Annotated in this window: 45 protein-coding genes and 3 pseudogenes (1 of these 48 running past the window's edge); 11 read left to right on the top strand and 37 right to left on the bottom strand. The window is 46.0% G+C overall.

Annotated features, from left to right (window positions below; translation table 11 throughout):
- From spoIIIAA to DXA93_RS11275, 9 genes and pseudogenes are all read right to left on the bottom strand, one after another.
- Positions 1 to 531: the 5' portion of a stage III sporulation protein AA gene (spoIIIAA, locus tag DXA93_RS11315; protein ID WP_117762191.1), read on the bottom strand. Its footprint begins 477 nt before the window's first position; only the first 531 of its 1,008 coding nucleotides appear in the window; the start codon lies at positions 529 to 531; the stop codon falls past the left edge of the window.
- A 57-nt stretch (positions 532 to 588) separates the two neighbouring features.
- Complete coding sequence (locus DXA93_RS11310; RefSeq protein ID WP_147399549.1) at positions 589 to 1,161, bottom strand: 4'-phosphopantetheinyl transferase family protein; 573 nt, start codon at positions 1,159 to 1,161, stop codon at positions 589 to 591.
- A 63-nt stretch (positions 1,162 to 1,224) separates the two neighbouring features.
- Positions 1,225 to 1,731 (bottom strand): SEC-C metal-binding domain-containing protein, encoded by a 507-nt coding sequence (locus DXA93_RS11305; protein ID WP_055221393.1) that lies wholly within the window; start codon positions 1,729 to 1,731, stop codon positions 1,225 to 1,227.
- 110 nt (positions 1,732 to 1,841) lie between these two features.
- Positions 1,842 to 2,318 carry an Lrp/AsnC family transcriptional regulator gene (locus DXA93_RS11300; protein ID WP_055221452.1) on the bottom strand — a complete coding sequence of 159 codons (477 nt, stop codon included), beginning with the start codon at positions 2,316 to 2,318 and terminating at the stop codon, positions 1,842 to 1,844.
- 8 nt (positions 2,319 to 2,326) lie between these two features.
- A complete protein-coding gene (locus DXA93_RS11295) occupies positions 2,327 to 3,676 on the bottom strand; it encodes a hemolysin family protein (protein WP_243004601.1) in 1,350 nt (449 codons plus the stop codon).
- 25 nt (positions 3,677 to 3,701) lie between these two features.
- Positions 3,702 to 5,080, bottom strand: a pseudogene (locus DXA93_RS11290) (aminopeptidase).
- A gap of 287 nt (positions 5,081 to 5,367) precedes the next feature.
- Positions 5,368 to 6,075, bottom strand: coding sequence for a DnaJ domain-containing protein (locus DXA93_RS11285; protein ID WP_055221390.1), 708 nt, complete (start codon positions 6,073 to 6,075; stop codon positions 5,368 to 5,370).
- A 6-nt stretch (positions 6,076 to 6,081) separates the two neighbouring features.
- A complete protein-coding gene (locus DXA93_RS11280) occupies positions 6,082 to 6,921 on the bottom strand; it encodes a DUF5685 family protein (RefSeq protein ID WP_055228501.1) in 840 nt (279 codons plus the stop codon).
- Between the two features lie 21 nt (positions 6,922 to 6,942).
- A complete protein-coding gene (locus DXA93_RS11275; protein WP_118595526.1) occupies positions 6,943 to 7,344 on the bottom strand; it encodes a hypothetical protein in 402 nt (133 codons plus the stop codon).
- Between the two features lie 259 nt (positions 7,345 to 7,603).
- Between DXA93_RS11275 and DXA93_RS17865 the strand changes: the two genes are divergently transcribed.
- Genes DXA93_RS17865 through DXA93_RS18600 form a run of 3 tightly spaced genes read left to right on the top strand, consistent with a single transcriptional unit; the run spans position 7,604 to position 8,369 of the window.
- Positions 7,604 to 7,771 (top strand): hypothetical protein, encoded by a 168-nt coding sequence (locus DXA93_RS17865; protein WP_158583295.1) that lies wholly within the window; start codon positions 7,604 to 7,606, stop codon positions 7,769 to 7,771.
- Positions 7,768 to 7,944: a hypothetical protein gene (locus tag DXA93_RS18605; RefSeq protein ID WP_243109217.1), complete on the top strand. Its 177-nt coding sequence runs from the start codon at positions 7,768 to 7,770 to the stop codon at positions 7,942 to 7,944. Before DXA93_RS17865 ends, DXA93_RS18605 begins: the two co-directional genes overlap by 4 nt.
- On the top strand, positions 7,920 to 8,369 hold the full coding sequence (locus tag DXA93_RS18600; RefSeq protein ID WP_330427060.1) for an HAD family hydrolase: 450 nt from the start codon (positions 7,920 to 7,922) through the stop codon (positions 8,367 to 8,369). The genes DXA93_RS18605 and DXA93_RS18600 overlap by 25 nt, the downstream gene beginning before the upstream one ends.
- Positions 8,370 to 8,417: 48 nt before the next feature.
- Here DXA93_RS18600 and DXA93_RS11265 read toward each other — a convergent pair whose 3' ends face one another.
- The 9 genes and pseudogenes from DXA93_RS11265 to DXA93_RS18585 form a co-directional block, all read right to left on the bottom strand.
- Entirely contained in the window at positions 8,418 to 10,955 is a 2,538-nt protein-coding gene (locus DXA93_RS11265; RefSeq protein WP_119208354.1) for a transglutaminase domain-containing protein, read from the bottom strand.
- Positions 10,956 to 11,108: 153 nt separating this feature from the next.
- Positions 11,109 to 11,690: a glycoside hydrolase family 18 protein gene (locus DXA93_RS20945; protein WP_117814263.1), complete on the bottom strand. Its 582-nt coding sequence runs from the start codon at positions 11,688 to 11,690 to the stop codon at positions 11,109 to 11,111.
- On the bottom strand, positions 11,681 to 12,121 hold the full coding sequence (locus tag DXA93_RS20940; protein ID WP_117814261.1) for a glycosyl hydrolase family 18 protein: 441 nt from the start codon (positions 12,119 to 12,121) through the stop codon (positions 11,681 to 11,683). Before DXA93_RS20940 ends, DXA93_RS20945 begins: the two co-directional genes overlap by 10 nt.
- Positions 12,122 to 12,148: 27 nt before the next feature.
- A complete protein-coding gene (locus DXA93_RS11250) occupies positions 12,149 to 13,447 on the bottom strand; it encodes an alpha-L-fucosidase (protein ID WP_256372647.1) in 1,299 nt (432 codons plus the stop codon).
- Between the two features lie 211 nt (positions 13,448 to 13,658).
- Complete coding sequence (locus DXA93_RS11245; RefSeq protein ID WP_119208342.1) at positions 13,659 to 15,299, bottom strand: extracellular solute-binding protein; 1,641 nt, start codon at positions 15,297 to 15,299, stop codon at positions 13,659 to 13,661.
- 138 nt (positions 15,300 to 15,437) lie between these two features.
- Positions 15,438 to 16,367: a carbohydrate ABC transporter permease gene (locus tag DXA93_RS11240; protein ID WP_022463175.1), complete on the bottom strand. Its 930-nt coding sequence runs from the start codon at positions 16,365 to 16,367 to the stop codon at positions 15,438 to 15,440.
- A gap of 14 nt (positions 16,368 to 16,381) precedes the next feature.
- Complete coding sequence (locus DXA93_RS11235; protein WP_022463174.1) at positions 16,382 to 17,317, bottom strand: ABC transporter permease; 936 nt, start codon at positions 17,315 to 17,317, stop codon at positions 16,382 to 16,384.
- Positions 17,318 to 17,771: 454 nt separating this feature from the next.
- Positions 17,772 to 18,029, bottom strand: a complete 258-nt coding sequence (locus tag DXA93_RS18590; RefSeq protein ID WP_243109219.1) for a fibronectin type III-like domain-contianing protein — start codon at positions 18,027 to 18,029, stop codon at positions 17,772 to 17,774.
- A gap of 144 nt (positions 18,030 to 18,173) precedes the next feature.
- Positions 18,174 to 19,708 (bottom strand): annotated as a pseudogene (locus DXA93_RS18585) (glycoside hydrolase family 3 protein); the annotation flags it as partial.
- A gap of 545 nt (positions 19,709 to 20,253) precedes the next feature.
- Between DXA93_RS18585 and DXA93_RS11220 the strand changes: the two are divergent.
- Positions 20,254 to 21,321, top strand: a complete 1,068-nt coding sequence (locus DXA93_RS11220; RefSeq protein ID WP_055221380.1) for a carbohydrate-binding family 9-like protein — start codon at positions 20,254 to 20,256, stop codon at positions 21,319 to 21,321.
- Positions 21,322 to 21,372: 51 nt separating this feature from the next.
- Complete coding sequence (locus DXA93_RS11215) at positions 21,373 to 22,395, top strand: LacI family DNA-binding transcriptional regulator (RefSeq protein WP_117814257.1); 1,023 nt, start codon at positions 21,373 to 21,375, stop codon at positions 22,393 to 22,395.
- Between the two features lie 138 nt (positions 22,396 to 22,533).
- Here the strand turns inward: DXA93_RS11215 and DXA93_RS19930 are convergent, their stop codons facing one another.
- From DXA93_RS19930 to DXA93_RS17650, 5 genes are all read right to left on the bottom strand, one after another.
- A complete protein-coding gene (locus DXA93_RS19930; protein ID WP_330427344.1) occupies positions 22,534 to 23,352 on the bottom strand; it encodes a glycoside hydrolase family 38 C-terminal domain-containing protein in 819 nt (272 codons plus the stop codon).
- On the bottom strand, positions 23,295 to 25,643 hold the full coding sequence (locus DXA93_RS11210) for an alpha-mannosidase (RefSeq protein ID WP_330427343.1): 2,349 nt from the start codon (positions 25,641 to 25,643) through the stop codon (positions 23,295 to 23,297). Before DXA93_RS11210 ends, DXA93_RS19930 begins: the two co-directional genes overlap by 58 nt.
- A gap of 94 nt (positions 25,644 to 25,737) precedes the next feature.
- Positions 25,738 to 26,727 (bottom strand): glycoside hydrolase family 130 protein, encoded by a 990-nt coding sequence (locus tag DXA93_RS11205; protein ID WP_055221374.1) that lies wholly within the window; start codon positions 26,725 to 26,727, stop codon positions 25,738 to 25,740.
- A gap of 217 nt (positions 26,728 to 26,944) precedes the next feature.
- The gene (locus DXA93_RS11200) at positions 26,945 to 28,816 is read right to left on the bottom strand and encodes a beta-N-acetylhexosaminidase (protein WP_117814253.1); all 1,872 of its coding nucleotides are present in this window, start codon (positions 28,814 to 28,816) and stop codon (positions 26,945 to 26,947) included.
- Positions 28,817 to 28,872: 56 nt separating this feature from the next.
- Positions 28,873 to 29,067 carry a hypothetical protein gene (locus DXA93_RS17650; RefSeq protein ID WP_147342017.1) on the bottom strand — a complete coding sequence of 65 codons (195 nt, stop codon included), beginning with the start codon at positions 29,065 to 29,067 and terminating at the stop codon, positions 28,873 to 28,875.
- Between the two features lie 98 nt (positions 29,068 to 29,165).
- Here DXA93_RS17650 and DXA93_RS20935 point away from each other — a divergent pair.
- The 3 genes and pseudogenes from DXA93_RS20935 to DXA93_RS11190 form a co-directional block, all read left to right on the top strand.
- Positions 29,166 to 29,351: pseudogene (locus DXA93_RS20935) on the top strand (sensor histidine kinase); the annotation flags it as partial.
- Positions 29,352 to 29,402: 51 nt separating this feature from the next.
- Complete coding sequence (locus DXA93_RS18575; protein WP_242998512.1) at positions 29,403 to 29,639, top strand: response regulator; 237 nt, start codon at positions 29,403 to 29,405, stop codon at positions 29,637 to 29,639.
- A gap of 147 nt (positions 29,640 to 29,786) precedes the next feature.
- Entirely contained in the window at positions 29,787 to 30,677 is an 891-nt protein-coding gene (locus DXA93_RS11190; protein ID WP_022463164.1) for a LysR family transcriptional regulator, read from the top strand.
- Positions 30,678 to 30,770: 93 nt separating this feature from the next.
- Here DXA93_RS11190 and DXA93_RS11185 read toward each other — a convergent pair whose 3' ends face one another.
- The 3 genes from DXA93_RS11185 to pflA all read right to left on the bottom strand — a co-directional run bounded on the left by DXA93_RS11185 (position 30,771) and on the right by pflA (position 33,958).
- The gene (locus tag DXA93_RS11185; protein WP_226906392.1) at positions 30,771 to 32,348 is read right to left on the bottom strand and encodes a flotillin family protein; all 1,578 of its coding nucleotides are present in this window, start codon (positions 32,346 to 32,348) and stop codon (positions 30,771 to 30,773) included.
- A gap of 247 nt (positions 32,349 to 32,595) precedes the next feature.
- Complete coding sequence (locus DXA93_RS11180) at positions 32,596 to 32,943, bottom strand: HEAT repeat domain-containing protein (protein WP_055221368.1); 348 nt, start codon at positions 32,941 to 32,943, stop codon at positions 32,596 to 32,598.
- A 235-nt stretch (positions 32,944 to 33,178) separates the two neighbouring features.
- Positions 33,179 to 33,958 carry a pyruvate formate-lyase-activating protein gene (gene pflA / locus DXA93_RS11175; protein ID WP_022463161.1) on the bottom strand — a complete coding sequence of 260 codons (780 nt, stop codon included), beginning with the start codon at positions 33,956 to 33,958 and terminating at the stop codon, positions 33,179 to 33,181.
- Positions 33,959 to 34,171: 213 nt separating this feature from the next.
- Here pflA and DXA93_RS11170 point away from each other — a divergent pair, with 213 nt between their 5' ends.
- Both DXA93_RS11170 and DXA93_RS11165 read left to right on the top strand, forming a co-directional pair.
- Positions 34,172 to 34,489, top strand: coding sequence for a PadR family transcriptional regulator (locus DXA93_RS11170; protein ID WP_022463160.1), 318 nt, complete (start codon positions 34,172 to 34,174; stop codon positions 34,487 to 34,489).
- A 17-nt stretch (positions 34,490 to 34,506) separates the two neighbouring features.
- Positions 34,507 to 35,562 carry a DUF4097 family beta strand repeat-containing protein gene (locus DXA93_RS11165; RefSeq protein WP_117814251.1) on the top strand — a complete coding sequence of 352 codons (1,056 nt, stop codon included), beginning with the start codon at positions 34,507 to 34,509 and terminating at the stop codon, positions 35,560 to 35,562.
- 93 nt (positions 35,563 to 35,655) lie between these two features.
- Here DXA93_RS11165 and DXA93_RS11160 read toward each other — a convergent pair whose 3' ends face one another.
- The 4 genes from DXA93_RS11160 to DXA93_RS18570 all read right to left on the bottom strand — a co-directional run bounded on the left by DXA93_RS11160 (position 35,656) and on the right by DXA93_RS18570 (position 42,113).
- Entirely contained in the window at positions 35,656 to 37,578 is a 1,923-nt protein-coding gene (locus tag DXA93_RS11160; protein ID WP_055221365.1) for a hybrid sensor histidine kinase/response regulator, read from the bottom strand.
- A gap of 347 nt (positions 37,579 to 37,925) precedes the next feature.
- Positions 37,926 to 40,799, bottom strand: a complete 2,874-nt coding sequence (locus tag DXA93_RS11150) for a response regulator (protein WP_119208337.1) — start codon at positions 40,797 to 40,799, stop codon at positions 37,926 to 37,928.
- Between the two features lie 431 nt (positions 40,800 to 41,230).
- Complete coding sequence (locus tag DXA93_RS11145) at positions 41,231 to 41,410, bottom strand: hypothetical protein (RefSeq protein WP_028086473.1); 180 nt, start codon at positions 41,408 to 41,410, stop codon at positions 41,231 to 41,233.
- Between the two features lie 124 nt (positions 41,411 to 41,534).
- Positions 41,535 to 42,113 (bottom strand): ATP-binding protein, encoded by a 579-nt coding sequence (locus DXA93_RS18570; RefSeq protein WP_243109218.1) that lies wholly within the window; start codon positions 42,111 to 42,113, stop codon positions 41,535 to 41,537.
- Between DXA93_RS18570 and DXA93_RS11130 the strand changes: the two genes are divergently transcribed.
- Positions 42,106 to 43,107 (top strand): relaxase/mobilization nuclease domain-containing protein, encoded by a 1,002-nt coding sequence (locus DXA93_RS11130; protein WP_243109216.1) that lies wholly within the window; start codon positions 42,106 to 42,108, stop codon positions 43,105 to 43,107. The two genes, DXA93_RS18570 and DXA93_RS11130, sit on opposite strands and share 8 nt — an antisense overlap.
- 163 nt (positions 43,108 to 43,270) lie before the next feature.
- On the opposite strand, the gene DXA93_RS11125 is transcribed toward DXA93_RS11130, so the two are convergent.
- From DXA93_RS11125 to DXA93_RS11100, 7 genes are all read right to left on the bottom strand, one after another.
- Positions 43,271 to 43,972, bottom strand: coding sequence for a pilin N-terminal domain-containing protein (locus tag DXA93_RS11125; RefSeq protein ID WP_119208335.1), 702 nt, complete (start codon positions 43,970 to 43,972; stop codon positions 43,271 to 43,273).
- Complete coding sequence (locus DXA93_RS11120) at positions 43,956 to 44,810, bottom strand: class C sortase (RefSeq protein ID WP_119208332.1); 855 nt, start codon at positions 44,808 to 44,810, stop codon at positions 43,956 to 43,958. Before DXA93_RS11120 ends, DXA93_RS11125 begins: the two co-directional genes overlap by 17 nt.
- A 137-nt stretch (positions 44,811 to 44,947) precedes the next feature.
- Complete coding sequence (locus DXA93_RS11115) at positions 44,948 to 46,555, bottom strand: SpaH/EbpB family LPXTG-anchored major pilin (protein WP_119208330.1); 1,608 nt, start codon at positions 46,553 to 46,555, stop codon at positions 44,948 to 44,950.
- A gap of 115 nt (positions 46,556 to 46,670) precedes the next feature.
- Complete coding sequence (locus tag DXA93_RS18565; RefSeq protein WP_243109215.1) at positions 46,671 to 48,386, bottom strand: Cna B-type domain-containing protein; 1,716 nt, start codon at positions 48,384 to 48,386, stop codon at positions 46,671 to 46,673.
- Between the two features lie 146 nt (positions 48,387 to 48,532).
- Entirely contained in the window at positions 48,533 to 55,663 is a 7,131-nt protein-coding gene (locus tag DXA93_RS11110) for a hypothetical protein (protein ID WP_243109214.1), read from the bottom strand.
- A gap of 21 nt (positions 55,664 to 55,684) precedes the next feature.
- Positions 55,685 to 57,118: an Rrf2 family transcriptional regulator gene (locus tag DXA93_RS11105; protein ID WP_119208328.1), complete on the bottom strand. Its 1,434-nt coding sequence runs from the start codon at positions 57,116 to 57,118 to the stop codon at positions 55,685 to 55,687.
- A gap of 278 nt (positions 57,119 to 57,396) precedes the next feature.
- A partial coding sequence (locus tag DXA93_RS11100; protein WP_147399548.1) for an IS66 family transposase occupies positions 57,397 to 57,671 on the bottom strand: 275 nt, incomplete at its 5' end.

Raw genomic sequence — 57,671 nt, 5'->3', positions numbered from 1 at the left:
GCAGCCGGGTGCGGAGACAATCAGGGTGTGCAGGAAACGGCCGTCTTCCCAAAGGTACGGCATCACTCGGTCCGCGCAGCCCTTTTTCTCATGAGCAACCCGCACGTTGATGCAGGATATATGGCTGATGCCTTTCACCTTTTCCCCTTCGATTACCGTCTTTCCGGCAATGCCGATCCGGTGGCCGCCCTCCACGGTCAGAAAACCCTGCCGCAGTTCATCCTCGTAGGCATAGAGGGAAAAACTTCCTATGTAATCCATCGTATCGCGGATATCCGTCGGTGAGACGGGATAACCTTTCTCCCACTCCCCGGTCAGTGCTCCGTCCGGGGTCAGAAAGTACTCCTGATCCTTTGCGACCACCAGAAGCGGCGCGCCGGTCCGCAGACGGATTTCCTGCAGGTCATCGGCCAGCAGATCTGTGTTTTTCAGAATTTTCCGTATATTCGCAGAAAACAGGCGCAAAAGTTCCCTTTGCTCCTGTTTTTTCTCTGGCGTAACAATATCCTTTTGTCTTCCTGTCCTTTTCATCTTCACCACCTCTTATCGTTATATATATGAGATGGCGGGACAGGTTATGCACGGTTTTTATGATTCTATTCTTTTCATGCAGATTTTCACGGGCTCCGCTGCCCAGACGGCGCCTTCATATCCTTTCTCCGGACTGAAATGCGTGCAGAAGCCCTCTTTCTTTTCCATTCCAAGAGAACCCGAAAGACCGGTTCCCCTCCACTTGCCGTAGCTCTCCTCCTCGGTCCAGATCCGGAAAAACAGCGTTTCAGCATTCTCCGCTGCGGCAAGGCGTTTCTGGTCTTCGGCGGAAAAATACCGTTCTGCCATGCGCTCCCAGGCAGCGCGGCGGTGCTGCTGCAGATCCATGCCGATCGGAATGGAAGCAAAAGCGCAGGCAGCGTATTCCCCCGAATGAGAAATATTAAAACAGATCTGCGGATGCCCTGGCAGGTACGGTTTTCCGTGCGCATTCCGTTCGATCGTTATCTTTTCTCCATCCAGCCCATACTGTTCCTGCATTCCCATCCGGAACAGCTCCCATCCGCACTGCGAGAGTTCCCGTTCCAGCTCTTTTTTTTTCGCCCTCCGGCTGTGTAATTTTTTTTCAGATAAACTACCGTCTCCTGCATCCTGCTTCTCCCTCTTCATAGAAAAAGAGACCGCGAAGCCTTTCAACTTTCGGCTCCCCGGTCTCTTCTCGAAAATTCTTTCTTATGCGTTTTTACCGCAGCAGTATTTGTATTTCTTTCCGCTTCCGCACGGGCATGGATCGTTTCTTCCGATTTTTTTGCCTTTGATTACAGTGCCGGATTTTTTCTGCTCCATGTAAAGCGTTTTCTTCTGCTCTTCTGTGAAGATCTCATCCCACATCGGCAGGTTGTACAGCCAGTCTGCTTTTGCGTCTACCATGTTTTTGTATAGAAGCTCTTTATCGTAAGCCAGTGTAACAACGGTATCCTCTTCCATCTCCTCGATCGGGTTCGGGATCACAAGGCTGTCGTTGATGCCGTCCAGGAAACCAACCATGGTCATAACGTCCACTTTGTATTTCTCTGCCAGCTCTTTTACGGTTCCTTTTACCACTTCATCCGGGTTGGAAAGAAGCTGCTCGTAAATGTTTTTCTCAATCAGGAAATAATTGGTCCAGAACTGCTGGAGCTGTTTTTTGTCTGCTTCCTGATTATAGGCGATATCACGCCAATTCTGTAATAAACTCATGTTATTATCCATCCTTTATCTGTTTCTCTGAGCGCGTTTTTTCGCGCCGTCCCCTAGCGGGATTCCGGTTTTTGTAACACGCTTTAGTATATCGGAAAGTCCGCAGAAAATCAACCTTTTTCTTCTTCCTGCTCCAGAATCGGGATTCTGGTATCGCCGAGCGGAATTCCTCTGTGTTCCACCGATGTAGAGAACACGATCTGCGTCTTCGTTCTTCCAAAATGCTGAAGCTGGCCGATAAACTGATCCAGCTCAGATGTCGTGTGGAACACAACCTCCATCAGCATCGAATAGTCGCCGGTCACGCAGTTGCACTCGATCACATTCGGACAGTCGGTGATGTACGGATAGAATTCCTTTTTCCGCACCGGCTCAACCTCCAGATTGATGAATGCCTTGATCCGATAGTCGAAAACCTCCGGGTTCACACTCGCGCGGTAGCCGGTGATCACCCCGTCCTTTTCCAGGCGGTCGATTCTCGCCGAAACCGTCGGCGAAGTGAGACTTACCTTGTCTGCAATACTTTTGAGCGGAAGCCTTGCATCTTCCTGCAGCAGTTCCACAATTTTCCGGTCTGCTGTATCCAGTTCACGTTTCATTCCCTCTCCTTACGTTCCTCCTGCTCTCCTTTTTCTTTCGGAGGCAGTCTCTTTACCACCGTATTTTCCACGCGGTGTTCTTTGACCCGCATGACCTTGATCCAGAGATCGTCGGTCTCGAGTTCAAACTGGCTGCCGTCATCCGGAACCGCACCGAGTTCACCGAAAATGTAGCCGCCGAACGTTTCATATTCATCGACCGGCAGTTTGATCTTCAGTTCCTCCGCCACATCATCCAACGAGGCACTTCCCATGATTTTCCAGGTGTCTGTGGAAATCAGCTCAATTTCCGATGGCTGCCCGATCTCCGCCTCATCATTCAAGTCCCCGACAAGCTGCTCGATCAGATTACGCACGGTGATAATTCCATCCATGCCGCCGTACTCATCCAGAACCACGGCAAAATAATTGCCGGTCTTTTTCATGTTCTGGAACAGCGTGGCAGCCTTGATGTTTTCAGGAACAAAATAAGGCTGTTTGATTGCTTCTTTCATGACATGATCGCGGTCCTTGGTGCGAAGCCGGAAATAATCCTTGGCATCCAGAACGCCGATGATATCGTCCACAGTTTCGCCGCAGACCGGGTAATACGAGTGGCGGCTCTCATGGATGAGCTGCTCCCACTCCTCAATCGAATCCTCCACCCACAGAAGATCCACATCGGTCCTGTGGACGCAGATTTCGTCGATCGTCAGATCATCGAACTCAAATACGTTCTGAATCATATCTTTTTCTTCGTTGTCGATGGTACCTTTTTCGCTGCCGGCATCTACCATCATACGGATTTCTTCCTCTGTTACCTGATCATCGTCCTCGTTCGGGTCAATGCCGAAAAGGCGCAGGATACCGTTTGTCGATACCGTTAAAAGTCCGACCAGCGGGGCAAAAATTTTCGAGGCGGTGGTCACAAGACCGGATACGCCAAGTGCGATTTTCTCAGAGTTGTGCATCGCAAGACGCTTTGGCACGAGTTCACCGAAAATCAGGGTAATATAGGATAAAAGCAGCGTAATCAGCACGACGGCAATGGCATCCAGCGTCTTTTCCGGGATCTGCACGCCCGCATCCACCAGGACCGAGACGAATCTGCCCGAAAAGTTTTCTGCCGCAAAAGCACTTCCTAAAAATCCGGAGAGAGTGATGACAACCTGTATGGTTGCGAGGAAACGCGACGGCTGCTCCGTCAGACGGAACAGCTTTGCCGCTTTCTTGTTTCCCTCCTGTGCCATTTTTTCCAGTTTAGCGTCGTTACAGGAGACCACAGCGATCTCCGCGCAGGCAAATACCGCATTGACCGCTATCAATACGACCTGCAAAAGAATACTGCCGACTATGTCACTGTCCAAACGTTTCAAACCTCCTCAATATTATTTATGCGTTTTTCAAAAATGCCACATAGGCCTTCTTGGCCTCGTAAACATCTGCTTTGCTGGTTACTTCCCATGGAGCATGCATGCTGAGAACCGGTACACCGGAATCAATCACTTCCATACCGTACAGAGACATGATGTAGGCGATGGTTCCGCCGCCTCCGACATCAACTTTACCAAGCTCTGCTGTCTGCCAATTTACTTTTGCATCATCAAAGATAGCGCGAAGAGCTCCGACGTACTCTGCATTGGCATCGTTTGAGCCACTCTTTCCGCCTGCTCCTGTAAATTTGTTAATTACGATACCTTTTCCGAAAAATGCAGCGTTTTTCTTCTCAAATGCTGCTGCATACAACGGATCAAACGCTGCACTTACATCGGAAGAAAGCATTCTGGAAGAAGCCAGACATCTCCGAAGTGCAAGCTCCGTTCCCTCACCTGCAAGTGCAAGCAGCTCTGCCATGGTGTTTTCGAAGAATGAGACTGCATGCCGGTTGCTCCGACGCTTCCGATCTCCTCTTTGTCTACGAGCAGGCAGCAGGATGTCTTCTCCGGTGCTTCCACCTCGAGCATTGCGACAAGAGAAGTGTATGCGCATACACGGTCATCCTGGCCGTATGCAAGAATCATGCTGGCATCCATACCAAGCTCACGCGCTTTTCCTGCCGGTACAATTTCAAGCTCTGCGGAGAGGAAATCCTCTTCTTCGATGCCATACTTGTCGTTTAAGAGCTTTAAGGTCATGGCTTTCACTGCATCTTTCTCTGTTCCTTCCAGCGGCTGGCTTCCGATCAGAAGATCGAGGTTCTCGCCCTCTACTACCGTACTTGCCGGTTTGGTCTGCTGCTCTCTGGAAAGGTGAATCAGGAGATCTGTCACACAGAATACCGGATCGTTATCATCCTCGCCGATGACTACATCCACTACTTCGCCATCCTTCTTGGCTACAACACCGTGGATTGCAAGCGGAAGCGTTACCCACTGCCATTTTTTGATGCCACCGTAATAATGGGTATCAAGATATGTAAATCCGTTGTCCTCATACAGTGGATTCTGTTTTACGTCAAGACGCGGAGAATCGATGTGCGCACCGAGAATATTCATACCCTCTGTCAGAGGCTTTGTTCCGATCTGGAACAGGGCAATGGCCTTCTTCATGCATACAGCATAAACCTTGTCACCCGGTTTTAACGCACGATTTTCTTTTACATAGGTGTCGAGGCTTACGTATCCGGCCTCTTCTGCCTGACGTACACTTTCCTTTACACACTCGCGCTCCGTTTTTCCGTGATCCAGGAATGCGCGGTAGCCGGCGTTTAATTTTTCCAGCTTTTTCATATCTTTTTTCTTGTACTCATTCCATGCTGTTTTTCGTTCCATAGCTTTTCTCTCTTTCTGTTTTCTTTCTATGATCCGTTCGTATTTTTTTGCTCCGGTCATAATTGCGATCTCTTTCATTATAATCTGTTTTGATGGGAAAAACAAGGACTTTCGGCTGTTAGAAAAAAGCCCCACAGCGAACCGTTTTTTCGGTTGCAGCGGGGCTTTAAGGGGAGGATAAGTATTTCCTTATTTTTCTTTTGTATCATCGAACAGGGGAATTTCGATGACACTGTTATTCTCCCCTGAATGTTCACTTTTATACATTTCTTGTAATTATTTTTTGATCAACAGCAGAAAAATCCTCTTCCGCCGCAGCAACAGCAATTGCAGATGGCATTGATTGCCATACATTCACAGCACCATTTTCCGAGATCACCTGCACTTCTCTCATAGCCGTAACCGCTTCCCATGTCGGAATACCACTGGCCGCTGCCCTGGAGCTGGTTTAAAAGCTGCTGGTACTGCAGATTCTGCGGTTCTAATTTGACTGCCATCTCGGCATCCTGCACGGCATTGATGTTGTTGCCGAGGCGCGAATTTGCGATCGCATGCAGGAAATACCATTTTCCGCTGCGGTCGGAAATGTCGTTCAGCACGTTCATCGCCTCGCGGAAGTGGCCGCTGTTGATGTAGTTGGCTGCCGCCTGCAGCCGCATTTCCTGCTCGGAATTTCCATAATCATTCCGTGCGGAGCCGCCGTTTCCGTACGCGCCGCCGAATGGGTCGAAGCCGCCGAACGGGCCATAGCCGCCGTAAGCATCTCCGCCATACGACGAACCTCCGCTCTGGTACGAGGTGCCGTGCTCGCGTTCATCCATGATCTGTTTGTACGCCTGCTGCACCTGTTTGAATTTTTCTTCTGCTTCTGCTTTATTCGGATTATTGATATTGGCATCCGGGTGATACGTCCGGCTGAGTTTTCGGTATGCTTTTTTGATTTCATCGTCCGAAGCCCCGCGGGACACGCCCAGCACCTCATATGGATCTGTCATCAGTCTTTATTTCTCCTCTTTTTGGCGCTCTTTTGCGCTTTTTCGCATTTCGTATTTTTCCCAGATACCAGCATACAATATATTTCGCAGAATGTCTACATTTTCCAGGATCGGAAGTTTTTCAAATGCACGCGACGCTTCCGCCGTCATCATCAGCAGGATTTTTTCTGCGGTTTCCTCGAAGTCCGGCTGATCGGCGATGGACAGAAACGGGTTGTAGTTTCCGCTCTTTTTATCTTTTTCCACGTCATCAAGCGCATCCATCAGGTAAATGAATTTTCCGATGTAAAAGCCGACCTGGCGCAGATCATCGCTCCAGATGTCCTCCTCCGGTATATAGATCTCCGCCATCACCTCTCCGGTATAGCCCGCCGCAAGATCGAGGTCTGGATTGTTTTCCTTCTCGCATGCATGCAGCTTTTCGAGGTAATCCTGCACTGCTTTCGTCTGGCGCGGATACGATGCCTCGATGCGTGTCACAGATTTTTTCAAAGCCTTTGCCGCTGTAAACGCCGCGTAGTTTTTCTCGTCCTCCCAGTCATCCAGCAGATTGTAATAGGCGAGCAGCACGTTCATGTCTGCGCAGTATTTTGTGTATTTGTTCCGCAGGCATTTATGTTTTTTGCCGGGATGAAGAAAGCAGTAATGCTCCTCTTCTTTTGTCTCACACTCATAAAGCCCGGTCAGCAGGATGGAAAGAAATGTCATATCAAACGTCAGCATCGCCTGACCCTTTTTTCCATACGCCTCTTTGATATCCTGACACAGACCGCAGTAGTATGCCTGATATTTGTTGTAATCTTTGACTTTCAGGTCATCCTTTCGGATGGTCACATAACCAAACATGAATCGCACTGCTCCTTTTTATCAGGTGTTTTTGATGAATTTTGTTCCGCATTTCGGGCAGCAGATCTCGATGTGGCCTTTTCCTTTCGGCACACGCACCTGCTGATGGCAGGACGGGCAGCGGAAGTAGCAGTGCTCTTTATCCTTGAATGCACGGGTTCCGCCTCGGAAGAATCCGACGACGCGGTTTTTCAGTTCCAGGAATTTCTGGTTTTCCGCATACCGTTTGGAATGGTTCTTGGACATGATGCGCACATCCGCCCAGACGATCAGGACGAGTGCCAGGGTGTAGATAAGGGAGCTCCGTACAACCGCTCCGAAAATCATCATGGCAACTGCCGCCCACATCATAAAATTGCCCAGCTGATCGATGCCGTAGCGGCCGTACATCAGGCGGGAAAGTTTTTCTTTCAGTTTATCCATTTTGTTCTCGTTTCTCCTTTTTCAAAGTATATGCCAATACTCTATCCCTTTTGAGGGAAAAAAGCAATCGAAAGCGCCATTAATTTTTTCTAAAAAATTCTTAAAACTTGCGGTGGATGTTTCTTTTCAACTGTGCTACACTTGGTTATGTTTCTTTATATTTTATTTTCAGTAAACGATCGGAGATTTTTATGAAACGACTCAAACAGATCGGAGCCCTTCTCGCCATCGCGTTCCTGATCGGATTCGGCTTGGCGCCATGATTTTTGCGTTTATCGACACGCCGTTTGCACACAAGGCGCTGACAGTCTGCCTCTACTGTGCAATTACCGTACCAGTGCTCATCTATGCCATGATGCTGGTTGCCAAGGTTCTGTCGCACCGCGATGAGAACGACAAATCAGACAAAGGAGAAAAACAGTCATGATTGATACCATTATTTTTGATGTAGGCCGCGTACTCGTCAACTGGGACTACGAGTCCTATCTGAAACGCTTTGCTTTCGGTCCGGAAAAGACGAAAGCAATCACCGCCGCAACCTCGAAAGCCCTTACTGGCGCCAGTTCGACCGCGGAATTCTCACACCGGAGGAGATTGTAAAAGGATTCTGCTCCCTCGCCCCGGAATACACCGAAGAAATCAAAGAGGTTTTCGCCCACTGCGAGGAAACCATCACCCCGCTGCCGTATGCAGAAAGCTGGGTACGCTCCTTAAAAGAAAAAGGCTACCGCCTCTACATCCTCTCCAACTACTCCGGAGACCTCTTCGAGCGCACCAAAGAGAAAATGCCCTTCCTCCCCTACATGGACGGAACCCTCTTCTCCTACACCTGCCATTTAACAAAACCGGAACCGGAGATCTACCAGCACCTGATCCAGAAATTCTCCCTCACCCCGGACCGCTGCGTATTCCTCGACGACACCAAAGCAAACGTCGAGGCCGCAGAGCAGGCAGGGATTCATGGAATTCATTTTACGGGATATGAAGATGGCGTGGCACAGTTGAAAAAACTGGGCGTTCTTTAAAAAAACAGGCTGCCGCATTCGTGCGTCAGCCTGTTTTTTAGTATTAACTTACGCTTTCGCCGCCTCTTCCATCAGCCGCAGCATCAGTCCGACGCTGCCGACGTTATATCCGGCATAAGCGCGTCCGCCGATGTTTCCCGGCAATGCGAGTATCAGCAGTGGGAGTTTTTCTGCGTCGATTCCCATTTTTTCGGCGATCGCCGGGGCGTCGTCGGATGGGTCGAGGTAGAGGGACATGTTGTGGATTGCTGCGCGGGCTTTCTGGAAAGTCGTGTTTTCCAGGTCGGCTTTCGTGCGGAGAACGGCTGCCATGGCAGCGTCTTTTGCGTTCCACTTCTCTGCGATTTCGATCAGCTCATTCAGAACATGCTCGGTCGGCTCCTCTCCGGTTCCGAGGAAGGCCAGAAGGATCGGGCCGTCTTTGGTGAGATCGTTCAGGGTATGCGCCTTTCCATCCAGATCCTCCAGCGTGATCTCCGGCAGTTCGATGTGCTCTAACAGCTCATCCAGCTCTTTTTTCACGGTTTCCAGATAAATCTCTTTTGCTTCTCCCGCCTTCAGTTCAAACACGCGGTATGCGGCATGCTGGTCACCGTTCGGCATACGCATACTTGTAATCAGACGATAGCAGCCCGGCTCCAGGGTCAGATCCAGTGTTTTTCCGTCGAATGCGGTTTCTTCGTAATTCAGCGTCTCAAACACTGTTCCGTTCCACTTTCCGATGGTCCACGTCTGATAATACTTCCATGCGCTTCCATCCTCCGCATTCAGTGTCAGAACCGCACTTTCCGTTTCATCCTTCAAAACAGCAGCTTCTGTTTCCACACTGTGGAATGCCCCATCACGGTAATACTCCGGCTCCAGGGTCACCGGATTCAGTCTTGCCGCTACATTGAGACTCCGGCAGATTGCCACAAACAGAATCTTCTGCGCCAGAGGACTTCCCTGTTTCATCGTAAGGACGCCGACCGGTGTTGCCATGATCGTGTCATACTCTTCTTCTGCATGGAAGGTAATATTCTTCTTAAGATAATCCAGAATCCGTTCCGGCTGCTCCACAAAGCTGCGTTTTGTCTCCTCTTCAAAAAATCCGCGGATCATGCTCCGATACGGCGTCAGCTCCTCGAGGAAAATACGCGGGCAAAGAAGATCCTTTCTGAAAATCTCCTCTGGAAGATCCCCCTGCTCACAGTCGAGATGATCCTCTAAAACGGATGCCTTCAAGTCCTTCGCATCCTTTAATGCCAGCGAAAACAGCAGCTTCTTCCGGTTCGGATTTTCATCTTTGGAAAGGAATGTATAAACCTCCTCAAAATTCTCTCCTGCCCGGTGGAAAATCTCTTCCGCTTCCGGATACGCAGCAGCCTTTTTCTCATCAAAGCATGCTGCAAACCGTGCCTTCCGAAGCCGTTCCGCCTCTGCCATCCGTGCCGCATTTCGCTCCTTCTGCTCCTTTGTGGCAACGATATTCCGTACCGGCACTTCCTTCGGTGCCCGGATTTCCAGCGTCTGCCACCTGTCATCCGCTTCCGGAACCGCCTCTTCACGAAGCACCAGTTCCAGCGAATCCTCCTCCTCAATCCGCATCATGGCTTCCGCCCGGCGTATTCCGTCAAATGCCCGTACCCGGATATCGCCAAGGCCAAGTGTCATCCGAACTTCTCCGTCCGCATCCGCAATCATCACTGCAGCCGGGAAAAACTCTGCCATATTCAGGATTTCAACCGCAATATGCGCTCCTGCAGCCGGTTTTCCATTCTCATCCTTCACAAGAATCTTCACCAGCTTCGTTCTGCCATAAAAATCTGTATGGTTAAAGTAGTACAGCGCCCCTTCTTTTCCAAGATACTCCTCGTTACTCTCCTTTACATAATCCGAGAAGTTCCGCGTATGAATCAGAATTGCCCGATTCGCCGGACCGGAGAACCAGCCGGTATCCAGCACTTCTTCCGGCTCACAGGCGCCAAGGAAATGCCACTCGCCGTCCACAAACACCTCAACCCACGCATGATTGTCATCACAGTGCGCCCATCTTGGTGTATAGACCTGCCGCGCCGCAATACCGACACTCCGATACGCCGTAACTGCAAACGTAGACTCCTCGCCGCAGCGTCCCTTTCCACTCCGATACATTGTCATCGGAGATGCCGTTCTGCCGTCCGTCGCCTCATACGTCGCATGCTCCGCACACCAGTAATTAATCTCCAGAATCGCCTCTAAAAGACTCATTCCGGCTACACGCCCCATAATCTGCTCATAAAAAAACGGTCTGCAGTCCGTAATGTCCTCGGAATTGATCCGGTCATACAGCACATAGTTTACAAACACATCCTCCGGCAGTTCCTTACACCATGCCACCTTCTCCCGCAGCATCAGCGCATGCTTCACGTACGAAAGAAAAAGGTCAAATCCATATTCTCCCGCATCCCTTACCGGCATCGTACCATACAGAAACTTCATCAGCACAGCCTCTTCCTCACTGCACTGTTTTAATTTTTCTTCGATAACAGGCATCACCGGAGCCAGAAGCTCTCTCCGTCCCTCAAATTTTTCCGTTGCATATTTTTTCAAATTTTCTGAGATCATGATTCTATCTATCCCTTTCTCTTTTTTCCTATCCGTCTCCACAACGTACATCCGCCCACCGGCGGCAGACGCCATGCGAAAAAGGATTCCTTGCGATTTTTCAGGAACACCGGAGCGAGGAGCCTTTTCACATACCGGCTGTGGGTCACTACGCTACATATTTTTCTTTATAAATGAAAGTAATTCTCCGCTGGGATCGCATTTATACTCCCAGAACATAATGCCTCCCATACCCTTTTCTTTCAGGTACGCAATTTTCACACCCAGTGACTCGCAGTCCTCATAGCTGATAAATGTCTCCCCGTCAAACAGATACGGAACCTTCGCCTGCTCATCCCAATACCGGATAAATCCCCTCTTTCCGATCCAGCTCTCTTTGAGCTCGCCGTAGTCACCGCCATATCCTCCGACCGTCTCTGCTTCCATTCCAAGCCCGTTGCGGCATCCGGCGCCTTTTACTCCATCCCATTTTCTGGAATAAAACGGTACGCCAAGGATCAGCTTTTCCATTGGAACACCCGCATTTGCAAAGCCGTTCACTGCCTTCTCCACACATGCGTCAAACAGGTTTCCCTCACTGTGATACAGTGCCGCATGATGTCCCGTCACCTTCTGGAAACCGCCCTGCAGATCATACGTCATCAGCTGCACATAATCCAGATACCGGGAGGCCTCCTTCATATCTGTCTGCAGTGCAAAGTAAACATCTCCGCCGACTGCTGTCGTTACAAGCATGCCTTCTCTGTACGCGTCCAGTGTCTTCCGAGCTCCGCCAGAAGCAGCGTATAATTCTCTTTATCCGATCTGTCCGACGCAATTCCTGCCAGCGATGTGCCCGGATACTCCCAGTCAATGTCAATACCGTCCAGACCATACTCCTTCACAATTACAAGTGCACTCGCAGCAAACCGCTCTCTTCCCTCTTTTGTTCTTGCAGCCTGGGAAAAGCCGTCTGCTCCCCAGCCTCCTACGGACAATACAATCTTCAGCTCCGGGTTGCTTTTCCGAATGGATACTATTCCATCCCGTGCATCCTTTGCATCCCATACAACTTCTCCGTCCCGGATCAGACCAAATGCAATATTGATCACGGTAAGTGCCCGCACATCCTCTTCTCGCATATGATTTAAATCCGCCGTATTTACATAGCCAATTATTCTCTTCATCTCATAAGCTCCTCTGTCCGAATCGTTTTACTCATTAAAGGTTACGACTTCCCCGTGTCCCAGATTGTAGGTGATCTCATCCTCAAGCTCTACCTTCACAACCGTTGCAAACGGATGAATACTCATCTCGCCGGCCCAGATCCAGAGTGTTCCCGGAATACCGCTCCATGGAAGGGAACCCGTATAGGAGAACCGAAGTTCTTCTCCCGTATGCAGAACCGTCACCCTTTTTACCGGCGTTTTAATGCCTTTCACGCACAGCGTCTCCTGCGGCTTATCATAGACAAAAAGATACATCGTCTTCTGATCCGCCGAAATCGTGCTTCCGCCGAGAAAATGATTGTAATCCAGTCCTTTTTCTGTTCCAAATACCGCTTCCTCGTGGTCATGAATCCATCCGCCAAGATCCAGCAGCACCTTCTCCTGACGTTCATCGAGCGTTCCGTCCTCTTTCGGTCCGATGTCCAGCAGCATTCTTCCGCCGAGGGTAATACAGTCGCAGAACATACGCACGATCTGGCCGCTGCTCTTGTAATCATTGTCCGATGGACGATATCCCCAGGAATCATTGATCGTCGTACAGAATTCCCACTCGCCTTTCGGTCCGTACAGCGGAATTCCCTGCTCCGGTGTCTCATAATCTCCGTAGCCCTGCATTCTCGAATTCAATACAACGTTCGGATTCAGCGTATGCAGATATTCCCTGAATTCCGGCATCTTCCACTGTGCCGCGCTCCGTTCCCAGTCACCATCAAACCATAAAAGATCCACCGTTCCGTAATTCGACATCAGTTCTTTTAACTGATGATTGTTGAATTCCAGAAACTCCTGCCATTTCTGCGGCTCCTCCTCTTTTCCGGCCGGGGAACCATAGATATCGTTCAAACAGTCTTCTTTTTTCATTCCTTCCGGGTAAACCGTGCGATACCGCGGATCCGACCAGTCGATCAGCGAATAATAAAGGCCGACTTTCAGACCTGCCTCACGCATGGCGGCTGTATACTCTTTTACAAGGTCGCGCGCTGCCGGCGTTTTCTTCACAACACTTAAATCACTATATCCGGTGTCAAACAGTGCCACGCCGTCATGGTGCTTTGCTGTCATAACCACGTACTGCGCACCTGCTTTTTGAAACAGCTCCGCCCATTTTTTTGCATCAAACTTCGATGCCGTAAAGCCTTCACACTGTTTCATGTAGTCTTCATAAGAGATATTTCCGTTGTGGAACGACCATGACTCCGACACATCACCCACCGCATAAATCCCATAATGGATAAAAATGCCCAGCTTTGCGTTCCGAAACCAGTCCTGCATCATATCTTCCAGATCCTCCTTTTTTTGTACTCCCGGATTCTTTTTTGTTCCCGTAAAAGTTAAGAAAAAAAGACTCCGGGCATAGCTTTTTTATCCGATCCAATTACCCCTTTATTGTTCCTTCCCATTGTATCAGTTCTTGCCCAAAAAGAAAGGCATATTACCGTTTTACACTGTAATATGCCTTTTTTCATTCCATAGGAATATCATTACCTTTTCCTATTTATTTCGCGATTTCCTCAATACCCTGAGTTGCTACCCAGTCCTCAAGTCCCAGAGAGTACATACCGTCTACATAAGCCTGCCAGTCAGCATCGTTGTCAATGTCAAGCTCGCCGCATACGAACTGCGCCTGCTGCTGCTCAAAGAAATCTTTGATTGCTGTGTTCGTATCAGAGAAGGTATCAATTTTATCCAAGTCAATCCAGTAGGACGGAATAATTTCTTTGGTCAGATTTGCCTCATAAGCTTCCTCTGTTGCTTTTTTCTCATCATACATCGGATGCTCTTCTACAAACTCGAAGTCTGCCGGCAGATATTTCGGCAGAGACTGCGGCCACAGATTGCCCCAGGAATATTTTTCCTGATCTTCCTCAGACAGTGTGGTGGTGTCAATCGCATGGTATCCGTCATCCTCTTTGTTTACAATCACACCAACCGGTCCTCTGTTGCAGCCGATGCCGTTCTCCAGTGCGAATGCATTGTCAAACCAGCGGCAGATGATTTCCGGATGCTCTGCCTTGTTTGTGATGACAGCCTGGGTTCTGTATACGCTGAAGCCTTCCGTATCGCGCAGCCAGATTCCGTCTTTGTCTGTGTTCAGAACAGGCATGGAGTCGAAATCGCCTCTTTCCTCTGCAGCCGGGATTCCGGTAAACTCTCCGCTTCCGTATGCGATGGAAACGCCGTACAGGTCCTGATTTCCTTTACCTTCCCATGTGGAGCTGTCCTGTGTGTAAAGCTCTACGTCTACGAGTCCTTCTGCATACAGTTTGTGGAACCAGGAAAGGAACTCACGGTATGTATCGCTGACACCGCCGTAAACAACCTTTTCATTCTGGATTGCAATACCAAGTTTGTTCATCGGAAGTCCGAAGTAACCGGCCATAGCCTCGATATGTTTGTTGTTCGGGTCGGTAGAGAACGGGATTTCATCGGAAGCGTCACCGTTGCCGTTTGCATCCTGCTCTTTGAAGGCTTTCAAGACTGCCTCAAACTCGTCTGTAGTGGTCGGCATGCTCATGCCAACATTCTCCAGCCATTTCGTATTGATGTATGGGCTGTATCCAACGGTTGAATCGGCACATACGTACGGAATTGTGTAGATGTGTCCGTCCGGTGCTGTCATTTTTTCTCTTACACCCGGCAGATCCAGGATCGCAGAAATGTTCGGGCAATATTTCTCAAAATAATCTTCCAGCGGAATGAATACGCCCTGGTTTACACCATAGGTCAGGATTGCATTGTCGCTTAAGGTCCATCCGCCGATCACATCTGCGTAATCTCCGGAGTTCAGGTCCAGATTCAGTCTCTCTGTTGCTGTTTCATATGGATAAATTTTCAGGTCAACGTCTACATTGGTCTGTTTTTTGAACTCATCGAGCATGATAAACTCGCCGGATTCGCTGGAATCATCGCAGAAGATAGAGAAGGTGTAATCTCCCTCGTCTACCAGCGGAAGACCTTCCTGATACATAATGCCGTTTACTTTTCCGTCCTCATCCACGGTGTCGTTTGCTGCGGATGCTGCGGATGCTGCAGAAGCACTCTTTGCCGAGCTGCTTCCCTTATCACTTCCACATCCGGTAAACATAGATGCCACCATTACTGCAGTTAAAACTGCTGCGACTGCTTTTCTTTTCATGATTTTTCCCTCCTGTGTTGTTCCGGCGGCATTTTCCCGCCGGAAGCGCTTTTGCCTGTCCGTTGTCCGGACTCTTTATTTACATACCGCCGTTTCCCGTGCGGCAGATAAATCGTTAAAAAAACTTCTTCTTGTAAATCAACCCTTCATGGATCCGATCATAACACCCTTTACAAAGTGCTTCTGCACCAGTGGGTACATAACCAGAACCGGGATACTGCTGATGATGATCAGCGAGTATTTCATAACGTCGATCAGCTGCTGTTTTTCCTGCAGTGCTGCTCTTGCTGCCGCAGTTGTTGCTGTCTGGGACAGCGCGGTCTGGTTCGTGATCAGGATGTTACGCAGAACCAGCTGCAACGGATACTTTGCTTTGTCCGAAATATAAACGAGTGCTGAGAAGTATGAGTTCCAGTGACCGACACCATAGTACAGAACCAGAATTGCGATGATCGCTTTGGAAAGCGGAAGTGCAATCTGGAAAAAGAATCTCGCCTGGGTGCAGCCGTCAATTTCAGCTGCCTCATACAGCTCTTCCGAAATGTTCGACTTGAAGAAGGTTCTTGCCACGATCATGTTGTATACGCTTAAGCATCCCGGAAGAATCAGTGCCCAGATCGTGTTCAGCATCTGCAGTCTCTGAATAACCAGATAGGTAGGGATCAGACCGCCGCCGAAGAACATGGTGATCAGGTAAAAAATGGTGATCGGTTTCTTTCCGGAGAAATTGCTTCTGGAAAGTGCATATGATGTCGGAAGCGTTACGATCAGGTTGACCATGACACCGCAGAAGGTGATGATCAGGGAGTTTAAAAAGCCTCTCATAACCTGGTCGTTTTTAAATACTTCTGCGTAGCCCTTCAGGGTAAATCCGATCGGGTGAAGCAGTACTTTACCACTCGATACGGCGCTTGGCGCACTGATGGATGAAATGATAACCCAGTACAGCGGATATGCCACAACAAACAGAACCAGCGTCAGGATAATGAAGCAGGCTGCGTCAAAAACGACGTCCTCTTTGCAGCGTTTTATTTTCTTTTTTGTCACTGCGGTATTTTCTTTACTCATGTTTTTGTTTCCTCCTACCACAGGCTGTTGCCCGAAAGTTTATCAGATATCGTATTGACAATGATCAGCATAACCATGTTTACGATGGTGTTGAACAGACCGATTGCTGAAGAATACGACATATCGTTGTTGATCAGACCGACCTTATAGACGTAGGTGGAAATGATCTCGGATACACTGGCATTCAGGTTGTTCTGCAGAAGGAAGGCTTTTTCGAAGCCGACGGAAAGAATGCTTCCGCAGTTCATAATCAGAAGAATGGTCGCGGTCGGCATGATCAGCGGAAGGTCGATGTGACGGATCAGCTGTAATTTCGTTGCGCCGTCTACCTTTGCCGCCTCATGCAGCTCCGGGCTGATGCCGGCGAGTGCTGCGAAGTAAATAACAGAGCTCCATCCTGTACTCTGCCATACGCCGGTCCACACATAAATGTGTCTCCAGTAGGCTTTTTTCGCCATGAAGTTGACCGCCGGAATTCCGATTGCTTCCAGTACGTGGTTGATAACACCGACGGACGGAGACAGGAACAGAATGATCATACCACACATAACTACGGTGGAAATGAAGTTCGGCGCGTAGGTGACGGTCTGGATCACTTTCCGGTATCTCTTATGGCGGAAGGAGTTCAGCATCAGTGCCAGGATGATCGGAATCGGGAATGATACAACCAGTCCGTACAGACTCAGGATCAATGTGTTCTTGATGGTGGAAGCAAAGTATGGAGAGTTGAAGAATCTCTCAAAGTAGTACATGCCTACCCACGGGCTCTTTGTGATTCCGGCTGTCGCATTAAAGCGGCGGAACGCGATCTGTACACCATACATCGGAATGTAGCTGAAGATGAATGTCAGGATTACGCCCGGAACACAGAAAAGCCAAAGCGAGATGTCTCTCTTAAAGGCGCGGATGGTGCGGCCTTTTTTCTTTGCTTTTGTTGGTTTCTCTTTCATTTCTCTCTTGTCCTCCCTTTTAAAGGTTTCGTGTTTTCCTTGATTGGAGCATCCCTTGCCGTGAACATTTTGAACATTTTGCTTTCGCATCATCCTCGCATGCTGCTTCTTTTTTATGCAACTGCCACAATCAAATCTGTTATTTAAGATTTATCCAACACTGTTTTGATGAATTTATTTTACATTTTGTTTCCTTATTTGTCAATTAATTTTTAAACACAAATATCATTTTGTTACTTTTACGCAATTTAAACCGATACTTTTTAAGCACTTTTCCCATAAATTCTCCTGTTTTTCCATTTGTTTTTCGTTTCACGGCATCGGAGCGTACGATCCATTTATATTTTTATCCATTTTCTGCAAACCAAAAGAAGGAAACTATGTTTCTTTATTTTGTAATATAGTTTCCTTCTTTGTTCATTCTTATTATATTTTTATGTTTTTTCGTTCGTTCTTACATTTCCGTCACGTTCCCGCTCCACCATTTCTCTGCTCCATCTTCAAGCATCAGCTCGTACTCATGGCAGATGACCTCTGGTTTTCCCGGAATCTGGACAAAATTCAGCTCCTCTTTTGTAAGATGGAACACAGCTTCTTTTTTCTCTCCCGGTGCAAGTGCAATTCTCGTAAAGGCTTTCAGCTCTTTGATTCTTGCCACAACGCCGCCGGAACGTTTCCGCACATACAGGCACGGAACGGAAGTTCCGGCCATATTTCCGGTATTTTCCACGGTAAAGGAAACAGAAATACCATTTTCTTCTTTTGTTACGGAAACATCACTGCCGGTAAACGTTGTGTAGGATCTTCCTTCTCCGAAGGTATGCAGCGGCTGGCTTGTCATATCACAGTACGCCGGGGCAACGGAAGTCCGATAATTGTAGCATACCGGGATCTGTCCCACGTGGCGTGGCATAGAAACCGGAAGACGGCCGGACGGATTGCTGCTTCCATAGAGAAGCTCAGCAACTGCCCTGCCTCCCATCGGTCCCGGGTAGAATGCATATAAAACGGCATCGGAAGCATTTTCGATCTTCTCGATACAGTATGCTCTTCCGGCAATTACAACCGTTACCAGTGGTTTGCCAAGGCGGGCAAGTGCTGCAATCAGTTCTTCCTGCGCGGCCGGAATGTGAACCTTCGCGGTGTCCATTCCCTCGCCGCAGTCCATCGAACGGCTGCCCGTTCCCTTCGAGGCTGCTCCGTTTGCATCGAACACAGCTCCTCCAAACCGTGAGGAGGAACCGCCGACAACGGCCACGATCACATCGCTTTCTTCTGCAAGTGCCATCGCTTTTGCTTTTTCATGCTCATCCGCCTCGGAAAAACCGGACCCCATCGCATAAGAGACTTTCACGCCATCCGGTGCTTCCTGCTTCATGCCCTGCAGAACCGTGACGCACTCGCTTTCCGGCACCGGCGGAGTATAATCGCCGAGCATACAGTAACGGTCTGCCGCATGGTAGCCGATCACTGCTACTTTTTTATATTTCTTTGCAAGCGGAAGCACCGTCTTTTCATTTTTCAGAAGCACAGCAGACTCCCGCGCCAGTGCAAGAGATACCTCCGGAATGCCGGCTTCTTCCGGTGAAAGCATGTTTTCCTCCATATAAGGATGCTCGAACAGGCCTTTTTCAAATTTCAGTTTCAGAACGCGGAGCACCGCCTCATCGATCTGGCTCTCTTCCAGAAGTCCCTGATCAACCGCCTCGCCGAGACGGCCAAAGGCTTCATCCCACAGGCTCACATCAACACCGGCCTTTCTTGCCGCAACGGCTGCATGCAGCGTATCCCCCTCTGTGTTTTTCAGGAAATCGACAGCCAGTCCGTCTGCCATCACAATGCCGTCAAAGCCCATCTCACCGCGCAGTACATCGCGAAGCACCATGCATTTCTGTGGCAGTACACGCCGTCGATCTCGTTATACGCCGCCATGATTCCTTCCACACCGGCTTCGCAGCACGCTTTTGCAGACGGAAAATGGATTTCACGCAGCTCACGCTCCCCGATTCTCGCCGCACTCGCATTTACACCTCCGGTCGTCTCGCCCTGGGCGCAGAAATGTTTTGCCACGCTGCCGACGCCGGTCGACTGCATTCCGGTCACGGCTGCTTTTGCCATCGCTGCTGCAAGGCATGGATCCTCAGAGTAGCACTCTTCACTTCTTCCCCATCTCGGATCGCGCGCCATATCAAGTGCCGACATCAGCGCCAGCTCCACATGACCGCTCTTTAACTGCTTTCCGCATGCCTTGTAGCCTTCCGAAAGAAGCGCCGGATCAAACGTTGCTCCGGCAGCCAGGTTGACCGGAAGCAGACCTCCTCCGAGTGCCTGATGGCCATGCGGGCACTCGCTGCTCATCATCATCGGAATGCCGAGGCGGGAATGTTCCATGACGTAGTGCTGTACCATATTGTAGGCTTTCGCGGAGAGTTCCGGCACGATTCCGGTCTTCTCGTCCTTATCTGCCCACGGGTCGGCACGGTACAGGCCGTACAGAACCCCCAGTCCGCCCATGCGCTCTACTTCTTCTTTGAATTCGTCGGTCAGGGTAAATTCCTCTCCCTGCCGCTCATAGATCCGGAATCCGTACAGACGCTGATTGAGCTGTCCCACTTTTTCCTTTAATGTCATCCTTCCCAGAAGATCCTTTGCTCTCTCTTCCGGTGAAAGGGCTGTATTCTGATATGCTTCCATCTGATTTTCCTCCTTATATGCTTTCTGCCCGGCCGTTTTCTTCCTGCCGGTGTATTTTTGATCTGTTTCCCCCAAAATTCTCCTATGAAACGGCTTTATTGTATCTCATTTTTTTACTTTTGTCCACAATAAGTTATATTTCGTTCATTTTTGTTCATTTTTCATGTTGAAATTTATTACTTTTAGTGTTATGATACCTTTCGCTACTAAATTTTGCAAATTACAAAGGGAGGTTTTTACTTATGAGCAAAAACATCACGATTCCGGTTCCGGCTGTCCCGTTTGCACCGCCGGTTTATACCTGCCACCGCGCAAAAAAAGAGTTCCATCTGGACGGAAATATCAACAAACCATTCTGGGAGGACGCACCGTATACCGATGAATTTCTGGATATTCAGGGCAGCCACATGCCGCTTCCGCGTTTTGTCACCCGCGCAAAAATGCTCTGGGATGATGAAAATCTTTACGTTGCTGCCGACCTTGCCGGCGATGAAATCTGGGGTCATTTAACAGAACGCGATTCTGTCATCTACTTTGACAACGATTTCGAGATCTTCGTTGACCCGGATTCCGATACGTACCATTACTATGAATTTGAAATGAACGTTCTGAACACGGTATGGGATCTGTTTCTCGCAGAGCCGTACCGCGACGGCGGCAGCGGCCTCAATGGCTACGATATGCACGGCCTTCGCACCGCTGTCCATGTGGACGGTTCCATCAACGATCCTTCCGCTGAAAACAAAGGCTGGAGTGTTGAGGTTGTGATTCCGTTCTCTGCTCTCTACGAATACCAAAAAGAGCGCCGCGCACCGAAAAACGGAGAATTTTACCGTATGAACTTCTCCCGTGTGCAGTGGAATGTGGATGTCAAGGACAACACTTACGTAAAACGCACCGATGAAAACGGAAATGTTCTCCCGGAAGACAACTGGGTATGGGCTCCGACCGGCGTCATCAATATTCATTATCCGGAGCTGTGGGCTTTCGTCTTCTTCTCCGAGGACCGCGAGGATGCTCCATGCGACAGCACCATTCCGGAGGACGAGTATCGCAAATGGGAGCTCCGCAAGCTGTATTACGCAGAAAATATTCTGTTTGAGACAACCGGCTCCTACAGCAGCAGCCTCGATGAACTGCAGAAAACGCTGGATGCGTATGCACCGAACGACTGGAATAAATCTGTAAAAGATCTTGGATATACCATTGAAACCACCAGCCGTACGTACCTGATTTCCTGTCCGAGTGCCGATCGTGCACATCTCCTCCTTCTGTATTCCAACGGAAAGGTTGAAAAAATTACACTTTAAGCGTATAATATCGGTTAGTAGTTAAAATTTGTAACAGGATCGGTTGAAACTATGAAAAAAGTCACTTTACAGGAAATTGCAAATTCCCTGGGCATCTCCCGGACCACCGTCTGGAAGGTGTTCAGCGGACACGAAGGTGTCTCCGATTCCCTGCGCACCAAGGTCATCGCCAAAGCCCAGGAGCTTGGCTATGCCATCCCGGAAGATTTTCAATATCCTTCCAGCGCGGAGGAGACCACGCCGGTCAACATTGCAGTTGCCGTCTGCAGACCGGAAACCTCACTTTTCTGGATGACCATCATCCACCAGATTGCAAAAGTATTTTCAACACACAATGTCAATCTCGTTTACACGTATCTTCCGACTTCGGCGGATAAAACGTATTTTCTCCCGCCCACACTTACAAACGGAAGCGTCCACGGCATCATTGTTCTGAACGTGTACAACGAACGTCTTCTGCGTCTGCTCGCAGAGACACAGATTCCCAAAGTGTTCCTGGACACTTCCTCCCTCGTATCCCCGTATGAACTGAACGGCGACCTTCTCCTGATGGAGAGCCGGAACAGCGTCCGCAATATCACCGCCCATCTTCTCGAGAAAGGACGCACCCTTCCGGGCTTCATGGGTGATATCGGCTACGCACAGTCCAACCGCGAACGCTATGAGGGCTTCTGCCAGGCACTGATGGATGCCGGAAAAACACCGAATCCTTCTCTTTGCCTGACCACACCGCTTGGGATTGACTCCTACCGCGAGGAAATCGATTCTTTCCTTTCCTCCCTTTCCCGCATGCCGGACGCTTTTGTCTGCGCCAGCGACTACGTTGCCTGTATTCTGATGCAGCTTCTTGAAAAGCGGGGACTGCGCGTGCCGGAGGACGTTGCCGTATCCGGCTTTGACAACAATATCGAGGATCTTCTGGCAGAAAATCTGACTACCGTTCAGGTCTTCAATGAGGAGCTCGGCTCCCGCCTGGCGCTTCAGATTCTTTACCGGATCAAATATCCGCACACGCCGCATGAAGTGACGTATCTGGAATCCAAAGTTCTGTACCGCGCTTCCACCGGCGACTGATGCAACCGTTTTTCTAATTTTGCTTTTTGAAAAGACACCGTCTTCCGTTTATTTCGGATCCGGTGTCTTTTTTGTGTTTTCTTTTTTCCGGGAACGCATTGGTTCTGCGCTCCCGGAAGCATTTTCTGTTCTGATTTCTTATTTTGTCGTGCGAATGCGGATGGTACGGATCTCGTACGGTTTGATCGTAAGTGAAATCTCGTTTTCTTTCACATCAATGGCACTCTCTGCCGGCTGCTCCAGCAGATTGGTTTCCTCTGCTGAAAGAATCGCATCTGCGCAGTACAGTGTCACTTTCGTTCTCGCATTCTCCACCTCATACAGACGCACAATGATGCCATCGCCGTCCTCTGCCTTTTTCACGGTCTCAAGCACAACGTTGCGCTTGTCCACGGACAGGAATTCCATACGGTCTTTTTCTGCCGCACTGGAAACAGCTTTTGCCGGCACGTTCAGGTTCAGTGCTTCCTGTACCGTACCTGCCTCGCGCCATGTTCCTGCGTGCGGATACAGAGAGTAGGTAAAGAAATGTTCTTCCTGGTCTGCGGTCAGATTCGGCTCGGTTCCGGATTTGATCAGGGTCTGTGTTATCACACGGTCCTTCATGGAATAGCCGTACTTGCAGTCGTTCATCAGGCTGACGCCGTAGCCTCCCTCGGAGAGATCGGCCCATTTGTGGCCGCATACCTCGAATCTTGCCTGATCCCAGCTTGTGTTGGTGTGCAGTTTTCTTGTCACATTACCGAACTGGATATCGTACGTTGCCTCGTCGCTGTGAACGTCTGCCGGGAAGTGAACTTTGAGCACATGCTCGGCAAATTTCCAGTCAACGTAGGTTTCGAAGTCGATTCTGCGGTCTTTTGCGTAGAAGTGGATCTGCTGGCGGATGACGGTATCCATCACTTCGCGCTCGATCTCCAGGGTTGCACGGACCGGACCGTTTTCTGTCCACTCCATGCGGCGCACGCCTCTACCTTCCAGGATTTCTCGGTATGGAAGATGTCCAGATTCCATGCGCTGTACTGCAGCGGTTTATCCTCATAGATCCGCAGTTCATTTCCTGTTTTTCCGATCTGAAGTACTTCACGGTCATTTTCTTTGTCAAACAGGGAAGTAAATTCGCCGTTTGCATCGATTGCAATGGTGTAAAACGGTGTCTCAAGGGTATATCCCTCTCCTGCTTCTGCTATGGCAAACGGTGTTTTCACAACGGATCCGCTTACCGGGCGCAGTACCTGATATCCCTTGGACGGCAGATTTTCTGCGTAAATAACCGCTCCGTCTTTCGTCTGCTGTACCGGATACACGTTCGTTCCATCGGTCAGTGCCTCAGCGCTGTTTGTGCCCAGCTCTACGATATCGTTTCTTCTATGGCCCAGCGTATTCCATACGGTCACACTCTCGTCCTTCTTCGCACAGAGTGCATCCAGACGCTCACCGATCAGTTTTGCAGATGTTTCTGCAATTTCCGCATACTCTTTCTTCGTCTGCTCATATACCTCATGGATGGAGGAACCCGGCAGAATATCGTGGAACTGATTTGTCAGGATCATCTCCCACATGCGGTTCAGTTCTTCGGTCGGATATGCTTTTCCGGCCTTTTCTGCCAGAACGGACAGAAGCTCTAATTCCATCATCGCATACTCGCTCTTACGGTTTCCGCGTTTGTTGCGTGCCATCGAAGTATACGTTCCCCGGTGGAACTCGAAATACAGCTCTCCGATCCAGGTTGGGAGGCGTTTGCTGTCTTTTACTTTCTCATGCAGTTCGTCGAAATACGTTCTCGCAAATGCCTGGCGTACTTTCGGCACGCCCTTGATGCCTTTTTCCATTCGTTTGGATGTCTCAAGCATCGTTCTGGTCGGGCCGCCGCCGCCGTCCCCGTAGCCATAACTGATCAGAATATCGTTGTTGATATCCTTATTCTGATAGCGGTCCCAGCCGCCCATGATTGCATCCGGATGCAGCATGCCGTTGTATGTCGTAAAGAAGCTGGTCTCCGGCTGGCCGACGCCGAGCGTTGTGATCATATGCGTGAAAACTTTGCTTCCGTCGATTCCTTCCCAGTTCATGGTATCGTACGGCACTTTGTTAAACTCGTTCCATGCCAGCTTTGTCGTCATGAAGTAATCAATTCCGCATTTTTTCAGAATCTGCGGCATGGCAGCGCTGTATCCGAACACGTCCGGCAGCCACAGAATTTTGTTGTCTACACCGAACTCCTCTTTGAAGAAGCGTTTTCCGAACAGGAACTGACGCACAAGGGACTCTCCTGATGTCAGGTTGCAGTCTGCCTCAACCCACATGCCGCCTTCCGGCTCCCAGCGTCCTTCTTTGACTCTCTGGCGGATTTTCTCGTATACTTCCGGGTGTCTTTCCTTTACAAAGCTGTAGAGCTTCGGCTGGCTTGACATGAAATGATAGTTCGGATACTCATCCATCAGTTTTAATACCGTTGCAAAGCTTCGGCAGGATTTCTGGCGAACCTGGTCAATCGTCCACAGCCATGCTACATCGATGTGTGTGTGGCCGATGCACGTTGCCACGACTTCATCCCAGCCGCCCATTTTTTCATAGATTTCTTCCTGAATACAGGTTTCTGCCTCTTCTATCGAAGCATAGAACTCTTTGCTGTACGGCTTCCGAAGATCCAGCAGATTGATGGTATTCGTCAGGGCAGTTTCCAGATCCAGACGGGTTTTACTGTCCTCGTCCATACGGTTCAGTCCCTGCATCGGAACGATCAGATCGTAATAGATCTCTTCGATTTTTTTATCATGCTCTTCCAGGTCTGCCAGCAGCCGGAACTCGCTGTGCAGCGTTCCGGTGTAGGACTGCAGATCGAGCTGAATTTTTTCGCCGGCCTTCGCATGCTCTCTTACGAGCACCTCACGGTGGTTGATGTCCATACCCTGGATGACTTCTCCGTTTGCAAACAGCAGGAACTGCGGGTTTCTTCCGTCATCCCATTCGTCCAGTCCTGCATGGACTCTCATCCAGAGATTTTTTCCGTCAAAGCTCTCTGGAACGGTGATGGTGGTGCGGAACCAGTAATGTCTGTCCGGTCCGTACCAGCGGTCGTTTACGGTATCAAACGAGGTCCACGGCTCTGCCGATGCATCTGCCTCTGCCGGTGTGATATAGCAGCCGTTTTTCACCTGCATATCGGTGATTTTGATTTTCTGTGAGATGGAAAGCCGCGCCAGCTCCTGGCAGATCACGTTCACACGCTCTTTTACAAATTTCATAATGCCTCCTTATGTTGGTCGTCATGCTCTGTTATACAAAAAAGTCCGCCGGACCTGCAGGCTTTCTCACCCGTAAGCCCGGCGGACTTGACTCTTAAAGACTGTTCTCTTTTACGTAGTTCAGCAGCTCATCTACGGTTGTGAATGCCATACCGGTTACAGTATCTGCGCATCCGTAGTAGATAGTGATTCTTCCGGTTGCTGCATCGCTTAAGGTTGCGCACGGGAATACTACGTTCGGAACATCACCCATGCACTCGTACTGGGTGATCGGAGCCATAATATAGTCTTTCGTTCTGTATTTTACTTTCCACGGCTCGTCGATATCAAGCAGTGCGCATCCCATACGATATACGTATCCGTTGCAGGTTGTGATAACGCCGTGGTAGATCAGCAGCCATCCCTCATCTGTTTCGATCGGAACCGGGCCGGCACCGATCTTGGTGCACTGCCATGCAGACTCATCGCCGCGGACCGGGCTCATCATGTGACGGTGTCTTCCCCAGAATTCCATATCTTTACTCTGGCTGACAAAGATATCGCCGAACGGTGTATGGCCGTTGTCGCTTGGACGGCTCATCATCATGTAGTAGCCGTTGATCTTTCTCGGGAACAGCACGCCGTTACGGTTGAATGGAAGGAATGCGTTCTCAAGCTGAACGAATTTCTTGAAGTCATAGGTGTAAGCAACACCGATGGTCGGGCCGTGATAGCCGTTGCACCAGGTTACATAGTATTTGTCGTCGATTTTGCAGACACGCGGGTCATAACGGTACTCTCTTGTCAGAATCTCCTCGTCAGCGCCCTCAAATTTGATCGGTTCATCCTCGATCTCCCAGTGGATACCGTCTTTACTTCTTCCAACGAAGATGTCCATGCTGATGGAACGGCTGTCGCAGCGGAATACACCTACGTATCCGTCCTCGAACGGTACGACTGCGCTGTTGAAGATACTGTTGGAACGTTTCTGCTCGTAACGGCCGATGATCGGGTTCTGATCATAGCGCCATACCGGCATGTGCTCTCCTGCTGGTTTTTCCTGCCAAGGCATATCCGGCAGATTGTTTCCGATGATTTTACTCATGATTGTTTCCCTCTGTGAAAATTATTTTTTTCTTTCTCTCTTGTCACGCCATACGGACATTTTTGATCTTTCGATCCGATACTTCTATCTTCGTCCATTTCTGCGCAAAAGTCAAGTGTTTTTGTTCACTTTTATGTAAATTTTCGTTTTCTTTGTTACTTTTTATCGTTCATTTATTTTCTATTTGTGTTCATCTTTGTTCACAAATGGATTTTTTCTATTTTTCGTACGGTTTTCTTCCCCGCAGAATGTCGGCATACCAGAATACAATCTCTGAAATGTGGTGCAGATCGCCTTCTTTGCTGATGCTTCTCCAGGACGCTTTATACTTCATAAACCAGGTTTCCAGCCGTCCCGCAAGTGCCGCGCAGGCTGTCTCATCCTTTTCTTTTCCAAGCTCAATGTCACACATTCTCGCGCCCGTCTCATTCCAGATGTCAATCGCTTCCATCGTGAGTTCCAGCACCGGAACCATTGGACGGCAGGATTCTTCCAGAGCACCGGCTGTCTTTTTCAGTTCTTTTTTCAGAGCCGCAATTGTTTCCTTTGCAGCTGCACGCTTCGCCTCATCCTGGATTCTCGCATCAAACAGCGCATTCCGGTTGTTCGGATGACCGAGCACTTTTTCCTCGTAAACGACGTTGGCATCCCACCAGTCAAAGATGGAGCATTCTGCCGTTTTTGCCATATAGGAAACGAATTTTCCGCTCCGGTCGCCGTAGGCCAGACGGGAAATCTGTTCATTCAGCTCCTCAAAGCTGTCGGTATCGTCTCCCCAGGAGAAGACGGCTCCATAGATCATGCCAGGAAGGGAAAAGTCCGGCTGATTGATGTGGCCGCAGTCACCCCAGTCTGTGTTCAGAACACCTTCCGCATGGTATTTTCTCGCATAGCCGCACATCCGTGTGATATTTTTGTAGCTGTTCTCCACCAGGTTCATCCACTGGTTCCAGCCGCCGACCCCAGGACAGAGATACTGTCTTGCACCAGCTTCCGCCATCACTTTTGCCTCATGCTCTCTCTGCTCGGCTGCATAGCCCCAGGTCAGGCAGACGGTTTCCTCTGGCAGCTCTTTGATCAGCTCCGGCTGTGCGCAGATGATATCGCCCCAGAACATCGGCTTTTTGCCTTTTGCCACGAGAAACTCGCAGAGCTCTTTTACATAGTCGATATACAGGCGGTGAACGCCTTTCTCGTCTGCCAGCGGTTTCGATTTTCCTTTTCCAAGGTCGAACGTTTCATCCGCGCAGATGTTGAATTTATCCGTGGCAAAGAGCGCCATGTACTCCTCGATCATGGCCTTGATCAGCTCGATCGCTCTGCCGCCGGAGACATCCACCGTGTGATGCTGCATCCGGTCCCAGAAGGAAAACGGCTCTTTCCAGCTGTCTGGGAATTCACAGAGGTCGCCATAGCTCTTTGTGGAGAGCAGCATGTACAGATGGCCGAACGTTGCGATCGACGGCACCAGTTCGATATGAAGCTTTGCGCAGTACGCATCCAGCTCGCGGATTTCCTCTGCCGTAAGCGGCGTCTCATCGCGCCACATCTCGGAAAGTCCCGAGAACAGATACGTGTGCTCCACATAGAGCTGCAGCTGGTTCAGCTTGTAGTACGCCATGCGGTCTGCCACCTGTTTTAAATAGGAAAGTGTCAGCACACGGCCTCTCGTCTCATCGAGATAATAGCCGCGCACCGGCAGATCCGGCTCATCCTCGATCCGCACAGCCGGAAGCAGTGCACCGTATTCGTGTATCATCTGGCACAGCGTCTGCACACCGTAGAGCACGCCGGCTCCGTCTCCGCCCTGGATGCGGATTTCCTCCTCTGTCACCTGCAGCACATACTGCTGGCTTTTCCTTGTCTCATCCAGTTCCAGTACAATCGCGCCGGTCTCTTTTCTTCCCGGAACGCCGTATCCGATATCGTACTGCATTCCGGTTTCCTTTTTGATTCCCTTCTGCAGCACTTTCGCATACGTATCCCCATTTCCCAGCAGTCTGCCATCCAGTACAATTCTGCCGTCATAGCAGAGTGCATGTTCCCCCGTCAGGAGTTTTACCTCTTTTGGTTTTGGTAAAAATTTCATTTTCCTTCTCCTCTTGTTTTTTGTTTTCTTTGTAACCATAGAACTTTCACTGAACGTTAAGTAACATTTTGAAACCACTTTCTCTTCTCCCCCATCCTACCATATTTTTTCCACATATTCCACAATAATTTGTAATTTTCTTCAATTTTTTTCAAAATTTCTTCCTGTTCTGCTCTTTTATATGTAAAGTAACTTTTGTTTCCCATTTTCATTCCGGAACAAAATCTGTTTTTTCGGATGAATGCGATCATCGGCTTTACCGCTCTGGCTGCCGCCCACGTCAATCAGCCGGACCAGGTGCAGGAATACCTGAACAAGATTTCCACCTCCGGCCAGCACCTTTTTCCGCCTGAACCAGATTCTGCTGAATCTGCTGAGCAATGCCACGAAATTCACACAGAACGGCAGCACCATCATTGTCCGTATTATTCAGAAACCGTACTATAAAAAAGGGTATGCGCTCTACGAATTCCACGTCCGCGACAACGGCATCGGCATAAGCCGGGAATTCCAGGAGCACCTCTTTGAATCGTTTACACGCGAGGAGACTTCTACGGTCAGCGGCATTCAGGGTACGGGACTTGGCATGGCGATCAACGTCAGCCATATGGTACAGGAAATCGCGATGGAGCTCCTTTCGAACGCCGGATTTTCCGTCAGCCTTGCAGACGACGGCGATGTTGCCGTTGAGACGCTCCGCACCGCAGCGCCGGATCAGTTCGATCTGGTGCTGATGGATATTCAGATGCCGAAACTCGACGGATACTCTGCAACGCGCCAGATCCGCACGCCGGACGGCGCCATTGCCAAAGTGCTTGGCTGATTCCCCTTTCTTATCTGCCGGAACCGTGAATTTTCTCTTACTCGAAAAAGAGGAGAAAAAGTTCACGGTTCCGGCAGATTTTTTCTTGCATTCTTTCGGGGAAGTGTGCTAGAGTGAAGATATCATATTTTATAAGAGGTGCTTATTTTGGATATTAATTACGAGTTATATAAGGTTTTCTATTACGTTGCCACCACACTCAGTTTTTCCGAGGCCTCCAAGCTGCTTTTTATCTCGCAGTCGGCGGTCAGCCAGTCGATCAAGGTTCTGGAGAAAAAGCTTGGAATCACGCTCTTTATCCGCAGTACAAAGCGCGTGCAGTTAACGCCGGAGGGAGAAACGCTGCTGCGCCACGTAGAGCCTGCGATCAACCTGATTGCGCGCGGTGAAGCACAGATTATGGAAGCGGGAACGCTTGGCGGCGGCCAGCTCCGCATCGGCGCGAGCGACACAATCTGCCGCTATTTCCTTGTTCCGTACCTGAACCGTTTCCACCGCTCCTTTCCGAATGTCCACATCAAGGTGACAAACCAGACTTCGACCCAGTGTGTCGATCTGCTGGAATCCGGCCAGGTGGATTTCATCGTGACCAATTATCCAAACTCGCATCTTTCCAGCCGTCTTCACACGATTCCGATTCATTCGTTCCACGATATCTTCATCGCGAACGGCGAATATTACCCGGAACTGGAAAACAGGCCGGTTCACTTAAAAGAGCTGCTGCAGTACCCGATTCTGATGCTCGACCGCAAGAGTACGACGAGTGAGTTCCTGCACAGCCAGTTTCAGCGGTTCCAGCTCGACCTCGTGCCGGAAATTGAGCTTGGCAGCAACGATCTTCTGATCGACCTGGCGAGTATCGGCCTTGGCATCGCGTTTGTGCCGGACTACTGCCTTGTAAAAGAGACGGCGGCCTTCCAGCTCGACCTCGTGGAGGAGCTTCCGCCGCGCCAGCTTGTCGTTGCCCACAGCTCCCATCTGCCGATCCCGCAGGCGGCAAAAGAGTTCATGAGCATGCTGGAAAAAGGCGCCGAATAACTTTTTCCGATCTATACGTCAAAAGAGGCAGGATCCTCAAGAAATTTTTCTGGATCCCTGCCTCTTTTTCTGTTTTTATGATCCGTTCTGGATTTACTGCTCGCTGCCGTCTTTCTGCACCGGTTCGGATGCTTCCGCTTTTTCCGGGCTTTCTGCATCCGCTGCTGCCTTTCCGGCTTCTGCTTTCAGATACTCTTTGAGCTCTTCCGGGCTGGAGATCTGAATGTTGCGGTTTACTTTTGCATCGTATGTATCGGCTCTCATGATTTCGGAGAGATCGACACCGGTCGCCTCTTTCATCGACTCAAACAGCTTTGCCATCACCACCGGCACATTGCCCGCTACGGAGCCGATGCCGTTGTCTTCGCTTCCGCCGCCGATGATCGTAATCTTGTCGATCTGGCTGAGCGGCTCTGCGATCTTTCCGGCGATCTCCGGCAGAACCTTGATCATCATCTCTGCCATTGCGGCTTTGTTGTAGCGCTGGTAAGCCTCAGCTTTCTTCTCCATACCTTCGGCCTCTGCAAGTGCCTGGGCACGGATGGATGCGGCTTCCGCCTCACCTTTTGCCTTGATACCGAGTGCTTCCTGCTCCATCGCATAGCGCTGGGCTTCTGCCTGGGCTTTCTTTGCCTCCGCCTCGCGGATTTTTTCGAACTGGTCTGCCTCTGCGTCTTTCTGACGGCGGTACAAATCTGCCTCTGCCTGCTGCTGTTTTGCGTAACGCTCGGCCTCGGCTTTCTTCTTGACTTCTGCCTCGAGGGATTTCTCGGTTACTTCTACTTCTCTGGCACGGAGCTCAACCTCGCGCTCCTGACGGGCGATGTTCGCATTCGCGGAAGTGATTTCCAGCTCTTTTCTCTGCTGCTCTTCCTGAATCTTGTACGCTGCATCTGCCTCTGCCTTTTTGATATCGGACTCTTTTTTCAGCTCTGCCGACTTGATTGCCAGATCGTTGTTTTTCTTTGCGATCTCAGTCTCGGCAAGAACGCGCTCATCGTTCGCCTCTTTATTTGCACGCGCCTGGGCAATTTTGATTTCTTTCTCGGAATTGGCACGGGCGATCGCCGCGGATTTCTTGATTTTTACGATATTGTCGATACCGAGGTTTTCAATGACCTGATTGGAATCAACGAAATTCTGTACGTTGAAGCTGATGATGTCAAGTCCCATCGCAGCCAGGTCCGGTTCTGCATTTTCTTTGACCAGCTCCGCAAACTTCTGACGGTCGGAAACCATCTCTTCCAGACGCATCTTTCCAACGATCTCACGCATGTTTCCTTCAAGGACTTCTCTTGCAACCTTGGCAATATATTCGCTGTCGCGGTTCAGGAAGTTCTGGGATGCTTTCTGGAGCTTCTGCGGTTCGTCCCCGACTTTGATGTTGACGGCTGCATCCACCTGAATATTGATGTAGTCAGCGGTCGGCACGGCGTCGCTCGTCTTCACATCAATCGCTACCAGCTTCAGACTCAGCTTGTCCAGCCGCTCAAAGAATGGGAGCTTGATGCCGGCTTTACCGATCAGGATCCGCTGGCCTTTTTGGAAACCGGAAATAATAAATGCGGTATCCGGCGGCGCCTTCACATAACCGCTCGCCAGAATGGCAAGAATGATCACCACAACGGCGATCACGGCAATCATGGTTGCATGTTCGAATACAAATTCCATCTTGTTTCCTCCCTTTTTTCTGCGGATGCTTTTCGCTCCGCGTTCTGCTTTTGTGTCTGTGTTATTTTCACTATAGCATTTTTTGCGGGATAGATACAACTGCATTATTATTACGATTTTGTAAGATTTCTGTTCGGGCAAAAACAATCCGCTGGAGCAGATTCTGATATGCCTTGCAACAAAAAAACGAAGGAGCTTCTTTTTACAGAAACTTCTTCGCCTTTCCTTTTTTTCACTGATCCTGCTCTTATGCTCTTTCGACAATCTTCTCCAGCGCTTTTGTGATCGCTGCTTTCAGCTCCGTCTGATCTGCCGGTGTCTTGACGGCCAGCTGACGGATCAGTGCTGTTACGTGATCGTCTCCAACCTCACCAAGGCTCGTAACGGCCGCGGTTTTTACGTCTACATCGTCTACTTCCAGAAGAGAAGTCAGAATATTAACAGAACCATCATTTCTCGAAGCTGCACAGGCTTTTGCAAGCGCTACCTGCGTTGTCTTGTCCGAATCCAGATACTGTTTTCTTAATTTGTCCCATTTTCCTTTTTCCACCATTTTTTTCAGCTTGTCTTCCGATGCCTCTTTTGAACCAAACATTGTAAATCCTTCTTTCTTTTTGCTCTTATTTTTGGTGGATGCAGCAACTGCCGCGGCGAATCAAAAAGGTTCGTAGTGTTTTTGCTGTCGTCCCTGTCATGTCCGCCACATTGTAACCATGCTCTCGTCCATAACAGAGATTATACTCCTTTTCTTCTGGTTTTTGAACAGAAATACTATAAAATTTTTATAAAAATTGTTACTTTTTCACAGATTTTTCTTGTTGTTCTGCTTTTTATTTCAGATATCCCGTATATTCCGCCGTATGCAGCAGTTTATTGGCGTTTTCCACGCGCTCTTTGGTCGGCGGGTTGATGCCTTCGAGTTTGTATGGGATTCCTAAGGTTTCCCATTTGAATACGCCGAGGGTGTGGTATGGGAGAACCTCTACGCGCTGTACGTTGTGCAGGCTGTGTAAAAACTCATCGAGGCGAATCAGGTATTCATCGTAGTCGCTGCGTTCCGGGACGAGGACGTGGCGGATCCAGACTGGTTTGCCGATCTCGTCAAGGTAGCGCGCCAGGTCGAGGATGTTCTCGTTGGTGCAGCCGGTCAGCTCTCTGTGCGCCTTGTCGTCAATCAACTTGATATCGAGCAGCAGCAGGTCGGTGTATTTCATCAGCTCATTAAATTTGCTGAAATACGGCTCCTCTCTTGTGAACGGATTTCCACTGGTATCCAGCGTTGTGTGAACGCCGTTCTTTTTTGCCTTGCGGAACAGCTCGATCAGGAAGTCGATCTGCAGCAGCGGTTCTCCGCCGCTCACGGTAATGCCGCCTTTTTCTCCCCAATAGTTTTTATAGCGGAGCGCTTTTTTCAGCACCTCGTCTGCGGTCTGCCAGTCGGCATCTTTTGTTGTCCAGGTATCCGGGTTGTGGCAGAACTGGCAGCGCATGTTGCAGCCCTTCACAAAAATCACGTAGCGTACGCCAGGTCCGTCGACGGAACCGAAGCTCTCGATCGAATGGATCGCGCCCTTTACCGGGCCATTGTTGTTCTGATTCATTTCACTCATATTTTTTCCTCTTCTTTCCAACTTACTATCTTTCTATTTTTCTGTATTTTCCGGTCAAATTTCAAGGTTCTGCTTGATTATACGGAAATCCGCGGTTCTTTTCAAGGCTTTTCCATGTACAAAATCGAACACATGGCAGGATAAAAATTTGGTTTACTATATTGCATTATGATATAGTCTGTGTTATGATCTACTCAACAAGGAGGTGTTCATATGAATCCACAACTCAAAAAGGGCGTCCTAGAGCTCTGTGTCCTCTCCCAGCTGACAAAAGAGGACAAATACGGCTATGAGCTGACAGACGCTATTTCCCGCGAAATGTCCATCGCCGCAGGAACGCTCTATATGATTTTAAAACGACTCAAGGAAGCCGGTTACGTGGAAACGTATCTACAGGAATCCGCATCCGGCCCTGCCCGGAAATATTACCATCTGACTGAAGCAGGAACAGCTTATCAGCAGGAGAAAAAACAGGAATGGCTGGATTTCACCCAGCAGATCAACCGACTGATTTCAGATGAAACGATCTGACGATAGAAAGGAAAATCATGATGAATACAACGTATGAAACTTATATGAATGCATTGAAACAGGGCCTTGCATCCTTTGATTCTGCCGCCGCAGAGGAAATTTTAAACGATTTCGAATCCCATTTCGCCGACGCCCGCAGCCAGGGTCTCTCCGATGAGGAAATCTGTGCGGAACTCGGCAATGTCGACGATGTCCTCGAATTTTTCCGTCAGGAATATGCCACAACGGAGCAGCCTGTTGCAAACGTGCTGCCACAGGAGAAAACCCACTCCAATTCTGAAGAAACACATCCGAACTACCCGTACGCCCCTTCCACTGCCATCACCGCTATGGAAATCTCCCTGCGGAACGCTTCTGCCGACTTTGCTCCGGGCACTTCCGCTTCGGTTGAGTTTGACTTTTCCGGCGACTTCGATCCGGACCGCTTCGAAGCAGGCATTGAGGGCAATACGTTCTGTCTGCGAGAGAAAAAGCTCATCCCTTCCGTATTCTGGAAACATCTTTTCTGCAATAATCACCAGAAAGAGGTGTTCTCCTTCCAGGTGCCGTCCACCGTACAGAAGCTGACGCTCCGCTCTTTGAACGGCGCGACCGGGCTTGATACCCTCTCCCTTACTACGCTCGAAATTTCCGCCACAAACGGCAAAATCACCGGTGATTCCCTTTCCGCATCCAGCTGCCGCATACAGGCCGCGAACGGAAAGATCGTCCTGACCCGTCTGCGCACAGACAGCCTCGATGTTTCCGCCACAAACGGCAAACTTGAAATCACCGGCGACTGCTCCCGCGCATCCTTAAACAGTGTCAACGGTAAAGTCCTCTTCGAGGGAACCTGTTCCGAGTACCTGACAGCAAAATCCGTCAACGGTTCCGTGAAACTCCATCTCCCGCACGACCTTGCCGATGCGTCCATTCATGCATCCACGACAACCGGAAAAATCCGCCTCGTCTCCAATGGAAGAACGGAATCCTACACAAAAACATTCACCCGCTCCGGTATTTCTGCATTCACCATTCAGGCAAGTACCGTCAACGGAAATGTCCTGCTCTCTGACTTGCCGGCAGAAAACTGACAAAAAAGAATGGACTGGATAAAATGTTTTTCTTTAGTCGACTGATATGTAAGAAGAACACTGACTACAAAATCAGTGTCCTTCTTTCTTCCTTTACATATATTTCATAATAGTCGGCAATAATACATTCATATCTATTGGTTTTGCAACATGATCATTCATGCCACTTGCCAAAGCCATCTTCTTATCTTCTTCAAACGCATTTGCTGTCATTGCAACAATTGGAATCTGCGATTTGTTACCGTCTTTCAGTTCTCGAATTCTCCTGGATGCTTCATATCCGTTCATAATCGGCATCTGAATATCCATCAGAATCAGACTGTAGTAATTTTGCTTTGCTTTGTTAAACATATCAATACATGCAACGCCGTTCTCCGCTCTTTCTATCATGATTCCCTCTTCCGTCAAAAGTTCCGTTGCAATTTCTGCGTTCAAGTCATTATCTTCTACCAGAAGAACCCTTTTTCCTTCCAGTTTTTTGATATTCAACTGACCGTCTGCATGTTTCGGATTCCTTTCTTCCGCATTTGCTATCTTTAATGGAAGCGTGATTGTAAAAGTAGAACCTGCTCCCGGTTTGCTCTGAACTGTGATCTTGCCATTCATTAAATCCACCAGTTTCTTCACGATTCCCATGCCAAGTCCGCTACCTTCTATTCCGCTGTCTGACGAAGATCGTTCCTGTGAAAATGATTCAAAAATATGTTTTTGGAATTCTTCTGACATTCCGATTCCGTTGTCTGCTATGATAAGCTCTAATACACTCCAACCTTCTTTTTCGCCGGGATATTGGTTCAATGTACAGCTTATGTTACCGCCTTCACCCGTGTATTTCACAGCATTACTCAAAATGTTAATCGTAATTTCAGATGATCTTGCATCATCCATATGCAGGTATGGATATCGAATGTTCTTATTGACTTTCAGTGTTTGATGTTTTTCTTCTATCGGTTTCCTAAACATATCAATACATAAATCAAAGTTTTTAGAAACATCTGTTATTGTTTCATCCAGCGTTGCTTGGTTGTTTTCGATTCGTGCTAATTCAAGAATGTTATCAATCAAATGCAGCATTTTCTTTCCGCACAATAATATTTTTTCAAAGTAATCCTCTAATATAGTTGGCTCCTTTAAATGTTTCTCTCCCAATTCTGCATATCCAATGATTGCATTCATAGGGGTACGAATATCATGAGACATATTAAATAGAAATGTTGATTTTGCTTTATTAGCTGAATCGGCCAGTCTTGCAGCTTCCTGCAACAGTTTTTGCTGTTTCTGCTCATTTTCTTTTTGCTTCTTATATACAGAATATCCACAGGTACATAATATTACCAAAATACACGCTGTAATGCATCCCAGTACAATACTTAACTTATTCGTCTTCTCAACCATTCCATACGCTTTCTGCATATCCATTTCTATGCAGAAAGCACCTATCACTTCATTAGATTCATCTTCCGCTGTCACAGGATAACAGGCTGTAAAAATAGGTCCCCATGTTGTATCAACAATATCCTGAGAATATACTGTTTTTCCAGAAAGTGCTTTTTCTATATAAGGAACCATCTCCTTTTCAATCGGATCTCCTGGATGTCTGACGTCACCAGCCGATGGATCCAGTCCGTCTACAACGTAAATCAATCTACCGTCTTCATTTCTGGTTGCTGTGTAAATATATCTCGTAGAATTCAGCGTTCTGATTTCATTCATATATGTCGACATATTCTTGAATAGTTCTGTATTCTCATCAGCTTTACTTTTTATTTCATTAAAATCTTTTCGTCCCAGTCTGTCATTTACCAGCTTATGAACCGCATCTGCACTGGAAATATCTCGTTCAATTTCTGTTTTCAGAGCAGTTTTGGTATATGCTTGTTGTAAAATAAAAGTATATGCAACAACAGCCAAAATCACCATTGCCAGAAGGAATACCAACCGTCCCTCAAAAATTTTCCAATGATTTACCGGATTTTGATCTTTTCTTTTTTGTTTTATATAGTTATTTTTCATCATCGTATTTCACATGCCTTTTATCTAATTTTAATTTAATACAAAAACGTCTCAACTCTTCACGTATTTTGCAAACATGGGTTACATTTCCAGACTCATCCCTTTTTACAGTAAAAAGCATCCTGTGCCAACTGCCATCACACATACTGAATTCTGTGGAAATGCATTCTTCCGCCTTCAATCTTGCTGAAAGTGTAGAGATATCCAGAAATGGACGGATCAGCGAGCAGTATTCAGATGCAGCCATTGTATCACAAAACTGATACAGTTTCTCCGATGCACATCCTCTGTTTCCTGTCTGCTTTTCCCATGCATCTGGAAGGCTCCTGATTGCTGCGGTTGCCTCATAATCATTCATGACAGGCATTTTGCTTTCTCAACTCTTCGCTTATGGTCTGCTTAATTTTTTCATCATCCAACGGCTTTGCAAGATGTGCGTTCATTCCTGCTTCCATACACTTTTCTGCATCTTCCCTGAATGCGTTTGCAGTCATAGCAATGATAGGGATAGTTTTTGCATCTTGCCGATCCAGAGCTCTTATTGTTCTTGTAGCTGTAAGACCATCCATCACCGGCATCATAACATCCATTAAAATAACATCGTATGTTCCCGGTTCGGAAGCTTCAAAATGCTGAACAGCTTCTAACCCATTGTTCACTGTTTCTACTTTAGCTCCATTTTCCGTCAGCATAAATTCTGCTATTTCCACATTCAGCTCATTATCTTCAACCAGCAATACCCGGATATCTGATATATCTGCATCAAAATCTTCTTTTTCTTCTGGCCGTGCATTCGTATCAATTTTAAATGGAAGTATTACAGTAAAACAGCTTCCTTCACCAAGCTTGCTTTCAACGGTTATGGTTCCGCCCATCTTTTCTACAAGTTGTTTCACAATAGGCATTCCCAGACCTGTCCCATTATAATCAGAACGTGGGGAATTATCTGCCTGTACAAATGGAGTAAACAATTCATTTTTTATAAATTCTTCTGACATTCCAATTCCATTATCTCTTATTTTAAATTCACATGTCATGTGATCTTCTGATCTTTCAATCGTTCTCATACTCATGTAAATAGAACCATTCACCTTATTGTACTTCATACTGTTTGTAAACAGATTCATCAATACTTTTTTCAGATGAACTGCATTGCTCCAAACATATATACCACTGTAATCATCATGTTCTCCTATAACATGAAGTCCTTTTTCTTCTGCCTGAAAGTATAGCGACTCCGTGATTTCTTTACATACCTGATCCAGATTGATGGATTCATCACCAAAAACCACGGTATCCGATTCTAACTTTGCCATATCCAAAACATCATTTACCAATGATAATAGCAGTTTCGAAGACTCATTTATTTTATTCAGGCAATCTTTTGCCCGCTCACCATCATTTCCGCTTTTTTCAAGAATTGTAAGCATGCCCATAATGCCATTGATCGGTGTCCTGATGTCATGAGACATGTTATTTAAAAAGGAAGTCTTAGCCTTATTGGCACTCTGTGCTTCTACAAGTGCATTTTGTAATTCCTGCCGTTTTTCTTCCAGTTCCTGATTCAGTTTTAATGCCTGTTCAGCAGATTTCTTGAATCTTTCCTCCGCACGTTTTGACTTCTTCCAAGAACGAAGAATGATACACAAAACAATGAAAAAAGAAATTCCAACGATAAGTGAAACTGGCAGTAAATTATCCTGAATAAAATCCCTCACTGTAACTTTTCGTGAGGAAACATTATACGAAACTACTGCACCCGAAAATTGAGCTGTAGGCATAGATGTCAGTGTTTTATTCAGAATGGACAAAAGAACCGGTTCTCCCTGCTGAACAGCAAATGAAACATCAGCTTCTTTTGTCAGGAAAGCGCTATGAAGCTTATTATTTTTCAAATAGTTTGAAACAGTACCTGAATTGCTTACAATACAATCTGCCTCCCCTTTCTGCATTGCTTTTACTGCTGCATCTGATGTCTCATATTCCATAACCTTCCATTGTGGATAATTGTATGAAAGATATGCTTTCAATACAAAATTATCTTTTTCAACAGCAGCTACATTCTCTTTATTCTCATCAAAAGAATCCTTTGCCGTAATTGCTGCCATATTGAGAGTCAACAGCGTATCCGACAAAGCAAATCCATTTGTTTCCGCAAAGTATGGATTCTGGTTTGCATGAAAAATCAGGTCTATTTTTCCATCCTGCAATGCCTGAAGCAGTTCACTTCTTGTATCATACCCCTTTAATTCAAATTCCAGAGTCTGACCTTGCAGACAATTTTCTGCAAGATCCACATAATCTGTAATAACACCTGTCAGTTTACCTGTTGATGGATCTACACTGCTGATACCTCCATCCTGATTCAGATACCCTATCCGGATTGCACCATGCTGCCCGATCCACTCACTTTCTTCTTTTGAAAGAAACGAGCTGCTCTGTGCAGAAAGATAACGCCTGTAGAGATCATCTGTGTAAAATGGGTTGTCATCCTTGATTCTGCGCATAGCACTATCCAATGCTTCTTTGATATCCGGACGTTCTGGATTTATAGCGAAATAGATTTCTGTCTCTCCAATACTTGTAAGCGGTGAAATATCCGATTCTTCCCAACGGGATTCTTCTACCGAAACAAAGCAGTCAATTTCGTGTTTCGACAGTTTGTCCATAACTTCTGCGGTATTAGAAACATTGACATGCTGCGTATGCAGACCATACTTTAACTCCCATTCGTTAAGCACATCCTCCGTTATATTATCTTTAAGCACACCAATATTTTTTCCCTCAAAAGAATCCAAATTTCCTGCTGTAAGATCCATATTGGATGCATCCGTATAGATGTAATATTTCTCTTCCCCCATAGGCATATCGGAAAAAAGCATATTTTCAGCACGTTCGTCTGTATAGGAAATGCCACCTAGAATATCAATTTCTCCATTTTCCAACTGTGTAAAGCAGTTTTTCCAATCACTTGTTATGTATTTATATGTCCATCCTGCATAACCTGCAATATCTTGAAGATACTCATAACCATAGCCGCTTCTTTCTCCCTTTTCATTGACTACATTATAAGTTTCCTCAAAAGATCCTACCCGAATAACATGATCAGAATTTTCTTGGGCAGATGTGGAAACAGGAAAAACAACCAAACATATCATTATGCAAAATATAAAATAACAAAATTTGAAATTTCTTATATTCTGTACTAATTTGCACTTCTTCATCTTTCTCCCACCCTCCAGGCTACAGTCGCTTGCTTGCTTGCAGATTTTAATTTTACATTCATTAATGTTCAATACCTCCACAACATTTTTATAAATATCTTTGCGACAGCTTCTGCTGTACTTTTACTATAATTATACTCTACAGCCAACTTGTGTCAATTTACTAACAGAGTAATTACATTCTTTTACTCCTTAATCTTGCTATTACTCTCCCCACAAATAGAGCCAAACTAGAGTCATTCGATAAAACAAATGCCGAAAACCCGCATAAATACAGGCTTTCGCATTTTAGTCCGTTACTCGAACTCCTTTGCGGACTGCGTTTCATGACACGCAAAGGCTGTTATTAGAGGTTTATATTTCGAACATGCGTTCTGTTTTTGCGTTTTTCGCACCGCTTATGAAGAAATAAACTCCAAAATAACTCCATTTTACTCTTTATTATTTTGTTGTTCTTCTCTTGCGTACAGGAGATCCAATGCCTGACATACAACACCACTCATGCTCTGATAGTGTCTTTCTGCATACTCAACAAGTCTCTGTTTTTGTTCTGGAGTCACCCGTACTCGTATGTTTTCTTCTTTGCCATCTTTTGGTGTTTTTCTAGCCAAACATATCACTTCCCTTCCACAAGTACAGTTTACTACTGATTACTACAAAATGTCAATCTATTTTTGTTATTTATATATATATTCTCTTGGACTAATCTTGAGTTATCTTGGACTAATTTACTTCTCACTCCTGTAGATCTTTATCTACAATCTCCCAGTAACCATTCTTTGGAGATCCATGTCTTATAAGAATACCATACTCTTTTAACTTCTTAATATTGTTCTCAATATTTCGACTGGCAACCCCAATTTTTTCAGCTAGCTTAACTGCTGATAATTGATGATCTTCTGAAAGTAACTTTATAATCTTTTGCTGTGTATTGTTGAGGTCTGTTCTCCACACTACCTCCGATGCTTCTCCGATGCTTTCTTTTCCATTTGTCATCGGAAATGAACTACGGAACAGCTCTACCCGAAACATATTATCGAATTCCTGAAATCTCGGCTTCGAAAGTCCATACTCTTCTGCAGCATTAAGGATTCTTTTTATTCCGCTTCCCCATGCTTCTACAAGTCCCATCTGACTGAATATATTGGCAATGCCTTTATTCCGGATCTTCGAATGACCATTCATGACTTCCTCATAAGTTAATCCGTTATATAATCCACCCGGAGAAGTCACCTCCAGTCTGTCATCATAAACTGCGACCTGAATACAAGATTCATCCAACAGGTTACGGTGACAATGGGCGTTAATGATCATTTCCAATAAGCGGAGCTACCATAAAATCTGCCGGATCAGTAATCGCATCTGCCAGGAAAATGGACTTGCCACCAGTATGCCAACCGGAGAAAAAGGAAAAAGCTATAAAGAAAACATGGAATATCATCATGGCACCAGTTGGAAAGTCAAGCTACGTGTTGCAGTTGATAAGGCAATCTGGACTTCCATCAACTATGAGGAATTTCTACAAAAAATGCAGTTAGCCGGATATGAAGTCCGCCAAGGAAAACACCTGTCCTTCCGTGCACCGGAGCAGAAGGACTTCACTTACATGAAATCTCTCGGAAGTTATTATAGCGAAGAAAATGTCCGCATCCGTCTGGCAAAAAATCGTAGCAAAGTGAAAACTCCAAAGCATCTGTCCAGAGATGCTCGCCTGTATATCAATATTTCCACTTATGTTACAACCGGCAATCGAGAAGGATTTGAACGTTGGGCAAAACTAAATAATCTAAAAGAGGCAACCCGCACCTTCAACTATCTTTCTGAAAATAATCTGCTGAATTATGAAGATTTTCAACAGCATGTTTCTGATGTTGATGCTTCTGTTAAAGCGGCTGAACAGAGAATAACACAAATCAACAATGAGCTGAACACGCAGAAAGTCATTCAAAAACATTGTGATTCTTACCGGCTCTGCCGTAAAGTGATTGAAGATTGCAAATCTGCTAAAAATCCAAAAGCATACCGGACCAAACATCAAGCAGAATACCAACTCCACGATTCACTAAAAAAAGAGCTTCAGGATCTCGGTGTTACCAAAATCCCAAGCTCTAATAAAATCCAGAAGCAAATTGAAAATCTTGAATCTGAACAGGCTGCTACTGTCCGGGAAATACAGGAATTGCAGAAAAAACAAAAGACGCTAGATATCATTAGACAGAATTTTACAGCACTGCTCTATGCTCCTGAGATCAGTTCAGACTTACTTCCAGCAAAACGGGAACCTATTTCTGTCACAAGAGATAAATAGGATTGCACTGACAACTCAATTATTCTTTTCCAAATCATCCCAAGGTTTCAGATCTATTTCCTCCTAGGTGACACCATACGGTGCACCTCCGGAGGTATTTATCTTTGGCTTATGCCAGTTGAGTAACTAAACGAAAAAAACGGGATTCCCTGATCTCCTCATATTATTTATGGACTTTTCTTTTACATATACTAAATATGATTAAGGATATTCCCATTAAGGAAAGCCACATAATTACATTCGTATCGTCTCCCGTTTTTACATTTGGAGTGCGACTGCTATTATCACCCGATGGTTCTTCTGAAACTGGTGGCGTATTCGTGGTAATTGGTGGTATCGATTCATTTTTAAATTTAGGTTCTGCCGTTACATTCCAAATTATCTGACCGTCATAATTACCTGGAACTGTTATGATAAAAGGTTCGCTTTGATATACTTGATTGCTAATTTGTGTTTTTTGTGTCTGGACAAAAAGATACACTCCTTTTTCCAGATCTCTGTACATAACTTCTCCGTCTGAGTTGGTCTTTCCGGACATTCCTTTGATGTTGTTATCCTGTACATATTTTTCCAGTTTTTTTGCAGCTTCTGCCTGAGCGGAAGAATCATCAAAATCAAATATGACTCCAGACTTTGCAAACTCACTCACTAATGCCCATGAATTGTTTTTATATGTTCCAACCTGATACATCGTAAATTCAGTATTACTTAGCTTATATACCGTGGTCTCATCTTCAACAGTTGCTTTTAATAATATACTTCCCAGATCATTCGCAGACACAGGTAACGGAATGAGGAGTAAAAGCATACACATCACACTGGCCATACACATATATATTCGCTTACGTTTACTTATTCTGCCCATATTTTTTCTCCTTCCTGCGTTTATGTAACTTAATGCTCACCCATATGATGATGAAAGCAACAATTCCAACAATCAATAGAATCACATTGAATGGGATTGTGCGCTGAAGACCAACTTCCTCATCTATCTTCTGTGCCTCTTCATACGGAATTCTAGTGCCACGTACAAGCAGTCTGTGCGTGTTAACTGCATAAGGAGTGCATGTGACCAGTGTTACATAATCCTTGCCCTTTTCAATCTGTAAAGAATCTGTATCTGATGGCAATACTGTCAGAATCTGATCCACCTGATAGGCAAAGGTATGATGAAGAACTTTAATATAAAATACATCTCCAACCTCCATCTTGTTCAGGTCGGTGAATATCTTGGCATTTGCAAGTCCACGGTGTCCGGATAATACCGCATGACAGCTCTCACCGCCTACCGGAAGCGAGGTGTTTTTCAGATGTCCTACACCTGACTGCAGTACTTTTTCGGATGTTCCATGATAAACCGGAAGAACAACATCAAGCTTTGGAATATCAATATATCCCATCATTCCAGTATCATCAATTTTCAAAAGTTTGTTATACTCATCATCTTCTGTCTGGTTTTCATTGCTTTCTGAAAATGGATCTGCTATGGAACCAATTCCAATCAGGCTTTCATTGTATTCCTGTGCCTGCTTGATCATGGCATTTTCCTGATCTTCCGACAGATGAGAAACTTCCTGTTCATAATCTGTAGCAATGGTTGTGCTGTTCATCTGATTGATATAATTGCTCACCACCGGATACAGGATTAAAGAAAATGCCAGTAGATATCCGATTCCTCTTAGTATTTTCACTACTTTCTTCATAATATCCTTCACCTTTTCGTCTGTTTCTTCTGAAATACTCAGTTTACACTGAACATTTCAGAAAAAGCAGACATCCTCCCGGTACAATACCGGGAAGATGAACTGTCTTTTTATCCATTCTTAAACTTCAGAATGTCTTAGTTTTTTGCTTTCTTTTTACCAAAAGCTTTGCTTGCTGTTAATACACCGAAAAGAACGATACCAGCCAGTGTTACCATAAGGGCACCCTTGCTACCAGTAGATGGAAGCTGTGCACCTGTTTTGTTTTCTACAGGTACTTCTGGAGAAGTTGTTGTATCTTTAATTTCTGTACCTGTTGTTGTAGTTCCATTGTATGTGTAATCAACTGAATAGCTTGTCAGTTTTCCGGTTTTTGGATCATAGTTTGCTTTAATCTCAACCTTTATGTCGCTGAGAAGTTTATTGTATCCTTCTGGAGCTTTTGTCTCTCTTAAGTAGTAAGTTCCGGCATCAAGACCTTTTACAAGAACTTTACCGTTATTACCAGATACAATTACATCGGATTTGAAACTTTCTGCTGTAGCTTCCTCAGGTGTTGCCACACGGTATTCACCATCAGTTACTTTTTTAATGTTAACCTTGTCTCCAGCTACTTCACCATTTGCTTTGTAAAGCTCGAATTCTGCCTTTGCAAGTCCAGTCTTATCCGCACCATTTAAATAATATTTGAAGATTGTGAAATTGAAAGTATGTACATCTACGATGCTTGGTTCAGATTCACCTTTGTTATCTGTTCCTGGTTTATTACTGTACTCAACGGTAGCAGAGTTCTTGTTTGCATCAAAACCAGTTACGGCATCTTTATTTAAGGTTGCCGTATAAGTTACTTTAATTTCCTGTCCTGCTTTGTTTGCATTAGAAGCAAGGAAATTGTTCATTGTAATTGTAATGTTCTGTCCGTCCTGTGTTAATGTATAAGTATTATCGCCAGTACCTGCAGTAACATTCTGCACATTTTCACCTGATCCAACTGTCACAGAAGTAATTCCTTTAAAAGTAAGTCCTGTGGATAATGTATCCTTGAAGTTAAATACATAAGAAGTATATCCAGTCATATCTGGTACTTTAGATGTCAGTGTGTAAGTTACTGTATCACCAATGTTGACATCATCTGCATTTTTGTTGTCATTTACTTTTTTTACTACTGTCGGGTAATTGCTCTTCATGTTAATTGAAGTATCACCTGTAACGCTGACTAAAGATGCTACGGATGTGTAACCCTGTTCTCCAGGTGCTGTAGATGTATCTGTTGCACCTACTGGATACACTACATAATATCCATAATCCAGCTTATTAATTACCGTAGTACCAGCGGTTGTAGGTGCAGTTGTATGAGTAGCATCTACAATAGTTTTATTCTTAAGAATCCAGTCCAAGATATCTTTTGCAAACGCTGCGCCATTACTTCCATCTTTTCCGACCTGATCTTTAACATAGTTATATGCCGCTTCACTTAAAGCTTCACCTTTTAAACTTTCAGATCCTGATATTCTAATATTATTCTTAAAAAATCCCTCATATGCACTGTTCAGTGTATATGCTACATTATCGCCGTTTTTTGTTGCTGTAAAAATCTGATACAGATCCAGGGTCTTTCCTGCCACTGTATTGTTGACTGTCAGGGTTCCTTTTGGAGCTTCTGCTGCAAATACAGTCATGCTCATGGACAGTATCATGGTCATTGCCATCAGAACTGCCATAAATCTTGATACTAATTTCTTCATGTTCCTCTTCTCACTTTCTTTTGATTTTTTATTGGTTCGCTTTGGATTCTTTCAGCCTTTACGGTGGAAGTTCCCCACGCAGCCATATCTCTCTCATGACCCTGCTCCCCCTTTCCTACATCGCCTGTTTCCGTTTCCTTCTGCGTCCGGTATAAAGCAGAAACGCTAACAACAGACCACCTGCTATGATAAACATCATAATGCCCTCGCCACCGGTATCCGGAAGCAGTGCAAAATGCCGGTTGGTAATCGTGAAAGTAAAACCATCTTTAGAAGTTTCGATTGTAGTTGTATATCCTTTTATTTCCGTTTCCGTAACAGAATATTTGTAATAATGCAAAGTTCCGTCAGTATCTTTTGTATAGGCTGGGAGCAGCTTGTCGGGTTTTTCTGACTTAATAATCTCCTGCCATGTGGATTTTGAGATATCGCCTTTTACCACATAGTTTTCATATCCTGGCACAACTTCTGTTTGTTCCGCTCCATCTGCGTCTGTGCAGCTTCTGGAAATCGTGACTGTAATGGAATCCGGCCTGATACCATCCATATTTCGGAAATCTTTCCAGACCTTATTAATGGTCAGATTTACAAATTCATCACATGGATCCTGTGTGTCAGATGGTTCCGGTGATGTGCTGTCCCCTGTATTTACTGTAGTTTTGGCATCTGACATCAGAACCGCTTTCGCATCTGATACATAAGCATTCAGATCTGCCGTTTCGGAAGAATCTTTTGTTGCCATGACCGCATTCTGCAAGGTGTCATATGTATCTACCTGCACTACATGTTTTACAGAAAAGATGCTCCATCCATTTTCCTGGCTGAACGTATCTGTCAGGACAGCTGAATTCTTTTTGATCTCATTGACCGTAATCGTCGGTTTTCGGTAGATTCGGTAAATGTTATCCTCACCTTCTACACCTGCTTTTGTATTAAACTCATATACGGAGTCCAGTTTACTATTTCCGCTGAATGGTCCCACCAGCTTGGATGTTCCACGGACCACATCGCAGTAATACATGTCATTATTCCGAAGAAGACCTTCGTCGTTGTAACCAACAAAGCCTCCGCTTCGCCCATCTGTTGCAGTACCATCCGCATCATTTCCTGCGCCGCCTGCGTAGACATTGTATCCGATGGTGATTCCATACACATTGCTGTCTGTGATTTTTGTCCTGTTTGCCTTGATTAGGTTGACACTGATGTTGGACTTTACATCATTATCTTTCGTTATGATTCCATTTTTATCACATGGAAGCTTAATAGAGGAATCTCCGATCTTAATGATTGCAAAATCTGTCTGCTGGCCGTTGTCTGGCGACATTTTGGACAGTCCAACGGAAATATCAAGTCCCAGCAAATTCACATGGATGAGATTTCCATCGTACAGCGCATCGACCTTCACAATTCCAAGATTGATATGCAAAAGGTTGGAATCCTGAATTTTATCCAGATACAGCACCTTTACAAGATTATCCAGAACTACGAGCAACGCATCCACCACCGTGGAATCCAGTTTTACATCCGCAAGATAGGCAAAGCTTGTTCTTCCGGCAAAGCCTCCGGCTGTTCCACCGGATTCTACCAGTTTCAGGCTGTTTTCCTGATTTTGGGCATCTCCGGCATTACAGCCTGACATTCTGGAAAGACTTGCGTAGCCGATAAATCCTCCTGCGATCTGTTCCTCTCCACCTTTACTCTGAACGGTATAACCACCAGGTATGCCTGCCACACTGCTGTCATCAATATGGGAGCCAAAAATATCCAGAACACCGAGGGCACCGCCAAGAAGCTGTCCTGCATTATCTCCAAGCACATCCAGTTTTTCCATTTTCACAACTCCGCTTTTTCCGGAGTAACCTACAAAACCGCCGACGCTGTTCAGACCAGTTACATAATTTAATCCTGTTACGCTGCTGTTTTTGACAGAGCCATTTAACAGTGAACCGCCAAAACCTCCCGCCGTTCCGCTATATGTTACTTCATTATTCTGGCCGGATTTTGTCGCTGTGTTAGCACTGACGCCAAGCCCTGCATCTGGCTGCCGGTGATCTTTCCGTAATATACATAGCTTCGGAATGCATCCAGCACATCGGTTTTTCCAAGCTTTAAAAGATACTGTAAGACAGAGGTCTCACCATTGGCACTAATATTTGCAGCACCGGAAACATCCGCAATACCGAAGCATCCTCCGGCATATTCACCGGCTACTACAGAGCGAATCTTGTCTGCACGGATTCCGCTTTCCGGTTTATCCTTCTCGCCAAGAACTGCTCCACAAAGACTTCCTGCGAATCCTCCAGCTGCTTTTGCATACCCTGTATTGCTTCCATTTTGATAGGTTCCGTTTACGATCACGCCCCAGTCATCCCAGGCTGACACAGATGCACAGCGGATGGTGGAAACAGTAGCATTCAGAACCTTAATCAGCTCTGCCGGAGCATTTACCATAAGAACATCCAGAAGTTTATTCAAAAGTCCCTGTTTTGTAGCTGTATCAATAGCTGCCACACTACCCGGATCTACTTTTCCGGCAAAACCGCCTACATAAGAAGTTCCATCTACACGCCTTAAATTTGTGATACTGCAGGAGGAAGTTTCATCTCCCCAGATTTGGCCGCCGATCATTCTTCCCACATAGCCTCCGGCAAATCCTGCCGGATCTTTGTCTGCAATACCGGTTGCTTTGATCCTTGCACCGGAACGATATCCTTCCACATGGGACTGTTTCACGACTGGCACAAAGGTTTTTAATGCTGCCAGACTGTCTGCACCTATAATCTTAAGGCCTGCCAGTGAAACGTCACCTGTGTTTGCCACAGAACCTGTAAGCATCTCACCAGCAAATCCACCACTGCATCTATAAGCCTCTGCCAACTGAAGATCTACAGCAGTACCGTTTGTAACGGTTCCTCCTTCCATCCGACCCACATAGCCTCCGGCAGAACCACCCTGTGTTGCTTTACTTGCCAGAATGCTCCGTCCTGCTGTAACAGCGTATCCATATGCATACTGGGAAATAATCTCATTTAACTGATTCTGATCATTGACTTCACCAAGTGCCTGTAATTTATTACCGTAACTTCCATAAGAACCGACAGCACCAACCCACTTATTCCAGGTATCCGTATCCAGTCCACGAAGCGGTCCATAAACAGCTGTATTCTTTTCTGTCGGATACACTGCCTGAAGAAGCGTCAGCGGATTATCTAGTTTGATAAGACCGAATAAAACCTTCAGACTTCCTGTGTCTGCAACATTCGCACACCGCATCAGTCCGGTATAGCCTCCAGCATATTCCGTTCCATATACGGAACGGATACGATAGGCCGCACATTCTCTTACGGTTCCTGTATATGCAGCACCTTTCCAGTTATCCGTATTGTTTCCCCAGATCTGACCGCCATAGTTGTAACCCGCATATCCTCCTGCAAGTCCACGGTAAATGCTGTCATCACTTTCAGCCTGAGCCCTCACAGCACCTCCACAAGGTACACAGGTTGTTTCGCTGTTTTTGATCACAGGAACAAATGCCTGTAAAACGCCAAGAAGATTATCTGCCTTGATCAGTCCTCCAAGAGCACTTAATCCATTTACCACATCTGCCGCATTCCCCGGCTCCATGATTCCAACATATCCACCGGCACTTTCACGCCCTATGATATGTGCAAAATTATAAGAATTACTATTTTGAATCTGAACTCCAAGAAGTTCTCCTGCATATCCACCGGCTTTTCCCGTAACACCGTCTCCGTCTGTTGCAAGAACATTAAATCCGCCTGTTGCTCCATAAACATCTGAGCTGTCTATGATAGATGCAACTACAGTCAGTGCTGATAACAGTCCTGTCGTAGAAAGAACATGATCCAGAACGCTTGCTCCACCGATGGCTGCCGTACTTCCCATAGCAGCTTTACCAATATAGCCGCCGGCATAACGATAACCATTTACCGCATATGCACTGTCATTTCCGTAATAACTGCTACCATCTTCCTGCTGCAGATTCTTCGGCTCACTGACACCTGTATGCTGCAATTTATTTACATCGGAATTGCTGATCTGTACACCAGTTCCGCATCCGATAAAGCCTCCGGCACTTCCGGCATCCGCATCGTTGGTGCTATCTTTTTCAAGAGTACCTGTAACGGTAACGGTAACGGTAAACCCTTTTTCTACAGAATTAACACTGGCATTACTGATCACCGGAACAAAAGCATTGACCAGGGATAGTAATCCTGTCAGATCAACCAGTTTTGTAAGAATTGATGATTTAGATCCAATCTCTGCAACCGCTCCGGCTTTTACCAGACCTCCGAAGCCTCCGGCATAACGAAGGCCTTCTACTTTCAGAAGATTTTCTACTGCCGTTCCTTTTCCGGAATCAACAGCATTTGCTGAATTATCTACATGACCGCTCTGCATCTCTCCAACGAAGCCACCTGCATAGCCTTCTGCGTTTTCAAATCCGTTGTCAGCTGTAACAGTCAATCCATCTGCGGTACCAGCAACTTTGCAATTTGTAATTTTGCTGGATGCAGCCTGCAAGACACTCGCCAACTCTTTCAGACTCAGAATCTTACCAAGGACACTGTTCAAAAGATCTCCTGTGGCATCTCCTGCCTCCGCTGCACTTCCGGACCGCATGATTCCGATATAGCCACCGGCATGATACGGCGCTGTGACTTCTTTTACATTAGTCACATCAGAGTTTTTAACCATAACTGCTTTTCCATTACCGATGTATCCTCCGGCATCTCCAAGCGCCACATCATCATTTTTTCCGGATGCTGTTACGACTAAGTTGTTTCCTTCAATAGAAGAATCGGAAATTCTCGGATAAGCCACATCCATGACACTGAGAAGTTGATTTACATCCAAGAGGCCCAGTAACTTAATAGAACCTGTCTGTGCCACATCACCAGGCATCAGCCTTCCTGCAAAACCACCGGCATAGCTGGTTCCCTTTATATAAGAGAGTCCGGTAATATTTGTTGTTGCAATCGCACCAGTCTCACCTTCTGTTGTTTCATTCTCGCTATTCGTGACTGCTGAAATGAAATCTGCTTCTTCACTATTCTTTTCACCTGTAGAGCCATTCGAAGATGAATTCGTGTCTGTGTCAGCTTTGAATCCGGAATTGTTGTTTCCATAGTTGATATCTACTGCCTGTCCTTCACCCAGAAAACCTCCTGCCATATCAGCGGATACCTGAGGATCAGAACCATTCGAAACATAGGCAATAGACGTATTATTGAACTCCGGTCTCAGGGCACTGACAACTCCAAGCAGGTTCTCCAATTCAATTCCTGTCAGTTTTGATGTAGTGGAATCTCCAGCACTTAATGCATCTCCGGCTTTAGCAAAACCTGCAAAGCCTCCGGCTTTTCCTGATGTTGCAGATGCAGTAACAGTTTTCAGGTTGCTGATCTTAGTGTCCCTTGCTCGTCCACTAATGCATTCTCCAATAAAACCACCACTATAACCTTTCTCATTGCCAGTAAACACACTATATCCTGACGAAACACCTGAAACAGTGCTGTCAACTGTAAACGTCTCAATCATCTGCCCTACAGAAAGAAGGCTGTCAATTTTCAAAAGCGGTAATCCAAGAAGTTTAATACCACCAACATTAGCAAGAGTACCACTTCCGAAATATCCGGCAAATCCTCCTGCACACTTTCCAGCCGTTACAGAATTCAGATTTGTGACGGATGTTTTCCTTACTTCTCCACCTGTTCCATAACCGATAGCACCTCCGGCACGACCATTCTCCTGATTTGACGCAGTAACTGTAAGTCCCAAAGAGCCTCCGTTTACGGAACAATCTTTACATTCAAAACGCATGTAGTCTGCTGCTGTAACTGTTCCGCCAAGGACATCACTGACACTGGTCATTTTAGCGTAACCTAAGATTCCTCCAGCATTCTCTGTTGCTGAAACAGACATGCTTTCTGATGCAGTAATACTATTAGAATGCTCATTAAAACTGTAAGAAATACTGTTTTTTGCAAGCATACGATTCAAAGCTTTTGTAGTTGATTTTGAACCATCTGCAAGTTCTGAAGTATTAGAAACCTGAACAGCTCCGGCATATCCTACAAGTCCGCCGGCATATTTGCCACTGGCATCTAAGGATATCGTACTTCCGTCAATGGTACATCCGCTTATAACAGAAGGGCGAAGTCCCACCAGGTTCAAAATATCCATATCCGTAATATTACCGTTCAACAAACCTGTAAGAAGTTTTTTCACAAGATCAAGAAGACCTTTATTTTCATCAATAGATGTAACAGCACCAAGGGTTGCTAAGCCGGCAAATCCTCCGGTATAATCTTTTCCGGACACTGTACCAAGAGAAGAAATACTGCAGTTCACGGCATAACTGTTACGCATTTCTCCTATAAATCCACCTGCATAACCACTTTCCTTACCAGAGCTTCCTGTCGCAGATACATTTGCACTGCCATTAATGCTACATCCAAGCATTACTGTATTGACCGGGAAATCAGCTATTTGGATTCCCAGATGATCCAGTGCACCTGCAACAACTGCATTGGAAGCACGACCAATAAATCCTCCTGAGTAATCTGTACCATTAACACTCTCAGTACCATTAACTGAACATCCAGTCATTACAGCACCTATTGTTTCACCAGCAAATCCACCTGTATAATTCTGCCCAGATATCGTATCATTGCCAGATACTGAACAATTGCTGAACACCGGATTCACATAGCCAATTGGAATCAGGTTTCCAACACTTAGAACGCCTCCATTCAAAAGCGTTGTAATCAGATCCCCAAGACCTAATACTGGAATCAAGTTTAATAAAGTACTAAGTGCGTCCGTTACTCCTTTAAGCACTCCTGAAAGGGCTTCATATTTTGTAATACCTGAAATGTACCCGACAAAACCACCTGTCCAGCTGTTTGCATTAGACACTCCTGATAATCCTTCTACATGACAGTCTGATATTTGTACGTTTCCTTTTACAACACCGGCAAAAGCTCCTGTTGAAAAAGATTTTGGATCCTTTTCCAACCCACTTGATAATCCCAGGATTTTTAAAACTCTGGTCAACACTACACCAAGCAAACTAAAATCTTTTTTAATAGAATTCGTTGTCGTTGATACAGAAACTCCTGATAAGGTAAGATTTTTTACGACAACCTGTTTTGATGAAATCTGTAATGAACTGTCATATGGGGTCGATAAACTTCTGAAAAATCCAACACCATATTCCGTGTCCGAGCTACTTCCATTTGAATAAGCACTCTGATTAATTGCTGTGTCCTGTACCATCTTTACATTACTGATTTTGACATTAGCACCTTCTGTCATTCCCTTGCGGCCTTCCATATTTCCCTGGAAGTTCTTTATAGGAGTCCAGTTATCATCTTTCCCATTAGAATTAGTCCCTTCTTTGGAAAGATCAATATCACGAAAGATAATATAATTCGCATCCTTACTGTATTTATATCCAGATCCTGCAATATTGGTATTGCTACTTTTGGATGTATCATAGGTAAGGATGTAAGTTTTATTCTCGTCAACCGTTATACTTTCCGGAGTTGTATCATCAGTAAAATCACTTTCGTCACCATCACTTGTAAAAGCATCTATATCATCACTTTCTGACTCAGCTACTTCCTCACTTTCTACCGGAGTCATATCAATCAAATCTCTGTCTTTTACAGTTGCACCTGCTTCAACAGATGCCGCTTCGGAAGCACTGGCAGTACTGTCTGTCGCAGTTACCGTCATATCGGCTGACTCCTGAATAGTACTGCTCACATATACATAACGCTTTGTAGCTGTTGTGCCAGCTATATCCAAGGATGAATTATCCAGATATTCTGTTTCTCCCAGCTTATGGTCACCTTTTTTATTTCCATACAATTCTTTTCCAGACCAATTATATGTATCATTAAACTTTACAATATCCGCATCACCCGGATAATACAGTTCTGTTTTGTATGTCTGTGTATCAGCTGCTGGTTTCCAGGCTGTATATCCACTCAGTGCGCCCCCAAGTATTCCCGGCTTTTTCTCTCTTGTTTCATACACTCGCCAGATTGGCTCTGTCACATCCGTATCTGTTCCGATTGCCCGAAGCTGTGTTTCATTTCCAATCAGAATATAATTTTTATCACCAATCTTTTTTACCACCTGACCGAAATAATTTCTTCCTTCATAGTCGGACGGATATGCGCTAGTAATATCCTGAGTTGTCTCCTCTGTCCCAGCCTTATTTGCAAGAAGCTCCGGTGTTTCTGTTGTAAATGAAGAAGCAAGCACATAATTATGTGTTTTGCTGTAAGTAAGATAGGAACCATCTTCCAGTGTAAAAACCTGTCCCATTCCAACTTTTTCAGCAATATAATCCTCGCTCATTACAGGTTCGCTGTCTGAAGATTCCCCTTTCATCAATTCAAGCTGGTATCGGTTATACACATAAATCGTATCAGTCACTGAATCATATACTGTGTTGCCCGTGCGCTCTGATGATGAAGTGATGCTACCTGTAAAATCTGATGGGAAGTTCCAGACATTTTCATTATCTATTGGAATATCATTCATCAAACAATAGGAAGCGTCTGATGCATAGGTAAGTTCTGCACCATCTGCAAGAACCTTATCCCCTTCACCAACATTTCCATCTTTGTCTCCGGAAAACATCTGTGTTCCTGTACCGATTTGCAGAAGTTGCTGGTAATTGTAGATACATATTTTTCCATCTTCATAATCTGGATTTGCTTCTTCCAAAGTATCTGAGGTGTTTTCATCCTCGATAATTGTTTCTTCTCCATCTGTAAATCCTTGATCTTCAGAATTACCAAATTCCTCTGTTACTTCAGAACTAATATCTGTATTTGGCTCTGATTCTCCTTCAAAAGAATCAGGAATATCACTTTCCGTGATATCAGATATTTCAGATGTATCACTGCTGAAACCATCCTGTTCCGATATATCTGTAATTTCACTATTGGTCTGCACATTCATTCTTTCTGAATCTTCAGCATTCGCAACTACGACTTGCGAAGATAATAATGTAACACACAGAACAACTGCTGTAATTCGTCTTAAAACACTCAATTTCTTGTTCATAAAATCGCCTCAAATCTTCTGTCATGCTTGACTTTTTGTTACTTTTAACCACTCTGGCTGCTTTGCTGCCGCCGTCAAGCACTGGATCAGTTTTTTAGAAAACGCTCCGCATTCACCATTTGAAATCATCCGTATCGCCTCTTCTGGTTCATATTTTCTTTTGTATGGACGATCATTGATCAATGCATCGTAAGCATCAACAATCCCAACGACCTGTGCGCACATCGGAATCGCATTCCCTTTTAAACCGTCTGGATATCCTGATCCATCATATCTTTCATGGTGGTGTCTGCATATTTCATAGCTATATTTGTTCAGCTTTTCCGTTGTTATCCCCTCTGGGAATCTCTGGGTCATCGCCGCACCTACTAATGGATGTTGCTTTACTACATTCATTTCTTCATCTGTCAATTTTCCATTCTTATTTAAAATTTCAATTGGTACTTTTATCTTTCCAATATCATGAATCGGTGCCAAATGGGCTACTGAAGCAATTTCTTCATCCGTAATTCCATATTCCGGATATTTTTTCTGTAATTGAAGATATACCTGTTTCGTATAGAAACTGATATCATCTTGATACCCTACTTCAACTAACTGATTATGATTTAATACAGTAGTTAAAAGTGATACCATATCCCAATACTGCTTTGCCATATCCTGTTCCATCTTTATAACCGTGTTCTGTAGAATCTTCTCATTATGTAAGGTAATAATTGCAGTATTCTCATTTGCATCTATATATTTTTTTGCTTCCATCCAAACATATGCATTCTTATCTTTTCCAGTAATTCTGCGATATGGAAGATCTTTTTCCATACATCCATCAACCAGCTTTTCTTCTAATCCTTCAATTGATAAGAAGTCATGAACCATTTTTTTATCAGAAGCATACACATATCTTTCTATATATTGATTTATGAACTCTTCATAACTTTTTGTTTTCCTTACTTTCTCATACACTTCACGGATATGTGAATATACACACTCGTAGCTTTTTTCTTTCAAGTTCAGTTTTAATACAACATAAAATCGTCCAAAATATTCATCTTCTCCAGGACGGATAACGTCTGAAACCTTTACGCTCTCTAATTTATTATTGTATGTATTCTGCAAACTCAACAATATTTTATGTATCTTGCAGGTATCTTCTAAATTTCTGGGACAAAAACGATCTTCTTCCAAACAACGATTAATTGCCATTGTTTCCTCTACACACGATATAATATCCATTAAAGAAATGTTCTCCGGTTGTTTTGCCAGCATATAGCCACCATTTATACCTTCACAGGCATTGACTATTTTTGCATCTTTCAGTTTTTTTGCTATTTTAGGAACATAATTAGCAGAAACATTTAGCTTCCGTGACAATTCTGATGTAGATACCATCCGTTCCTGTGCCGCTAAGTAACATACAATTCTAATTGCGTAATCTGTCGAATTTTTCAGTTGCATCGTTATCCCTCTAATCTAAACCCTGCGAGGTCTTAGTTTATATCAAAAAAAATATCAAAATTTGATATCTTCAATATTTTTCGCTGATAATCTTTCTCATCAAGTGTGATATTATACGCTATTAAACTTAAAAATATAATGCACAAAGGATGAAAAATTTTTAACGTTTTTTTATTCAAAGTGCTCCATTTGCGATTAATGGTAAGCGCAAAATATTGCTACATTACTCATGAATTACGCTTGCACCAAAATGATAGATGCAAGCGTTTTACTCCAGTTTAGTTTTGACAGTTCGTTTTCGCAGTCTCGCTCCATGGGGCAAGCTGTTCCAACTGTTCATCTGACATTTTATCGTCTGGCCGCTGTGATAAGAGATATGTCAGATATTTATAGGTGTTCAGATCATTCGCTTTTGCCATCTCAACCATTGTATACACAATAGCGCTGGAGGCAGCTCCTTTCGGACTGGCACTGAACAGCCAGTTCTTCCGGCCGACAGTGAATGGCCTGATTGCATTCTCGCTAAGATTATTGGACAAACTGCAATGACCGT

The organism is Blautia sp. OF09-25XD, from assembly GCF_003482095.1.
In the GTDB taxonomy this organism is placed as follows: Bacteria; Bacillota; Clostridia; order Lachnospirales; family Lachnospiraceae; genus Fusicatenibacter; species Fusicatenibacter saccharivorans.
The sequence above is the reverse complement of the archived record's forward strand: the minus strand, read 5'-3'. Positions and strand labels throughout refer to the sequence as shown.

Coding starts and splice junctions, on each gene's coding strand:
- DXA93_RS11165 (WP_117814251.1), top strand. CDS start 34,507: ATGATGAATACAACGTATGAAACTTATATGAATGCATTGAAACAGGGC.
- DXA93_RS11160 (WP_055221365.1), bottom strand. CDS start 37,578: ATGATGAAAAATAACTATATAAAACAAAAAAGAAAAGATCAAAATCCG.
- DXA93_RS11245 (WP_119208342.1), bottom strand. CDS start 15,299: ATGAAAAGAAAAGCAGTCGCAGCAGTTTTAACTGCAGTAATGGTGGCA.
- DXA93_RS11115 (WP_119208330.1), bottom strand. CDS start 46,555: ATGAAGAAATTAGTATCAAGATTTATGGCAGTTCTGATGGCAATGACC.
- DXA93_RS11265 (WP_119208354.1), bottom strand. CDS start 10,955: ATGATCTCAGAAAATTTGAAAAAATATGCAACGGAAAAATTTGAGGGA.
- DXA93_RS11210 (WP_330427343.1), bottom strand. CDS start 25,643: ATGAAATTTGTAAAAGAGCGTGTGAACGTGATCTGCCAGGAGCTGGCG.
- DXA93_RS11130 (WP_243109216.1), top strand. CDS start 42,106: ATGATCATTTCCAATAAGCGGAGCTACCATAAAATCTGCCGGATCAGT.
- DXA93_RS18605 (WP_243109217.1), top strand. CDS start 7,768: ATGATTGATACCATTATTTTTGATGTAGGCCGCGTACTCGTCAACTGG.
- DXA93_RS17650 (WP_147342017.1), bottom strand. CDS start 29,067: ATGATCGCATTCATCCGAAAAAACAGATTTTGTTCCGGAATGAAAATG.
- DXA93_RS11215 (WP_117814257.1), top strand. CDS start 21,373: ATGAAAAAAGTCACTTTACAGGAAATTGCAAATTCCCTGGGCATCTCC.
- DXA93_RS11110 (WP_243109214.1), bottom strand. CDS start 55,663: ATGAACAAGAAATTGAGTGTTTTAAGACGAATTACAGCAGTTGTTCTG.
- DXA93_RS11185 (WP_226906392.1), bottom strand. CDS start 32,348: ATGGAATTTGTATTCGAACATGCAACCATGATTGCCGTGATCGCCGTT.
- DXA93_RS11180 (WP_055221368.1), bottom strand. CDS start 32,943: ATGTTTGGTTCAAAAGAGGCATCGGAAGACAAGCTGAAAAAAATGGTG.
- DXA93_RS18565 (WP_243109215.1), bottom strand. CDS start 48,386: ATGGAAAAACTGGATGTGCTTGGAGATAATGCAGGACAGCTTCTTGGC.
- DXA93_RS11285 (WP_055221390.1), bottom strand. CDS start 6,075: ATGACAGATCCATATGAGGTGCTGGGCGTGTCCCGCGGGGCTTCGGAC.
- DXA93_RS18570 (WP_243109218.1), bottom strand. CDS start 42,113: ATGATCATTAACGCCCATTGTCACCGTAACCTGTTGGATGAATCTTGT.
- DXA93_RS11280 (WP_055228501.1), bottom strand. CDS start 6,921: ATGTTTGGTTATGTGACCATCCGAAAGGATGACCTGAAAGTCAAAGAT.
- DXA93_RS11200 (WP_117814253.1), bottom strand. CDS start 28,816: ATGAAATTTTTACCAAAACCAAAAGAGGTAAAACTCCTGACGGGGGAA.
- DXA93_RS11120 (WP_119208332.1), bottom strand. CDS start 44,810: ATGAAGAAAGTAGTGAAAATACTAAGAGGAATCGGATATCTACTGGCA.
- DXA93_RS17865 (WP_158583295.1), top strand. CDS start 7,604: ATGATTTTTGCGTTTATCGACACGCCGTTTGCACACAAGGCGCTGACA.
- DXA93_RS11170 (WP_022463160.1), top strand. CDS start 34,172: ATGAATCCACAACTCAAAAAGGGCGTCCTAGAGCTCTGTGTCCTCTCC.
- DXA93_RS11205 (WP_055221374.1), bottom strand. CDS start 26,727: ATGAGTAAAATCATCGGAAACAATCTGCCGGATATGCCTTGGCAGGAA.
- DXA93_RS11310 (WP_147399549.1), bottom strand. CDS start 1,161: ATGAAGAGGGAGAAGCAGGATGCAGGAGACGGTAGTTTATCTGAAAAA.
- DXA93_RS19930 (WP_330427344.1), bottom strand. CDS start 23,352: ATGGAGTGGACAGAAAACGGTCCGGTCCGTGCAACCCTGGAGATCGAG.
- DXA93_RS20945 (WP_117814263.1), bottom strand. CDS start 11,690: ATGCTTGTAACGACAGCAGTCGGCGGAGATGTTTACTTTGCACTGCAG.
- DXA93_RS11125 (WP_119208335.1), bottom strand. CDS start 43,972: ATGGGCAGAATAAGTAAACGTAAGCGAATATATATGTGTATGGCCAGT.
- DXA93_RS11150 (WP_119208337.1), bottom strand. CDS start 40,799: ATGAAGAAGTGCAAATTAGTACAGAATATAAGAAATTTCAAATTTTGT.
- DXA93_RS18575 (WP_242998512.1), top strand. CDS start 29,403: ATGGCGATCAACGTCAGCCATATGGTACAGGAAATCGCGATGGAGCTC.
- DXA93_RS11220 (WP_055221380.1), top strand. CDS start 20,254: ATGAGCAAAAACATCACGATTCCGGTTCCGGCTGTCCCGTTTGCACCG.
- DXA93_RS11240 (WP_022463175.1), bottom strand. CDS start 16,367: ATGAGTAAAGAAAATACCGCAGTGACAAAAAAGAAAATAAAACGCTGC.
- DXA93_RS20940 (WP_117814261.1), bottom strand. CDS start 12,121: ATGAAGAGAATAATTGGCTATGTAAATACGGCGGATTTAAATCATATG.
- pflA (WP_022463161.1), bottom strand. CDS start 33,958: ATGAGTGAAATGAATCAGAACAACAATGGCCCGGTAAAGGGCGCGATC.
- DXA93_RS11105 (WP_119208328.1), bottom strand. CDS start 57,118: ATGCAACTGAAAAATTCGACAGATTACGCAATTAGAATTGTATGTTAC.
- DXA93_RS11275 (WP_118595526.1), bottom strand. CDS start 7,344: ATGGATAAACTGAAAGAAAAACTTTCCCGCCTGATGTACGGCCGCTAC.
- DXA93_RS11235 (WP_022463174.1), bottom strand. CDS start 17,317: ATGAAAGAGAAACCAACAAAAGCAAAGAAAAAAGGCCGCACCATCCGC.
- DXA93_RS18590 (WP_243109219.1), bottom strand. CDS start 18,029: ATGGCCGGAACTTCCGTTCCGTGCCTGTATGTGCGGAAACGTTCCGGC.
- DXA93_RS11305 (WP_055221393.1), bottom strand. CDS start 1,731: ATGAGTTTATTACAGAATTGGCGTGATATCGCCTATAATCAGGAAGCA.